The organism is Pseudomonas sp. S1_E05 (genome assembly GCF_056337105.1).
The window spans coordinates 1,711,132-1,768,802 of the sequence record NZ_JBFRHM010000001.1 but is presented as its reverse complement, the minus strand read 5'-3'; the positions used below and the strand labels follow the sequence as shown (position 1 = coordinate 1,768,802).

Sequence of the window (57,671 nt, the reverse complement as noted above, 5' to 3'; positions counted from 1 at the left end):
TGCACCGATATGCATTCGGTGGACGCGCGCCGTCTGGGCGAGACCGACCGCCGTCTGTACTCACTCGTGGTCTGGCGCGACAGCAACTTTTTCAACCCGCGTGAACGTGCGGCACTGGCCTGGACCGAATCGGTGACCCTGCTCGCGCAAAGCCATGTGCCGGATGACGTGTACGAGCAGGCGCGTGAGCATTTCAGCGAAAACGAGATGGTCGACCTGACCATCGCCGTCACCACGATCAACAGCTGGAACCGCCTGGCCGTGAGTTTCCGGCAAACGCCAAGCGCCTGAATACCCTTTACACCTCCCAACTGTGAGAGCGAGCCTGCTCGCGATGGTCGTCAACGATGACGCTGGCTGTCTGATGCCCAGCGGTGCTGCTCACACCATCGCGAGCATGCTCGCTCCTACAAGGGGCAGTGATTTCACATCTCCAGATTGATATACCCAGGCTTTGGCTCTTCCGGCGCCACCGCCTTCACGGCTTTGCCGGTCGCAGCTTCAACCCGGCGGGCCACCTCGGGGTCATCGGCGAACGGTATCAGGCTCGCGTCCTCCAGGCTTTGTGCCGTCTCCCGCTTCAGGCAGTGCTCGACCGCCAGCCACAGGCCCGCGACGAACAGTAGGTTGAGCAGTATCTCGAACATCAAAAGCTCCTTGCCTCAGGCAATCTGCGCCTCACGTTCGGCCATGCGCACATCCGCGACCCGCACGGTGCGCCAGACGTTGTAGGCCATCAGGATCATGCCTGTCAGGAAGAACACGCCCCCGGCGAAGCGCACCACAAAGCCTGGATGGCTGGCCTGCAAGGCTTCGACGAACGAGTAGGTCAGCGTGCCGTCGTCGTTGATCGCGCGCCACATCAGGCCCTGGGTGATTCCGTTGACCCACATCGAGGCGATGTACAACACCGTGCCGATGGTCGCCAGCCAGAAGTGCGCGTTGATCAGGCCGATGCTGTGCATCTGCTCGCGACCGAAGACTTTTGGCACCATGTGGTAGGTCGCGCCAAAGGTGATCATCGCCACCCAGCCCAACGCGCCTGCATGTACGTGCCCGATGGTCCAGTCAGTGTAGTGGGAGAGGGCGTTGACCGTCTTGATCGCCATCATGGGACCTTCGAATGTCGACATGCCGTAGAACGCCAGTGACAACACCAGGAAACGCAGGATCGGGTCGGTGCGCAACTTATGCCAGGCGCCCGACAGCGTCATCATGCCGTTGATCATCCCGCCCCAGCTTGGCGCCAGCAGGATCAGCGACATCGCCATGCCCAGCGACTGTGCCCAGTCCGGCAGCGCGGTGTAGTGCAGGTGGTGAGGACCGGCCCAGATGTACAGGGTGATCAGCGCCCAGAAGTGCACGATCGACAAACGATACGAATACACCGGCCGGCCAACCTGTTTTGGCACGAAGTAATACATCATGCCGAGGAACCCGGTGGTGAGGAAAAAGCCCACGGCGTTGTGCCCGTACCACCACTGGACCATGGCATCAGTGGCCCCGGAATACACGGGATAGGACTTGAACCAGTCCACAGGGATCGACAGGTGATTGACCACGTGCAGCATCGCGATCACCACGATGAAGGCGCCGAAGAACCAGTTGCCCACATAGATGTGCTTGGTCTTGCGTTGCACCACGGTGGTGAAAAACACGATGGCATAGGCGACCCAGACCACGGCCATCCACACCGCGCCGCTGAATTCGATCTCGGCATATTCCTTGGTGGTGGTATAGCCCAGCGGCAGGGTGATGAACATGATCACGATCACCGATTGCCAACCCCAAAAGGTGAAGGCAGCGAGTGTGTCTGAGTAAAGCCGTACCTGGCAGGTACGCTGCACCGCGTAATAACTCGCGGCGAATTGTGCGCTCCCGGCAAAACCGAAGATCACCAGGCTGGTGTGCAGCGGTCGCAGGCGCCCGAAGGTGGTCCACGGCAGGTCGAGATTCATCTCCGGCCACACCAGTTGCGAGGCGATCCACACCCCCATCGCCATCCCCACGACGCCCCAGAATACGGTCGCCACGACGAATTGGCGGACGACCTTGTAGTTATAGGCCTGTCCGATTGTTGCTGTGCTCATGGTCAATGCTTCCACGGTTGCAAAGTCTCGCCAGGCCACCCGGACTGGCATGCCCGTGCACTGTAGAAACCCCGCGGCAAACAAAACAGACTCAGTAAAATCTCATTTATACGGATCAGATAATGCGCCACGGCAGCGGTGATCCGGGGTGGCCTGATCTGGTTTATTAATGTTCAGCTGAAGCTGTAACTCACCGGCTCATCACGCGATCCTCATCCCACCCCAATCCCTGTAGGAGTGGGGACACGGGAACGAAGTCCGAACGCCCTGATGAGGTAGCCACATGTATCAATACGACGACTATGACCGGGCGCTGGTGTTCGAGCGCGTTGCGCAGTTTCGCGACCAGGTCGAGCGCTTCCGTGCGGGCGAGTTGAGCGAAGAAGAGTTTCTGCCGCTGCGCCTGCAGAACGGCCTGTACATGCAAAAACACGCATACATGCTGCGTGTGGCCATCCCCTACGGCACCTTGAATGCCCGGCAGATGCGCACGCTGGCGAGCATTGCCAGGGATTACGATCGCGGCTACGGTCATTTCACTACCCGACAGAACATGCAGTTCAACTGGATCGAGCTGGACCAGGTGCCTGAAATCCTCGAACGCCTGGCCGAGGTCGACATGCATGCGATCCAGACCTCTGGCAACTGCGTGCGCAACATCACCACGGAAGCCTTCGCCGGGGTGGCTGCCGACGAACTGATCGACCCACGCCCATTGGCGGAAATCCTGCGTCAATGGTCGACCATCAATCCGGAATTTCTGTTTTTGCCCCGCAAGTTCAAGATCGCCATTTGCTCCGCCGAGCAGGACCGTGCGGCCATCATGATGCATGACATCGGTCTCTATCTTTACCGTGGTGCCTATGGGCAAATGCTGCTGCGGGTGATCGTCGGGGGCGGGCTGGGGCGCACGCCGATTCTCGGTTTGCAGATCCGCGAGGGCTTGCCCTGGCATCACCTCCTGTCCTATGTCGAGGCGGTACTGCGGGTGTACAACCGACATGGCCGGCGAGACAACAAGTACAAGGCGCGCATCAAGATCCTGGTCAAGGCACTGGGCATCGAAGCTTTCGCCCGGGAAGTGGAGGAGGAGTGGCAGTACCTCAAGGATGGACCCGCACAACTGACGGACCAAGAGTACGAGCGGGTCGCCAGTGCCTTCCTGCCCCCGGACTACCGCGACCTGTCCAGCACCGACCTGGCATTCGGCAGCCGCCTGGCGGAAAACGCCGACTTCGCCCGATGGTTCACGCGCAACGTGCAGCCGCACAAGGTGCCGGGCTACGCCAGCGTGGTGCTGTCGACCAAACCGGGTGTGGCGGCACCGCCGGGCGACGTCACCAGCGAGCAGATGAATGCCGTGGCCGCGTGGTCCGAGCAGTTCGGCTTCGGTGAAATCCGAATCGCCCATGAACAGAACATTGTCCTGCCGGACGTGCCCAAGGCCGACCTGTTCAGCCTCTGGCAACTCGCGTGCGGGCAAGGCCTGGGCAGCGCCAACATTGGCCTGCTGACCGACATCATCGCCTGTCCTGGCGGTGACTTCTGCGCCTTGGCCAACGCCAAGTCGATCCCGATTGCCCAAGGCATCCAGGCACGCTTTGAGGACCTGGACTACCTGCATGACCTGGGCGATATCAGCCTGAATATTTCCGGTTGCATGAACGCCTGCGGGCATCACCACATTGGCAACATCGGCATCCTCGGCGTCGACAAGAATGGCAGCGAGTGGTACCAGGTGACCCTCGGCGGCGCCCAGGGTAAGGCCAGCGCGCTGGGTAAGGTCATTGGCCCGTCGTTCAGCGCCAGCGAAATCCCCGGCGTGATCGAACGCATTATCGAGACCTTTGTGCTCTACCGTGAAAGCGAGGAGCTGTTCGTTGACACCCTGCAACGCATCGGCCTGGAGCCGTTCAAGGAAGTGGTGTATCCCAAAGTGCTTGAGGTGTCGGTATGAACAACCTGCTGCGACTGGAAGCGGGTCAAGCTCGCATTGACGGCGACGACCCCTGGACGCTGTTGCGCGATCCAGCGTCGGCTCAACCTGCCGGCCCACTGATCCTGCCGCTGGCCATCTGGTTGCAGGACCCCGAGCGCAATGGTGTCTGGCTCGGGCCGGATGACGAGGTGGAGAGCCTGCGACCATGGCTGGGGCAGTTGCGCCTGATCGCCCTGGACTTTCCGAGTTTTCGCGACGGTCGCGCCTACAGCCAGGCATACCTGCTGCGCACCCGCATGGGCTGGGCCGGTGAACTGCGCGCAATCGGCGATGTGCTGCGCGATCAGCTCAGCCATATGCGCCAATGCGGGTTCGATAGTTTTGCGGTGCGCGAGGACAAGTCTGCCGAAGATGCACTCAAGGGACTGGCGGGGATGAGCGTGTTGTACGGGCGTTCGGTGATCGAACCACGACCCTTGTTTCGGCGGCGTTAAACAAGGAGCACTCGTCCCGGTGTGGCAGACGAAATTCTTCCCGACACAGCCCAACGCATTGGCTATACCTATTACCAGCGTGTCCAAACTGTCTCGTCCGCCTTACAGGAGTTACCGCATGAAGCTTGCCTTAATGATGAGCACACTGTGCATCGCCTCGATTGGCATGGTGGGGTGTTCCAGCAACAAGGTTGAACCGGATCAATATTCCGGCTTTCTCAAGGATTACAGTCGGCTGCAGGAAGCGAAGTCGCCTTCGGGTGCCGTGGTGATGCGCTGGATCGATCCCAAGCTCGACACCGCCAAATATAAAAGTGTGTACATCGAACCCAGCCAGCTTTACCCCAAACCCCAGCCCACGGCGAAAATCCCTCAGACGACCCTGAACGGGATCACCAGCTATTACGACCAGGCCCTCAAGCGTGAAATCGGCAAGTCGCTACCCCTGGCTGCCGGTCCAGGCCCCGGAGTGATCGTGGTACGGCCGGCAATCACGGCGGTGAGCAGCAAGACCGAAGGCCTGAAGCCCTATGAAGTGATTCCCATCGCCCTGGTGGCGGCCGCAGTCAGCACCGCCAGCGGCATCCGCGATCAGGAAACCGACCTGGCCACCGAAGCGGTATTCCTTGATGGCGGCGACAATCATGTACTCGCGCAGGTGGTCAGAAAAGGCACCGGCAAGCCACTGGAAAATGACTCGCAGGTGTTGAAGGCCGATGACGTGAAAGGCGTGATCGACGGCTGGGCGGCGGACTTGCATCAGTCTTATCTGAAACTCAAATCCAAATAACCACACTCTCCCCTGTAGGAGCGAGCCTGCTCGCGATGAAGGTCCAGACAACGCAGGCACTCAGGCCGCCAGCGCTATCGCTGACGACCATCGCCTCGATGCGACGGTCCGACACGTTCGCTCCTGCAGAGATGGGGTAATCCCCAACCCTCGAAGATACCCCCGCCGACGCACATCACATCGCACATCCTCTGGCCACGCTGTGGTTCGCCCTCCAGGGCGCGCAGGCTTGCGTCATTCAATTACATCACGGGCTATTCGTGGGCGTCCTTGCCGGTTGAGAACCGCAGAAGGACGGGCGCTCCGCTTGTAATGCTCTGAATTAAGTGAAAAGCAAACGATATAAATATCTACCGCAGCTGAAGACCGCCCCATCCACATGCTGTGCCCTACAGACTAAGGAGAGACTGTATGGCACAACAAATTTTCAACGATGGATCGTCCGGGGATGTGGTTATCAGGTCAGGCCCGCCAGCATCCGGTGGTGGCGGTGGATCATGGGGCGGTGGCTTTGGCGGGAACCGCGTTGGCGCCTCCGGGGCATTCGTTGGCGTAAGCAAAAAACGCAGCAGGGCCAGGGCGCTCGCCAGGCAAGCGGATAGACAAGCCAAGGAGCAACAACGGATACAGGCAGCCGCTGCTGCCGCGCACGCTCAGGAGCAGGCTCGCCTGCTCACCCGACAGCAGACGCTGGCGGCGATGCAGGCCAGTCATGTCATTGCCCGCGCCGCGATTGACCAAAACTACGCGGCGAGAGCTGAACACCTTGGCGCAGTGACTGATCAGGAAATCAGGGCAAAACGCGGGCCTGGCATTGGTGTGCCCAGCTCCGAGCGATGGCAGTTACATTCCATCGAGAGGCAAAGAAGCCTGATTGATGAGCTCGTGGCTCAAAAAGCGGCAGCGCTCGAAGCAAACAATCATGTCGCACAGGCTTTCGATGGGTTCGACCCGCTCACGCGCACCCCCGATGACTACCTCGCACGACTCGGGCAGTTCGGCGATGCATTGGCCCAAGGTCATCAGGTCTGGGAAAACAGTTACACCGCCGCGGCTGAAGCGCGCTTGCTGGCAGCGCAGATCAGCGCCTTGCACGATAAATCCAGTGCGCTGCTCAAGGAACATGCCACCTGGGTAGAACGACTGGCTGCGTGGGAAAAGTTGCGTCAGGTTGCTGAACAGCGTGATGCGCGCATTCGCTTCAAGCAGCAGACCGATGCGCAGGCTCGCCTGGAGCGCGTCCGGCAGGCTAATACCCTCAGCGTGCCTATTGCGCCATCGACGACCGCGTTGTCGATGCTGGTCAACCCCCGTGGATTGTGGGTGGCGGGTGCAGCCGACGGCTTGGCTGCGGGCATGTCAAGAGCTGTTGCCGCCCTTGCACCGCTCGCAGGCGCGCTGGGCACACTCACGGCCGGGCAGGTCGCGATCTTTGCCGGGGGAATGGTCATCCCGTCCGAACTGGGCAATGGCGAATTGACCCCGGAGCAACGCCAACGCTTGTACCACGCCGTGGTCGTCCCGGCGCAGGCGCTGGAGCTTCATGACGTGTCGGAGTTGCAAGCCATCGCCGATACCGGTGGTTCGGTGGAAATGGAGTACCGGGCTAAAACCCTGGAAACCCCGGAAGGCACCGCGGTCATCGTCACCAGAACCGGCGGGGAGGTCGATACCCAGGTTCCGGTACTGAACGCGACACTGGACCCGTTGACGGATCGATACACCGTCGATGTTCCAGGGGCACCTGCCCGACACCTGGAGTTCATGCCGCAGACCACGGCTGATGCCAACGCGACCGCACCCTCCGGCGCCGCGCTCACTGAGCCTCAGTTGCTGGAGATCCCGCCAGGCGTCGACTGGCGAATCCAGGATTGCGTGGTGTGCGTCCCAGGGCTGGAACCGGTCTACGTATCCTTCAACGCCGCACCGCTGGGAAGCGGTGTGGTGACCGGTACTGGGCAACCAGCCACTGCCGATTGGTGGAAGTCCGCTACCCAGGCGAGCGGAGCAGCCATCCCGACCCAGATCGGCGATGTGTTTCGCGGGCGTGAGTTTACCTCGTTCGCGGGGTTCGATCAGGCGCTCTGGCAAACCCTCGGCGAGGATCGCGTACTCGCCTCTTCGTTCAACGAGCTGAACAGAAAACGCATCGAACAGGGCTTCGCGCCTTACGCTCCGAAAAGTACCTGGGTTGATGAAAACCGTGAGTTCGAACTGCGTTATGAGGAGCGCGCGCCGTTCTGGGACGATGCCCTCAACCTCGACAAAATCAGCATCAAGACGCCGGCCAGCGCAGGCGGGTGGCTGGGCATTGTCCCCGCCGTTACGCCCTGGCCGATTCCACCGGCCAGCAGCTGGAAGCCATTGCAGCCACCAGGGGCGGAACAGCTGGGTTCGACGGTGTCACCTGCGGCACCTGTAGACCCGTTGGTTTATCCCGGCAGTACGGCCATCCCGGTCCTACCGCAAATCGAGACGTTTCCGGCTGTTGAGCAAGGGCAGGGAGCTGCGAACATACCTGGGTTTCCGGCAGACATGGAGCTGCCGTCGTCGGACGTCCTGTTTCTGGACCGACGGGATGATCCGGGTGTAGCAACCGGCTTTGGCAAGGAGGTTTCGGGGGTATGGTTGGGCGAAGAGGCGCGAGTGAATGGGGCACCTGTTCCGGCACGAATCGCAGAACAGTTGCGATCACAGGTATTCAGGAATTTCCATGGGTTCCGGCGTGCGTTTTGGAGGGCGGTTGCGGCGGATGTTGAGTTGAGTGACCAATTTTCTTTCATTGATCTGAACTCAATGCGAATGGGAAAGGCTCCCTTGGCATTGCAAGTCGACCGGCGAGGAATGCGGGTGAAATTTGAAATTCATCATCTCGACGAGGTCGCTAAGGGCGGAGCTGTTTACGATATGGATAACCTGTTGATCATGACGCCCAAACTTCATGTTTCTATCCACAGCAAAGGAAAATACGGTAATGGAATTCAAAGAAAGATTTGAAGATTACACCGAAGTAGAGTTCAGGGAATTCATTCGATGTTTTTTTGAAAATGAACGTAATCTATCTCCGGACGCATTTGAAGATTTTCTTATCAAAGGTGTCTTGCATTTTGCAGCGATTACCGAATACCCCAGTGGATATGACATACTTCTGCGTCCGGCAGAGCCGCAGGAAAAGTGCATTAATAGGGTAGTAGATGAGGTGGTGAATTGGCGATTGACCAACAATAAGCCTGGCTTCAAATCAGAATAATATTTGTAATGTACTCAGTGGCGCCCGCTCTCGGATGAGCGGGCGCCCGTTGTTCACTAAATAACATCAAGGAAGAACCAAGGATGGAGCTTAAACCCAATCTAACGGATTACACGGCGGCACAATTTCAGGAACTGGTTAACCGGATCTGGGCGGTAGATGTGCCGGAAAAAGACCACAATCGCCTGATCGAACATTTCGACCAGATCGTAGGCCACCCCAAGGGGGCGGACCTGTTGTTTGGTGAAGAAGAGTCGGGCATGTCGCAAGGGCCGGAAACGGTCGTCCATCACGTCCGGCAATGGCATCGCTCCCAGGGCCTGAGCGCGTTCAAGGATGAGGGCATCCATGAACCGCCACCGCCTGTCAGGGCTACGCTGGTGCAGCGCAGTCTGGCGGATGCGCAAAAGATTGCCGCAGACCTGGCTGCGGCAGATTTATCGGTCGAGCAAGCCTTGGGGGGATTTGAGCGGGGTGTCCAGCACATGCGATCAGTGCAAGGCGTCACGCGCGATGTGTGGCAACAGGAAAACGATATTCGCACGTTGGAGCAGGCGCAGCATGACGCCTACATCTGCATCCAGAAATATGGGTTCCTGAAAATGCGCATCGAGTTTGCCAAAACCAGCGCACTCCAACGGCTGCGATATTCGGGGGCGGAGCAAAATCAGTGGCACGACGTCGCGCAACATCTCAATGCAACCCATGACCGTTACACGGCGCAGTTGGCCACGATCCAGCAGTCCCATCGCGCCCTGCACGACGAAGCCGAGGCGTTGTTGGTCGCGGCTCAGCAAGTATTGATCAGCGCCCGCGCTTTGGCGGGTTCGAGCCCGACTGCTTCCAATCACCAGCTTCACGCCTCGTTGCTCAACGCCGGAAAACGCCCCGAGCTATTAATGGAAGGCGAGGTATCGGCATTGGCGTATTCCCAGCAAGTCGATCTGCAAAAGTCCATTCGTTCTGCTGTCGCCGAATTTGCCTGGCGCAACACGGCGGTCGAATCGACAAGCCCGCGCACCCAGGCTGCGGTATTGCAGTTCGAGTTTGCCAGCCGGGCGGATGTGAAAGTCTACGGTCTGAGTGTTCCGCTGTCCGAGTTCATGCCCGTCGAGGGCCTTGATTGGCAGGCGGTGGCCGCCAACCGCTCAGAACTGGCCTTGCCATTCAGGATGGGGCCGGCATTGACAGCCTCCAAGCCTGGTTCGAAGTTCATGGGGTTGCGCGAAGTGGCATTGCTGGAACAGCTCCACGTTACGGCGGCGAAGGGCACGACTTCAGCGAGCAAAGTGCGCGTGCGCCGCGCCGAGCGAGCCGGGCAGCCAGGCACATACAGATTTACCAGTGACGGGGCCGCAGGGATTACTGTTTTGTGGTCTGTAGCGAACACGCTGGACAAACCTGCTCCATCAGCTCCCGGATTCAGGAGGCAGGTGGGGTTTGTTTACTCGTCACCGGTGCCGACGCTTGAGCCGGCTCCCGATGCCGAGGAAAACTTGCCAGATTACATTGTGGTCTTTCCCGGTGAAGCCGGGCTCGACCCTCTCTATGTTGTCCTGACCGTTCGAAATGAGTAAGCGTGGCGCGCCTTACCCGTCAGGCGGCGCACTCAGCTTTTCTTCCCGGCCGCGAACGCCCGTTCTTCCTGCTCACGCAGCTCGGGGGTGAACTCATCGCCGAAGTCGGATGCCTCGAACACCTGGCGAATTTCGATCTCGGCGTCGGTGCCGGGCATCGGGTTGGGGCAGCGCTTGACCCATTCGATCGCTTCTTCCCTGGAGTTGACCTGCCACAACCAGAAGCCGGCGATCAGTTCCTTGGTTTCGGCGAACGGTCCGTCGATGACCGTGCGCTTGTCGCCGTTGAAGCGCACGCGCGCGCCCTTGCTGCTGGGTTGCAGGCCTTCGCCGGCCAGCAGGACACCGGCCTTGGCCAGTGCTTCGTTGTAATGACCCATGGCAGTCAGCAGTTCGGTGCTGGGCATGAGGCCGGCTTCGGAGTCGGCGCTGGCCTTGATGATGATCATGAAGCGCATGGTGGTGGTTCCTTCGGTTTGGGTGGATTCACCTTATGGTCGATTGGCGATGGGGCAAATCGACATCCTTCTGTAGGAGCGAGCTTGCTCCGGGCGGCGTTCCGACGATGGGGGTGTCTGACGCCCAGGATGTCGGATGTGCGGGCCCCATCGCGGGCAAGCCCGCTCCTACAATTGTCGTCTACAGAGTTCACAATTTGTATCCGCCCATAGGTCGCTGACCCATTTCATGGTTAACTTCGGCCCTCTCACCACCAACGTTCAGAAGGACTCCGTTCATGGCTCAAGTCACCCTCAAAGGCAACCCGGTTCAAGTCAACGGCCAGTTGCCACAAGTCGGTTCCAAGGCGCCAGCCTTTTCCCTGGTTGCCGGTAACCTGTCCGATACCACCCTGGCGAGCTTTGCCGGCAAGCGTAAAGTGCTGAACATCTTCCCAAGCGTAGACACGCCGACCTGCGCCACTTCGGTCCGCAAATTCAATGCCCAGGCCAATGACGTCGCCAACACTGTCGTGCTGTGCATCTCTGCCGACCTGCCATTCGCCCAGGCCCGTTTCTGCGGCGCCGAAGGCCTGGAAAACGTGCAGAACCTGTCGACCCTGCGCGGCGTCGAGTTCATCGAGAACTACGGTGTGGCCATCGCCGACGGTCCTCTCAAGGGCCTGACCGCCCGTGCAGTCGTGGTACTGGACGAAAACGACAACGTGCTGCACAGCGAGCTGGTCCCTGAAATCGGCCAGGAGCCGAACTACGAGGCCGCTCTCGCTGTCCTGAAATAATTCATCGTCAACAATAGTTGGCGGCACAGGGGCATTCTCGCCGGATTCCTTGCCAATCCACCGGGAATGTTCCCTTGTTCAAAGCGTTTTCATAGGCGCTTCAGTGCCTTAGACAAACCTTCCGATACGTAAGCCGAAGGTAAATTGCCGGTAAAGGCGCTTTGCTATTTGCCCGCCAGTGCTTATCGTTCAGCCTCCCGTAGAAAAAGCCCACGCGCCCAATGGTTGATCACTCCATGCAATCCTCCGCTTTCCGTAATCCTCGTCGCTGGCTGCTCGGCCTGCTTGTCCTGTTGGTCATCGCTGGCCTGTGCTGGAAGTTCTGGCCCACCGGCGCACCCAAAGAAGGGGCAGGGCAGAAAGCTGCGGCCGGTCATGTGGGGCGTTCCGGCGCCATGCGTCCGGGTTTCGGTGGCGCAGGCGGGGCAGTACCGGTGCGCGTGGCGCCAGCGGTCAAGGGCGACTTTGCGCTGTACTACAAGGCACTGGGCACCGTGACGGCGCTCAATACCATCAATGTGCGCAGCCGCGTCGGTGGTGAACTGATCAAAGTGGCCTTCCAGGAAGGGCAGATGGTAAAGGCGGGCGACTTGCTGGCCGAAATCGACCCGCGTCCTTACCAGAACGCCTTGCTGCAGGCCGAAGGCACGTTGTTGCAAAATCAGGCGCAGTTGAAAAACGCCCAGGTCGATGTCGAGCGTTATCGTGGCCTGTATCGCGAAGACAGCATTGCCAAACAGACCCTGGACACCGCCGAAGCCTTGGTGGGCCAGTATCAGGGCACGGTCAAGACCAACCAGGCAGCGGTCAACGACGCCAAACTCAATCTCGAATTCACCAAGATCCGTGCTCCGATCACCGGCCGGGTCGGTCTGCGTCAGCTCGACGTCGGCAATCTCGTTGCCGCCAATGACACCACGGCGCTGGCAATCATCACCCAGACCCAACCGATCAGCGTCGCCTTCACCCTACCGGAGAACAACCTCGATGTGGTGCTGGCCCGCTACCGCAGTGGCGCACAGTTGCCGGCGGAAGCCTGGGACCGTGGCGATGTTAAATTGCAGGCCACCGGTGTACTGAGCAGTTTCGACAACCAGATCGACGTCGCCACCGGCACCCTGAAGTTCAAGGCGCGCTACGACAACCGGGACCAGGCGCTGTTCCCCAACCAGTTCGTCAACGTTCACTTGCTGGCAGATACCCTCAAGGATGTCGTGCTTGCGCCATCGGCCGCCATTCAGTTCGGCACCAACGGTACGTTCGTCTATGCCCTGGACGGCGACAGGAAAGTCACCGTCCGCCCGTTGAAAGTTGGCGCCAGCGATGGCGAGCACACAGTGATCACCGAAGGCCTGGCGGCAGGCGACCGCGTGGTCCTGGAAGGTACCGACCGTCTCAAGGAAGGCAGCGAAGTGGAAGTGGTCAACGACTCCAAGGATGTGCCAACCGCGCCGACTGAACATCTGCAGGGCAAATCGGCGGCAAGTACGACTGAGCCGGGCACCACCGACAAGGCGAAAAAGGGCGGCGCATGAATCTCTCGCGGCTGTTCATCCTTCGCCCGGTTGCCACCACACTGAGCATGCTGGCCATTGTTCTGGCCGGCCTGATCGCCTATCGGCTGCTTCCCGTCTCTGCCTTGCCCCAGGTCGACTACCCGACTATCCGCGTGATGACGCTCTATCCCGGCGCCAGCCCGGACGTCATGACCAGCGCCGTAACGGCGCCGCTGGAGCGTCAGTTCGGACAAATGCCCGGGCTGACCCAGATGGCGTCGACCAGTTCCGGTGGCGCTTCGGTGTTGACGTTGCGCTTCAACCTCGACATCAATATGGATGTCGCCGAGCAGCAGGTGCAAGCGGCCATTAACGCCGCGACCAATCTGCTGCCCACCGATCTGCCAGCCCCCGGTCTACAACAAGGTCAACCCGGCAGACACCCCGGTTTTGACCTTGGCGATCACCTCGAAAACCATGTTGCTGCCCAAGCTGCATGATCTGGTGGACACGCGCATGGCGCAGAAAATCGCACAGATCAGCGGTGTCGGCATGGTCAGCATTGCTGGCGGACAACGCCAGGCCGTGCGCATCAAGGTCAATCCCGAGGCGCTGGCTGCCGCCGGCCTCAACCTGTCGAACGTACGCACGCTGATTGGTGCATCGAACGTAAACCAGCCCAAGGGCAACTTCGACGGTCCGACCCGGGTTTCGATGCTCGATGCCAATGACCAGCTCAAGTCCCCCGAGGATTATGCCAACCTGATCCTGGCCTACAGCAACGGCGCGCCTTTACGCCTCAAGGATGTGGCAGAAATCGCCGACGGTGCTGAAAACGAACGCCTGGCGGCGTGGGCCAACGAGAACCAGGCGGTGCTGCTCAACATCCAGCGCCAACCCGGTGCCAACGTCATCGAGGTGGTGGACCGGATCAAGGCCTTGCTGCCCAGCATCACCGACAACCTGCCGGCCGGGCTTGAGGTCACCGTGCTCACCGACCGAACCCAGACCATTCGTGCATCGGTCACTGATGTGCAGCATGAACTGTTGATCGCCATCGCCCTGGTCGTGATGGTCACTTTCCTGTTCCTGCGCCGTGCCAGTGCGACCATCATCCCGTCGATCGCCGTTCCGTTGTCGCTGATCGGTACCTTCGGCGTGATGTACCTGGCCGGGTTCTCGGTCAATAACCTGACGCTGATGGCCCTGACCATTGCCACCGGCTTCGTGGTGGACGACGCGATCGTCATGCTGGAAAACATTTCCCGGTTCATCGAAGAGGGCGACAGCCCACTCAATGCTGCATTAAAAGGCGCGAAGCAGATCGGCTTTACGCTGATCTCCCTGACGTTGTCCCTGATCGCGGTATTGATTCCGCTGCTGTTCATGGCGGACGTGGTAGGGCGACTGTTCCGCGAGTTTGCGATCACCCTCGCGGTGGCGATCCTGATTTCCCTCGTGGTGTCCCTGACGCTGACGCCGATGATGTGCGCCCGGCTGCTCAAACGTGAACCCAGGGAGGAAGAGCAGGGTTGGTTTTACCGCTCCAGTGGCAATGTAATTGATTGGATGATCGCGGCTTACGGGCGCAAGTTAAAGTGGGTTCTCAAGCATCAACCACTGACGTTGCTGGTGGCGGTCGGTACCCTGGGACTGACCGTGGTCCTGTATCTGGTGGTCCCCAAGGGTTTCTTTCCGGTGCAGGACACCGGGGTGATCCAGGGCATTTCCGAAGCGCCGCAGTCGATTTCCTTCAGGGCAATGAGCGAACGGCAACAGGAACTGGCCAAGGTGATCCTCGCGGACCCGGCGGTCGAAAGCCTGTCTTCCTACATCGGGGTCGACGGTGATAACTCGACGCTCAACAGCGGTCGACTGCTGATCAATCTCAAATCCCATGGTGATCGTGACCTGACGGCCACCGAGGTCATCGCTCGCCTGCAACCTGAATTGGACAAGCTGGTTGGCATTCGCCTGTTCATGCAGCCGGTGCAGGACCTCACCATCGAAGACCGCGTCAGCCGTACGCAGTATCAATTCAGCATGTCGTCGCCGGATGCAGAGTTGCTGAGCCTGTGGAGTGGTCGTTTGGTGGAGGCGCTCGCCCAGCAGCCGGAACTGGCGGACGTCGCCAGCGATTTGCAGGACAAGGGCTTGCAAGTCTACCTGGTCATCGACCGTGATGCGGCCTCGCGGCTCGGTGTATCGGTCTCGGATATCACCAACGCGCTGTATGACGCTTTCGGCCAGCGGCAGATTTCCACCATTTACACTCAGGCCAGTCAGTACCGCGTGGTACTGCAATCGCAGTCCGGCGAGAAGATCGGCCCTGATGCGCTGAACCAGATCCACGTCAAGACCACCGATGGTGCACAGGTGCGGCTGTCGAGCCTGGCACACATCGAGGAGCGCCAGGCTCAATTGGCGATCACCCACATCGGTCAGTTCCCGGCGGTGATGATGTCCTTCAACCTGGCGCCCGGCGTGGCGCTGGGGCATGCGGTGGACATCATCGAACAGGTGCAGAAGGACATCGGCATGCCGATTGGCGTGCAGACCCAGTTCCAGGGCGCAGCGCAAGCGTTCCAGGCTTCGCTGTCGAGCACTTTGCTGCTGATCCTCGCGGCGGTGGTGACCATGTACATCGTGCTGGGCGTGCTCTACGAGAGCTACATTCACCCGATCACCATTCTCTCGACCTTGCCGTCGGCTGCGGTCGGTGCCTTGCTGGCCCTGCTGCTGAGCGGCAATGACCTGGGCATGATCGCGATCATCGGCATCATCCTGCTGATCGGTATCGTGAAAAAGAACGCGATCATGATGATCGACTTCGCGCTCGATGCTGAGCGCAATCAAGGCATGGACCCGGAAACGGCGATCTATCAGGCGGCATTGTTACGTTTCAGGCCGATTCTGATGACCACGCTGGCGGCATTGTTCGGTGCGGTGCCACTGATGCTGGCCAGCGGTTCCGGGGCCGAGTTGCGCCAGCCGCTGGGCCTGGTAATGGTGGGCGGCCTGCTGCTCAGCCAGATCCTGACGCTGTTTACCACGCCGGTGATCTACCTGTATTTTGACCGTCTGGGGCGGCGCTGGGGCCGTCCATCCGAGTCGGTGGACGCGGTCGAACAGCCATGAACCTGTCCGGTCCTTTCATCAAGCGCCCGGTCGCCACCATGCTGTTGAGCCTGGCGATCATGCTGCTCGGCGGCGTCAGTTTCGGCCTGCTGCCGGTGTCGCCGCTGCCGCAGATGGACTTCCCGGTGATCGTGGTCCAGGCCAGCCTGCCGGGGGCCAGCCCTGAGGTGATGGCCTCGACCGTGGCCACGCCGCTTGAACGCTCCTTTGGTGCCATTGCCGGCGTCAACACCATGAGCAGCCGCTCCAGCCAAGGTTCGACCCGGGTGATTCTGCAGTTTGACCTCGACCGCGATATCAACGGCGCGGCGCGGGAAGTTCAGGCGGCGATCAACGCCTCGCGCAACCTTCTGCCGAGCGGCATGCGCAGCATGCCAACCTACAAGAAGGTCAACCCGTCCCAGGCGCCGATCATGGTGCTGTCGCTGACCTCCGATGTTCTGGAAAAAGGCCAGCTCTACGATCTGGCCTCGACCATTTTGTCCCAGAGCCTCTCCCAGGTGCAGGGTGTGGGGGAGGTGCAGATCGGCGGCAGCTCACTGCCGGCGGTGCGCATCGAGCTCGAGCCCCAGGCGCTGAACCAGTACGGCGTGGCGCTGGACGACGTACGAACCACCATCGCCAATGCCAACGTACGCAGGCCCAAGGGCTCGGTGGAGGATGGCCAGCGCCTGTGGCAGGTGCAAGCGAACGATCAACTGGAAAAAGCCAAGGATTACGAGTCGCTGATCATTCACTACGCGGACGGTGCAGCCCTGCGCCTGAAGGATGTGGCCAAAGTCAGCGACGGGGTCGAGGACCGCTACAACAGCGGCTTCTTCAACGATGACGCGGCGGTGCTGCTGGTGATCAACCGCCAGGCAGGCGCCAACATCATCGAGACGGTCAACGAGATCAAGGCACAACTGCCGGCGTTGCAGGCCGTGCTGCCAGCCAGCGTCAAGCTGAACCTGGCCATGGACCGCTCGCCGGTGATCAAGGCCACGCTGCACGAAGCCGAAATGACCCTATTGATCGCCGTGGCCCTGGTGATACTGGTGGTGTTTCTATTCCTGGGCAACTTTCGGGCTTCGTTGATTCCGACCCTCGCGGTACCGGTGTCGCTGGTGGGCACCTTCGCGGTGATGTACCTGTATGGTTTTTCCCTGAACAACCTGTCGCTGATGGCCCTGATCCTGGCCACCGGGCTGGTGGTGGACGATGCCATCGTGGTGCTGGAGAACATCTCCCGGCACATCGACGAGGGTGTACCGCCCATGAAGGCGGCTTACCTGGGCGCCCAGGAAGTCGGTTTCACCTTGTTGTCCATGAACGTTTCGCTGGTGGCAGTGTTCCTCTCGATCCTGTTCATGGGCGGCATCATCGAAAGCCTGTTCCGCGAGTTTTCCATCACCCTGGCGGCGGCCATCGTGGTGTCGCTGGTGGTCTCCCTGACGCTGACGCCGATGTTGTGCGCGCGTTGGCTCAAGCCGCACACGCCAGGGCAAGAGAACCATCTGCAACGCTGGAGCCGACGGACCAACGACTGGATGGTGGCCAAATACGCCACCAGCCTCGACTGGGTGCTTCGTCATCGGCGCTTGACGCTGCTCAGTCTCTTCGTGACAGTTGGCGTTAATATCGCGCTGTATGTCGTTGTTCCAAAAACATTTATGCCGCAGCAAGACACGGGTCAACTGATTGGATTCGTGCGCGGGGACGACGGGCTGTCATTCAGCGTGATGCAGCCAAAAATGGAGATTTTCCGCCGCGCGGTGCTCAAGGACCCTGCGGTCGAAAGCGTTGCCGGATTCATCGGTGGCAGCAACGGCACCAACAACGCCTTCATGCTGGTGCGTCTCAAGCCCATCAAGGGGCGGGAGATTTCCGCACAGAAAGTCATCGAACGCATGCGCAAGGAAATGCCCAAGGTTCCCGGCGCCCAGTTGATGCTCATGGCGGACCAGGACCTTCAGTTTGGTGGCGGTCGCGAGCAGACGACCTCGCAGTACTCCTACATCATCCAGAGCGCCGACCTCGGCCAATTGCGCACCTGGTACCCGAAAGTCGTGGCGGCGCTCAGGGCATTGCCGCAACTGACCGCCATCGATGCGCGGGAGGGCGGCGGTGCGCAGCAGGTGACGCTGATCGTCGATCGCGATCAGGCCAAACGCCTGGGCGTTGACATGAACATGGTCACCGCCGTGCTCAATAACGCCTACAGCCAGCGGCAGATTTCGACGATCTACGACAGCCTCAACCAGTATCAGGTGGTGATGGAGGTCAATCCCAAGTACGCCCAGGACCCTATCACCCTCGAGCAGGTCCAGGTGATCACCGCCGACGGCGCACGGATTCCGCTGTCGACCATTGCCCATTACGAAAACAGCCTGGCCGAAGACCGCGTCAGCCACGAGGGCCAGTTCGCGTCCGAGAGCATTTCATTCGACATGGCCGAAGGCGTGACGGTGGAGCAGGGCACGGCTGCCATCGAGCGTTCGCTCGCACAACTCGGCATGCCGGAAGACGTGATCGTGAAAATGGCCGGCACCGCCGATGCTTTCGCCGCGACGCAGAAGAGCCAACCGTTCATGATTCTCGGTGCGTTGCTGGCGGTCTATCTGGTGCTGGGTGTGCTGTATGAAAGCTACATCCATCCATTGACCATTTTGTCGACCTTGCCATCCGCCGGGGTCGGCGCGTTGCTGTCGATCTATGTGCTGGGTTCGGAATTCAGCCTGATTTCCTTGCTGGGGCTGTTCCTGCTGATCGGCGTGGTGAAGAAAAACGCCATTCTGATGATTGACCTGGCATTGCAACTTGAACGGCATCAAGGCATGGAGCCACTGGAATCGATTCGCAACGCCTGCCTGCAACGGCTGCGGCCCATCCTGATGACCACGCTCGCGGCGATTCTCGGGGCCTTGCCTTTGCTGCTGGGCCGAGCCGAAGGTGCGGAAATGCGCCAGCCGCTGGGCCTGACCATCATTGGCGGGCTGATCTTCAGCCAGATCCTTACGCTTTACACCACCCCGGTGGTTTACCTCTATCTCGACAAACTGCGCCATCGTTTCAACCGTTGGCGCGGCGTGCGTACCGATGCCGCTCTGGAAACTCCGCTATGACTGACCGTTCGCTTACCCACCTCACCGTGCCGCTGCTGATGGCCCGAGGCTCGCGTCTGCTCTCCCTGTCGCTGTGCGTTGCGCTGCTCAGTGCCTGCGCCATCGGCCCGGACTACCAGCGTCCGCAAACCGCCGCACCTGTGCAGTACAAGGAAGCGGCCGGCTGGCGTCAGGCCACGCCGAGCGACTCGCTGGCGCGCGGTGCATGGTGGGAGCTGTACGGCGACCAACAACTCAACGGCTTGATCGACAAACTCAACAGTGGCAACCAGACCGTCGCGCAATCCGAAGCCCAATACCGGCAGGCACAGGCGCTGGTCCGCAGTGCGCGCGGGGCGTTTTTCCCCACGGTGGACCTGACCGTCGGCAAAAACCGCTCCAGCCAGGGCACCGGCAGCAGCAGCTCGAGCCTGAGCAGTTCCTCCAGCGGCATCCGCAACACCTACACCGCCCAGGCCGGGGTCAGTTGGGAGGCCGATATCTGGGGCAAGCTGCGCCGCGGCCTGGAAGCTGACACGGCCAACGCCGAGGCGAGCTTCGCCGATCTGGCGGCGATGCGCCTGAGTCAACAGTCGGAGCTGGTGCAGAACTACCTGCAACTGCGGGTGATCGATGAGCAGAAACGCCTGCTGCAAGCGACAGTCGAGGCCTACCAGCGGTCGTTGAAAATGACCGAAAACCAATACCGCGCTGGCGTTTCCGGCAAAGACGCCGTGGCACAGGCGCAAACCCAGCTCAAGAGCACCGAGGCCGATCTGGTTGACCTGATCTGGCAGCGTGCGCAGTTCGAAAACGCCATCGCCGTGCTGATCGGCCTGCCGCCCGCCGAGTTCACCCTCGCCGAAAGCCAGGACATTCCGCAGTTGCCCGAGGTGCCACTGAGCCTGCCGTCACAACTGCTGGAACGGCGCCCCGACATTGCCTCCGCCGAACGCTCGGTGATCGCCGCCAACGCCAACATCGGCGTGGCGAAGGCTGCGTACTACCCGGACCTGACTCTGAGCATGAACGGTGGCTACAGCAGCAGTACCTCGAATGGCCTGTTCACCGTACCGAACCGCTTCTGGTCGGTTGGCCCGCAACTGGCCATGACCCTGTTCGACGGCGGCCAGCGCTCGGCGGAAGTCGACCGTAGCGAGGCGGCCTACGACGAAACCGTGGCCAAATACCGCCAGACCGTGCTCGATGGCTTCCGCGAAGTGGAAAACTACCTGGTACAACTCAAGGTCCTGGAAAACGAGTCCGAAGTCCGCCAGCAGGCGCTGGACGCTGCGCGAGAATCCCTGCGCTTGATCCAGAACCAATACAAGGCCGGGCTGATCGCCTATCTGGACGTAGTCGTGGTCCAAGCCACCACACTGAACAACGAGCGCAGCATGCTGGACCTGTTGCAGAGCCGGCTGATCGCCAGTGTGCAGTTGATCGCGGCACTGGGCGGCGGCTGGGATGGCCAGGTGGACCTGTAGGAGCGAGCTTGCTCGCGATGGCATTGGGTCAGGCGCATTGGTGTTGGATGTGCCGCCGTCATCGCGAGCAAGCTCGCTCCTACAGGGCCGTCGAACGTTTTTTGAATTCAAGCACTACGTTAAAACAAGCGTTTCATCGCCTTGCTGGCATTTTGCTCATTTTCTCAGTGCGTTCCTCTGCGCGATCAGTACAATCGCCTGATTTATTCGCCGCGAATGGAAGCAGTACGGCGGGTATTTTTGAGAATTTTCATGCTCATCGGTAGCTATTCCCCCTCGCTGGTCATCATCTCGCTGTTTGTCGCCATTCTTGCCTCCTACACGGCGCTGGACCTGACCGGGCGCATCGCCACGGCGAAAGGGCGAGCGGTGCATTTCTGGACGGCGGGTGGCGCGTTTGCGATGGGGGTCGGAGTCTGGTCGATGCACTTCATCGGCATGCTCGCGTTCGAGTTGCCGATTGAACTGGGCTACGACATTACGCTCACCGGTCTGTCATTGCTCACTGCCATCCTCTCCAGTGGTTTTGCCCTGTGGCTGGTGAGACAGCCACGCCTGCCCCTGTGGCAACTGGCGTTCGGCGCACTGGTGATGGGCAGCGGCATCAGCGCGATGCATTACACCGGCATGGCGGCGATGAGCATGCAGCCCGGGATCGTCTACGACCCGGTGCTGTTCGCCGTCTCCTTATTGATCGCCGTAGGTGCATCGGGCGCGGCGCTGTGGATCGCCTTTCGTCTGCGCAAGCACACACCGTATGTCAGCCTGATCCGTGGCGGCGCCGCCGTGGTCATGGGCATTGCCATCGTGGGCATGCATTACACGGCCATGGCGGCGGCGCAGTTCCCCGACGGGAGTTTCTGTGGTGCCATCAGCAGCGGCCTGAACGGCAAGGGCCTGGACGGACTGGTACTGGTCACTACGCTGGCGGTGTTGAGCATTGCCTTGCTGACCTCGATTCTCGATACACGCCTGGAGGCTCGCACGGCGGACCTCGCGCAGTCGTTGACCGAAGCCAATCGCGAACTCACTCAACTGGCCTTGCACGACACCCTGACCGGGCTGCCCAATCGCGTGCTGCTGGCTGACCGCATTGATCAGGCGATGTCAGTGGTCAGGGAGCAGGGCGGCTGTTTTGCCTTGATGTTCATTGACCTTGATGGTTTTAAACCGGTGAACGATGCCTTTGGTCACCACATGGGCGACCTGTTGCTACGAGAGGTTGCCGCGCGGCTGCGCGTGGACTTGCGCAGCCATGACACCCTGGCCCGCATCGGCGGTGATGAATTTGTGCTGCTGGTGCAACTGGCGGCCGAAGAAGACGCGCTTAACCTTGCCGCACGACAGGTCGGGCTGATCGCCCGCCCGTTCCGCGTGACCGAGCATGACCTGCAGATTTCCGCGAGCGTTGGCATTGCCCTGTATCCGGGCAACGGCAGCACCGCCGAAGAACTGCTGATGAACGCTGATGCGGCGATGTATCACGCCAAGGGCGCCGGCAAAAACGGCTACAGATTTTTTGATGTGTCCATGAACAATAACGCGCGCAAACAACTGCAATTGTTGCAGGACCTGCGCTGCGCCGTGGAGCAGTGCCAGTTCCGCCTGCATTATCAACCCAAGTTCGCCGCTGGTAGCCGTCGTGCCATTGGCGCGGAGGCGCTGTTGCGCTGGGAGCACCCGACTCAGGGATTGTTGCTGCCGGACAAGTTCATCGACCTGGCGGAGAAGACCGGTCTGATCATCTCCATCGGCGAATGGGTGCTCAACGAAGCGTGCCGGCAGATGCGTGAGTGGTACGTGCTGGGTTATACCCATTGGCGCATCGCGGTGAACCTGTCAGCGTTGCAATTCTGCCACGGCGGCCTGGTGCAGAGCGTGGCCAGGGCGTTGGCCACGCACAAGCTGCCGGCCAACTGCCTGACCCTGGAAATTACCGAAACCACGGCAATGAGCGATGCGGATGCGAGCATGACGGTGCTAAACGAGTTGTCGCAGATGGGCGTCGACCTGTCCATCGACGACTTTGGCACCGGCTATTCCAGCCTGATGTACCTGAAAAGACTGCCGGCCAATGAACTGAAGATCGACCGTGGTTTCGTCCGTGATCTGGAGCGCGACAGCGACGACGCGGCCATTGTCTCGGCCATCGTGGCCCTGGGCCAGGCGCTGGACTTGCGAATCGTCGCCGAGGGGGTGGAAACCGCCGTGCAGCAGGACTTCCTCACCCAGCTCGGTTGCGATTCACTGCAAGGCTTCCTGCTCGGGCATCCGGTGCCGGCGGAGCATTTCATGGCGAGCATCCAGGGTGCGCAAGACCTGCCAGTGAGCTGAAACGGCTGGCCGCTGGCAGGGCCGACCCGTGGTAAACGTGCCACAGCTCATGCAAAACCCGTGAATGGCGGTTATTCTTGGCCCCGACTGCTTACGCTTGAACGGGGAAATGCACGCATGGACAAAGTCATTGTCATCACCGGCGGCAGCCGTGGCATCGGTGCCGCTACCGCTCAGTTGGCGGCCGTGCAGGGCTACCGGATCTGCATCAATTACCAGTCGGATGAAGAAGCGGCCCATCGCGTCCTGGAGCAGGTCCGCGCCCTGGGGGCCCAAGCAATTGCGGTGCGTGCCGACGTCAGCATCGAGGATGAAGTCATTGCCCTGTTCAATCGGGTCGATGCCGAGCTGGGGCGGGTCACCGCGCTGGTCAACAATGCCGGCACCGTGGGGCAGAAGTCGCGCATCGATGAGATGTCCGAATACCGCATCCTGCGCACCCTCAAGACCAATGTCCTGGCGCCCATCCTCTGCGCCAAGCACGCGATCCTGCGCATGTCGCCCAAGCATGGCGGGCAGGGCGGCAGCATCGTCAATGTCTCCTCAGTCGCCGCGCGCCTGGGCTCGCCCAACGAATACGTGGACTACGCCGCCTCCAAAGGTGCGCTCGACACGTTCACCCTGGGGCTGTCCAAGGAAGTGGCCGGTGAGGGCATTCGGGTCAACGCCGTGCGGCCCGGCTATATCTACACGGATTTCCACGCACTCAGTGGCGACCCGGATCGGGTCAGCAAGCTGGAGTCGGCCATCCCCATGGCTCGTGGCGGCCGGCCGGATGAAGTGGCAGAAGCGATTGTGTGGCTGTTGTCGGACAAGGCGTCCTATGCGACGGGGACGTTTGTGGATTTGGGTGGGGGGCGGTAGGTCGGCAGATTTGTGGTGATTGTGAGCGCCCTATCGCGAGCAAGCTCGCTCCTACAGTGGATCGGTAGCATTCACAAATACACTGTAGGAGCGGGCTTGCCCGCGATGGCGTCGGATCAGCCAACACTCACTCAGAACGACCGCACAATCCGCCCCAACGTCTCCATTGCCCGCTCAGCCGTCTCACTCCACGGGCTGCCATAATTCAGGCGAATACAATTCCTGAACCGCTGGGTCGGTGAAAAGATCGGCCCCGGCGCAATGCTGATGCCCTGTGCCAACGCCATCTGGAACAATTTCAACGAATCCATCTGCGGCGGCAGTTCCAGCCACAGGAAATAGCCCCCGGCCGGTTGGCTGACGCGGGTCTGCGCCGGGAAATAGCGCGCAATCGCCGCGAGCATGGCGCTCTGCTGTTCTTCCAGTGCGTAGCGCAACTTGCGCAGGTGCCGGTCGTAACCGCCATGTTGCAGATAGTCGGCTATGGCGGCCTGAGCCGGCATCGACGCGCACAGGGAGGTCATGAGCTTCAATCGCTCGATCTTCTGCGCATAACGGCCGGCGGCGACCCAGCCCACCCGATAACCAGGCGCCAGGCTTTTCGCGAACGAGCCGCAATGCATCACCAGCCCCTCGGTATCGAATGCCTTGGCCGGTTTGGGCGCCTGTTGGCCGTAATAGAGTTCGGCGTACACATCGTCCTCGATCAGCGGCACCTGGTGCTGGCGCAGCAGCGCCACCAACTCCTGTTTTTTCGCCTCGGGCATGGTCGCGCCCATCGGGTTCTGGAAGCTGGTCATGGTCCAGCAGGCCTTGATCGGGTAGCGCTCCAGGGTCTGCGCAAGCACATCCAGGTCCATGCCATCGCGCGGATGCACGGGAATTTCCACGGCCTTGAGTTTCAGGCGCTCCAGGATTTGCAGGCAGGCGTAGAACGCCGGTGCCTCGATGGCCACCAGGTCGCCGGGTTCGGTCACGGCTTGCAGGCACAGGTTCAGTGCTTCCAGTGCACCGTTGGTGATCAGCAGTTCTTCCATCGGCAGCATCAAGCCGCCCACCATGTAACGCAGGGCGATCTGGCGGCGAAGTTGCGGGTTGCCTGGCGACATGTCGGTGACCACCATGCGCGGGTCCATGTCCCGAGTGGCGCTCGCCAGTGAGCGCGACAACCGCTGCAAGGGGAATAGCGTCGGGCTGGGGAACGCCGAGCCGAACGGTACTGTGGTCGGGTCCTTGATCGAGTCGAGTACCGAGAAAACCAACTCGCTGACGTCGACTTCGGTGGATTCGTTGACCTGGCTGCTGATCACGGGCTCCGAAAACGGGCTCGGTGCATGGGTGTTGACGAAATACCCGGAACGCGGACGGGCGCGGATCAGGCCACGTCGCTCCAGCAGGTAATAGGCCTGGAACACGGTGGAGGGGCTGACCCCGTAGGTCTGGCTGGCGTAGCGCACTGAAGGTACGCGTTGGCCGGGGCCAAGGACACCGGAGCGGATCAGTTCAGCGATGTCATCGGCGAATTTTTCGTAGCGTTTCATTTAAAGCCCGCAAGGTGTCTTTTATTGAAATCCGGGTGTCCTTATCGCGAGCAAGCCCGCTCCCACAGGTATTCGATTGCACACAAATCTGTGACCAACGCCGGACCTGTTGTAGGAGCGGGCTTGCCCGTGATAAGCCGCACCGCAGTCTAAAGGATCAACGATTCATCGGCGCAACAAACCGGCTCTTCGCCACGCTTGCTATTTCAGGCTCGTCGCTGTCCGCCACCCTGAAGCTCAGGGCCTGGGAACTGCTGGTCGCCCGCTCCGTGGTCATCACCACCGACACCGGCACATCGACAATCTCGCCAGCGGCCAGGCTCAGCTCGGTCTTGCCCTGCAACTCGAAACCCTCGCTGTCGACGAGGCTCAGTATGTAGCGCTGGCGCTGCTGGGTCTTGTTGATCACTTTCAGGGTGTAGATGTTCTCGATCTGTCCCTGGCCGTTTTCGCGGAACAATCCACGATCCTTGGTCACGTCCAGCGATACCATCGGCCGTTCGGCCAAGGCGAATACCAATGCGCCGATCATCGCCACCAGCACCAGCGTGTACCCGATCAGGCGTGGCCGCAGCAGGTGCGTCTTGCCACCCTGCAATTCTCGTTCGGAGGTGTAGCGGATCAGTCCGCGCGGGTAGTTCATCTTGTCCATGATCGAATCACAGGCGTCGATGCAGGCCGCGCAGCCGATGCATTCCATTTGCAAGCCGTCGCGGATATCGATGCCGGTAGGGCAGACCTGCACACAGAGCTGGCAATCGATACAGTCGCCCAGGCCCACCTCGGCCGGCTTGACCTCGCGTTTGCGCGGGCCACGGTTTTCACCGCGGGTTACGTCGTAGGAGATGGCCAGGGTGTCCTTGTCGAACATAACGCTCTGGAACCGTGCATAGGGGCACATGTGGATGCACACCGCTTCACGCAGCCAGCCGGCGTTGAGATAAGTAGCGCCGGTAAAAAACAGTACCCAGAACAGACTGACACCCCCGGCCTGGAAGGTCAGCAGCTCTTCTGTCAGCGGGCGGATCGGAGTGAAGTAGCCCACGAACGTCAGGCCGGTTACCAAGCTGATTGCCAGCCAAGCCGTGTGTTTGGCCGAGCGTCGAATCAGTTTGTCCAGGCTCCAGGGCGCCGCCTGTAGTTTGATCCGCTGGTTGCGTTCGCCTTCGATGACCTTTTCGGTCCACATGAAGACCCAGGTCCAGGAACTCTGCGGACAGGTGTAACCGCACCAGACTCGACCGGCGAATACCGTAATGGCAAACAGGCCGAATGCGGCGATGATCAGCAGCCCTGACAGCAGGATGAAATCCTGCGGCCAGAACGTCGCTCCGAAGATGTGGAATTTGCTTTCGGAAAGATCCCAAAGCACAGCTTGGCGATCGCCCCAGTTCAACCAGGCGGTGCCAAAGAACAGCAGATACAAAAAACCGGCCCCCAGCAGGCGCAGATTTCGGAATCTGCCGGTGAAACTGCGGGTGTGGACCAGGGTGTCGGTGGACTTGGCCTTTATCTTCGAAGGTGAAGGCTCAAATGTTTCAATGGTTCGGACGGGGATTCTATCGCTCATGGTCTTTCGCTCATCAGCCTCCATCAGGCCGAGTGACTATGAGCGGGGAACTGTTTGCATAACAGACTCAGGTCTTGCAATAAAAAGCGGATCAGATGGATGCGCTGCGTTGGCCTGCGACAACATGAAGCATTGAGTGCAACGGCACGCGGGCGCCTATACCAGACACCCGCGCGGGACGTTGATGCAGGTCACTTAAATAACCGAATCACTGTCCGTGGCCTTCAAGTGTCGGCGACCATCCTCCGCGCCTGCAACGGTCAATGCGTCGGCTTCTGCTTCGGTGATGTAAATACGCTGGCCGTTGACATCCACAGCCGACATCGCCTTGGCGCCGTCGGTGATGACCGTCACGTCGGAACACAGGCGAATTTCCTCGCCGTTGTCGGTGGTGAAAAAACAGGTCTGGTTTTCGATGCGAACAGTCATGGGGAGATCCTTTTTCGGCGGGTTCTACAGTGTTAGGGCTCTACGCGCCGTCATCGTTCTGTGCAACTGATTAATGGTCGGTGTGGTCCATCCCCTATCAAATCTTCACAAGGATTACGCCATGGATGCCTGGTGGCATGAAGTCTGGGTCACCCTGCAAGCGGAGTTCGCCGACATCGGCGATGCCGCGCAGCTGACACGCATTACCGTCAGATTGCTGATCGCTGCGCTGTTGGGCGCCATTCTTGGTTTCGAACGCGAACACAAAGGCAAAGCGGCCGGGGTTCGCACCCACATGCTGGTGGCGCTGGGCGCAGCGCTGTTTGTATTGGTTCCACAAACGGCCGGTGCCCAGGCCGACGCCATGAGTCGTGTGGTGCAGGGCGTCATCGCCGGTATCGGCTTTCTCGGCGCCGGTACCATCCTGAAAAACCAGGAAGGTGACGAAAGCCACGTCAAGGGCCTGACTACCGCCGCCGGTTTGTGGATGACCGCCGCCATCGGGGTTTCGGCGGGTTTGGGCAGAGAAGCGACGGCCGTGTTCAGCACGATATTGGCACTGGCGGTGTTCAGCGTGATGCCGAGAATCGTGGCCAGGTTCGATAAAGACAAGGACGCTCCGTGACACGGCTGACACCACCCTTGTAGGAGCGAGCTTGCTCGCGATGGTCGTGAACGATGACGCTGGCAGTCAGGTCCCCCGCGGCGCCTGTGAGTCCATCGCGAGCAAGCTCGCTCCTACAGGGTGACTATGTGTCTTCGTGGAACGGCGATCATCATCCCGGCGCAACAATGACTGGCGGCATCGTCCTCGGTGGTTCTTCCACCGGAGGCGGCGTCGTGCCGGGTGGGTCTTTCTCGGGAATCGGCTGCGGATCGGTCGGGGGAATGGTCGGCTTATCGATGTTCGGATCGGGTGTTTCAGCCGGGATTGGAATACTCATGGTTCAAGCCTCCGGTGGCACATGGCGTGAGTCGTGCTTAAGTTGATTGACCGCCGGTGACGTGAATTGATTCCGCTGCAATTGGCCTGAACTTTTATCCGGGCGTGTCGCTCGGAACCTAAGTGAGTTCATTTCGGGGCTGACGCCTTCGCGCGAAGGCCGGTCCTGCACGAGAGCGTCCATGGGGCGTACAGGAGAGAGGCTCGATGACTGGTGAGAAACCGACAGAGCTGAGCTACAACGCTCATATGCCGCTGTCGCAGGCGTTGCTGATGCCGCGAATCGCGATTGAAGACACCATGCCGACGCTTGATGGCGGGCAGTTTGCCGTCAAGGCGGTGGTGGGCCGGGAGGTGGTGGTCACCAGCAAAGTGTTCGCCGACGGGCACGACAAGCTGGCGGTGCAAGTGCGCTGGCGGGCCGAGGGGGAGGAGATCTGGCAGCGCGAGTCGATGAAGGATATTGGCAACAACGGCTGGCGTGGCCAGTTCACGGTGCACACCCAGGGCCGTTATGTGTTCTGCATCGAAGCCTGGATCGATCAGTTCGCCAGCTTTTGTTACGAACTGCAAAAGAAGCACATGGCTGCCGTCCCTGTCAGTCTTGAATTGCAGGAAGGCCGCAATATGGTCCAGCACGCGGCCGAACGCGCCGATGGGCCGCTGAGCGAAGCGCTGGCGGCGTTGCACCATGAACTGGCAGGGTTGCTCGAAACCGAGCAGGTCGCCCTGTTCTTGCAGCCACGCAGCGCTGATCTCATGGCCCAGGCCGACCACCGTCCCTACCTGAGTTTCAGTCAAGAATTTCCGCTGGATGTCGAGCGTGAGCTCGCCGAGTTCGCCAGTTGGTACGAACTGTTTCCCCGCTCGATCACCGACGATCCTGCGCGTCACGGCACCTTCAATGATGTGCATTCCAGGCTCCCGATGATTCAGGACATGGGCTTCGATGTTCTGTATTTCCCGCCGATTCACCCCATCGGGCGCAGCTTCCGCAAGGGACCGAACAACTCCCTGACCGCTGGGCCGGACGATCCCGGCAGTCCTTATGCCATCGGCAGCCCGGAAGGTGGGCATGAGGCCATTCATCCGCAACTGGGCACCCGCGATGACTTTCGCCGATTGGTGGCCGCTGCTCGAGCGCATGGCCTGGAAATCGCCCTGGACTTCGCCATTCAGTGCTCCCAGGACCACCCCTGGCTGCAGCAACACCCGGGATGGTTCAACTGGCGGCCGGACGGCACCATCAAATACGCCGAGAACCCGCCCAAGAAATACCAGGACATCGTCAACGTCGACTTCTATGCCGCCGATGCAATCCCGAGCCTGTGGACCGAGTTGCGCGACATTGTGGTGGGCTGGGTCGAGGAGGGCGTCAAGATCTTCCGAGTCGACAACCCCCACACCAAGCCCTTACCGTTTTGGCAGTGGCTGATTGCCGATGTCCGGGCGCTGCATCCTGAGGTGATTTTCCTCGCCGAGGCCTTCACCACGCCGGCAATGATGGCCCGTCTGGGCAAGGTCGGTTACTCGCAGAGCTACACCTATTTCACCTGGCGCAATACCAAACAGGAGCTGGCCACCTATTTTGCCGAGCTTAACCAGTCGCCGTGGCGCGAGTGCTACCGGCCGAATTTTTTCGTCAATACGCCGGACATCAACCCGGCGTTCCTGCACGAGTCCGGTCGGGCCGGTTTCCTCATCCGTGCCGCGCTGGCGACCATGGGGTCCGGCTTGTGGGGCATGTATTCGGGCTTTGAACTGTGCGAATCCGCGCCGGTGCCAGGGAAGGAGGAATACCTCGACTCCGAGAAGTACGAGATCCGCCCAAGGGACTTCAACGCGCCGGGCAACATCATCGCCGAGATTGCCCAACTCAACCGCATCCGTCGGCAGAACCCGGCCCTGCACACCCACCTCGGCCTGAGGATCTACAACGCCTGGAACGACAACATCCTGTATTTCGGTAAGCGCAGCGCCGACGGCAGCAACTTTATCCTGGTAGCGGTCAGCCTCGATCCGCATAACGTCCAGGAGGCCAACTTCGAATTGCCGCTCTGGGAAATGGGCCTGGCCGATGACGCCAGCACCCAAGGTGAGGATTTGATGAATGGCCACCGCTGGACCTGGCACGGCAAGTATCAGTTCATGCGCATTGACCCGGCGTATCAACCGTTTGGTATCTGGCGGATCACGGTCTAGATAAGGTCGCGGCGTTTCTCGGATTCAGCAGGAGTTTCACATGGCGAAGAAACCCAAGGCAGCCACGTTCATCAAGGACCCTCTTTGGTACAAGGACGCGGTGATCTATCAGGTTCACGTTAAATCCTTTTTTGACTCCAATAACGACGGCATCGGCGATTTTCCTGGCTTGATCGCCAAGCTTGATTACATCGCCGAGCTCGGCGTCAACACCATCTGGTTGCTGCCGTTCTACCCGTCGCCGCGCCGTGATGATGGCTATGACATCGCCGAATACCGCGGTGTGCATCCGGACTACGGCACGCTGGCCGATGCTCGGCGCTTCATCGCCGAAGCGCACAAGCGCGGCCTGCGGGTGATCACCGAACTGGTCATCAACCACACGTCCGACCAGCATCCCTGGTTCCAGCGCGCTCGCAAAGCCAAGCCGGGTTCGGCCGCTCGGGATTTTTACGTGTGGTCCGATGACGATGGCAAATACGACGGCACGCGGATCATCTTTCTCGATACCGAGAAATCCAATTGGACCTGGGACCCGGTCGCCGGCCAATACTTCTGGCACCGTTTCTATTCCCATCAGCCGGACCTGAACTTTGATAACCCGCAGGTGATGAAAGCCGTGCTGTCGGTGATGCGCTACTGGCTCGACATGGGTATCGATGGCCTGCGGCTTGACGCCATTCCCTATCTGATCGAACGGGACGGCACCAACAACGAGAATCTGCCCGAGACCCACGACGTCCTCAAACAGATCCGCGCCGAGATCGATGCCAACTATCCTGACCGCATGCTGTTGGCCGAAGCCAATCAATGGCCGGAAGACACTCAACTCTACTTCGGCGACACCGACAAAAACGGCCTCAATGGCGACGAATGCCACATGGCGTTCCACTTTCCGCTGATGCCGCGCATGTACATGGCGCTGGCCCAGGAAGATCGCTTCCCGATCACCGATATCCTGCGCCAGACCCCGGAAATCCCCGCCAACTGCCAGTGGGCGATCTTCCTGCGCAATCACGATGAGCTGACCCTTGAGATGGTCACCGACAAGGAACGTGACTATTTATGGAATTACTACGCGGCTGACCGGCGCGCGCGGATCAACCTGGGAATTCGCCGCCGCCTCGCGCCGTTGATGGAGCGAGACCGCCGACGTGTTGAACTGCTAAACAGCCTGCTGCTGTCGATGCCCGGCACGCCGACCCTGTATTACGGCGATGAAATCGGCATGGGTGACAACATCTACCTCGGTGACCGCGATGGCGTGCGTACTCCGATGCAGTGGTCAATTGACCGCAACGGCGGTTTCTCCAGAGCCGATCCGGCCAGCTTGGTGCTACCTCCGATCATGGACCCGCAATACGGTTACCTGTCGGTCAACGTCGAGACCCAGGCCGGCGATCCGCATTCGATGTTGAATTGGACGCGGCGCATGCTCGCGGTGCGCAAGCAGTCGAAGGCGTTCGGGCGCGGCACCCTGAAAATGCTCTCGCCGAGCAACCGGCGGATCCTGGCGTATACCCGTGAGTACACGGCAGATGATGGCAAGCAGGAAATCATCCTGTGCGTGGCCAACGTGTCGCGCAGCGCCCAGGCGGCAGAGTTGGACCTGTCGGCGTACGTGGGCATGGTGCCGGTGGAAATGCTCGGGGGTAATGCTTTTCCGCCCATCGGCCAACTCAATTTTCTCCTGACCCTGGCGCCTTATGGCTTCTATTGGTTCGGACTCGCATTGGAGAATCAAATGCCTTCCTGGCACGTCGAACCGGCGCAAAGCCTGCCGGACTTCACCACCCTGGTGCTGAAAAAACGCATGGAAGAACTGCTCGATACGCCGTCACGCGCGACGCTGGAACAGGGCATCCTGCCGAGCTGGTTGCAGAACCGACGCTGGTTTGCCGGCAAAGATGCCGCCATCGACAAGGTGAACCTCGCCTATGGCGTGCGTTTCGGGGATGCGCAGCATCCGGTGCTGCTCAGCGAAATTGAAGTCACCAGCGGCGGGCAGACCAACCGCTATCAACTGCCATTCGGCTTTATCGCCGACGATCAGCTAGGCCCGGCGTTGCCTCAGCAGCTGGCGTTGTCGCGAGTGCGGCGAGGGCCGCAGGTGGGGTTGATCACCGACGCGTTCACCCTGGAAAACTTCATCCGCACCGTCCTCGCCAGCATGCAAGACAACAAGGTATTGCCTTGCAATGACGGTGAAATACGCTTCGAGCCGACCTTTGAACTTGCCAGGCTGGGACTTACGAATGAGTCCGAGGTGCGTTACCTGTCGGCGGAGCAGTCCAATAGCTCAGTGGTGATTGGCAATAGCCTGGTGCTCAAGCTGATCCGCAAAGTCGCCTCGGGCGTGCACCCGGAACTGGAGATGAGCGCCTATCTGACAGAGGCGGGCTTTGCCAATATTTCGCCGCTGCTGGGCTCCGTGGTGCGTCGCGATGAGAAGGGCGAAGACAATCTGCTGATGATCGCGCAGGGCTACCTCAGTAATCAGGGCGATGCGTGGGAGTGGACCCAGAACAACCTGGAGCGGGCGCTGCGTGACGAGCTGGCCGGCGCCATGTCTGAGCAGGAGCAGCATTACAACGCGCTCGGTGAGCTGCGCGATTTCGCCGGCATGCTGGGTCAACGCCTGGGAGAGATGCATCAGGTGCTGGCGGCGCCCACTGACAATACGGATTTTTCCCCGCAGATCACCACGGCCAAGGACGCCCAGGCCTCTGCCAAGGACGTCGCCGCGCAAGTGGAGCGCGCGTTGGTATTGCTCAAACAGCATCAAAATGAACTGAACCCTGAGGACCAGTCACTGGTCAGTCATCTGCTGGACAACAGGAAGACCATCCTTGCGCATGTACAGGCACTGGGGAAACAGGCCGCGGGAGGCTTGCGCATCCGTGTACACGGCGACCTGCACCTGGGGCAGGTGCTGGTGATCAAGGGCGATGCTTATCTGATCGATTTCGAAGGCGAGCCGGCACGGCCATTGGTCGAGCGGCGCGGCAAGCACAGCCCGTACAAGGATGTGAGCGGCGTGCTGCGCTCCTTCGATTACGCGGCGGCGATGGCGATCAACGTGCACAACGTCGACAACACCGAACAAGCCCAGGCTGCACGGCAGCGAGTGGCCGAGCGTTACCTGAATGAAGCCAGGCAGGCATTTATCGACGCTTATCGGCTGGCAGCAGCTAGTCTGGGACATGCGTGGCAAGATCCGGGAGGCGAGGACGCCGCGCTGGCGTTGTTCGGTCTGGAAAAGGCGGCGTACGAGGTGGCCTACGAGGCAGAAAATCGACCTACCTGGTTGCCGGTGCCATTGCACGGTTTGTATGGATTATTGAATGGGCTTAAACCCTTTTCCGATCTTGGTGGAGAGTAGTCATGAGTTTCTCGAACAAGGAACAGGGGCACGCCACTAGGGCGTCATTGCCAGGATCGCGGGAGATCGACGCTTTGGTGCGCGCCGAACATCAGGATCCTTTTTCCATTCTCGGCCCCCACGGCGACGGTGCCGGCGGTCAATTCATCCGGGCTTATCTGCCCGACGCCTTGAGTGTTCAGGTGTTGAGCAAGGAGACCGGCGAAGAGCTGGGCGCTCTCCAGGCCACTGACCGGCCCGGGCTTTTTGTCGGGCATTTCGAACGGGCACAACCGTACCTGTTGCGGATACGCTGGGCCGGTGGTGAACAGGTGACAGAAGATCCTTACAGCTTCGGCGAATTGCTGGGCGAGATGGACTTGTACCTGTTCGCCGAAGGCAATCACCGCGACCTCAGTGCCTGCCTTGGCGCGCAACTGAAGAATGTCGAAGGCGTTGATGGCGTGCGTTTCGCCGTATGGGCGCCCAATGCCAAGCGGGTTTCGGTGGTCGGCGACTTCAACAACTGGGACGGACGTCGCCACCCCATGCGCCTGCGTCATCCCACGGGTGTCTGGGAGTTGTTCATTCCTCGCCTGGGGGCCGGTGAAGCCTACAAATACGAAATCCTTGGGGCTCATGGCATCCTGCCGCTCAAGGCTGACCCGATGGCCCTTGCCACTACCTTGCCACCGGACACGGCGTCGAAAGTGGCGGCGCCCCTGAAGATCGACTGGCAGGATCAGCAATGGATGCAGGCACGGGTGGAGCGCTCGCGCCCCAGCGCCCCCCTGTCGATCTACGAGTTGCACGCCGGTTCCTGGCAATGCGAGCTGGATGAGGCGGGCGAGGTGTCTCGCCAATACAGTTGGCGTGAGCTGGGTGAACGGCTGATCCCGTACGTCAAGGAGCTGGGTTTTACCCATATCGAGCTGATGCCGATCATGGAACACCCTTTTGGTGGTTCGTGGGGTTACCAGTTGCTCTCACAATTTGCCCCGAGCGCTCGCTACGGCACCGCGGATGAATTCGCCGAATTCGTCAATGCCTGCCACCTGGCTGACATTGGCGTGATCCTGGATTGGGTGCCGGCGCATTTTCCCACCGATACCCATGGCATGGCCCAGTTCGACGGCACCGCGCTGTACGAATACGGTAATCCGCAGGAAGGCTTCCACCAGGATTGGGACACGCTGATCTACAACCTGGGCCGCACCGAAGTGCACGGCTACATGCTGGCCTCGGCGCTGCACTGGCTCAAGCATTTCCATGTCGACGGCCTGCGCGTCGATGCAGTGGCGTCGATGCTTTACCGCGACTATTCACGCAAGGCGGGTGAGTGGGTGCCTAACCGTCACGGCGGTCGCGAGAACCTGGAGGCGATCGATTTCCTGCGTCACCTCAACGACGTGGTCAACATCGAAGCGCCTGGTGCGCTGGTCATTGCCGAAGAATCTACGGCCTGGCCTGGCGTCAGTCAGACCACACAGCAGGGTGGCCTGGGCTTTGACTACAAATGGAACATGGGCTGGATGCACGACTCGCTGCATTACATCCAACAGGACCCGGTCTACCGCGCCCATCATCACAATGAGCTGAGTTTCGGCCTGGTGTACGCCTGGTCAGAACGCTTCATCCTGCCGATTTCCCACGACGAGGTGGTTCACGGCAAGCACTCGCTGATCGACAAGATGCCCGGCGACCGCTGGCAAAAATTCGCCAACCTGCGCGCCTACCTCAGCTTCATGTGGGCGCATCCGGGCAAGAAACTGTTGTTCATGGGCTGCGAGTTCGGCCAGTGGCGCGAGTGGAACCATGACCAGCAACTGGATTGGTATCTGCTGCAATATTCGGAACACCAAGGCGTGCAGAAGCTGGTGGGTGACCTCAATCAGCTGTATCGCACGGAACCTGCGCTGCACGATCAGGACGACGTACCGCAGGGTTTCCAGTGGCTGATTGGTGACGACGCGATCAACAGCGTCTACGCCTTCCTGCGCTGGAGCAAGGACGGGCGGCCTGTACTGGTCGTTGCCAACTTCACCCCGGTGCCGCGTGCGGAATACCGCATTGGTGTGCCAATTGCCGGGCGTTGGAATGAGGTGATCAACAGCGATTCCTCGACCTATGCCGGTTCGAATTACGGCAACGGTGGCGGGGCATCGACCGAAGAAGAACCGAGCCATGGGCAAGCCTTGTCCCTGGTGCTGAACTTGCCGCCGCTGGCGGTGTTGATCCTGCGACCGGAGGGTTGAGTCGATCCCGTCGCGAGCAGGCTCGCTGTAGGAGCGAGCATGCTCGCGATGGTGGCCCAGGCACCGCAGGGCGTCAGGTGCCCAGCGTCATCGTTGGCGACCATCGCGAGTAAACTCGCTCCTACAGGGGGAATGCGGGCAACTGTAGCAGCGAGCTTGCTCGCGATGGTGGCGCGGACACTGCGGGGTATCAGGACACCAGCGTTATCGTTGACGTCTATCGCGAGCGTGCTCGCTCCTACAGTTTGTCCGCATAGGCAATGGTCCCTCACCACCGCATCCGCACCCCCAAACTGCCAATCAACCCATTCAAGTCATTGTCATCGACATCACTGCTGTAGTCGGCGCTGACGTAAAGGCTCACGACCGGCGTGACCCGCGCCACCAGGCCCAATCCCACTTCGACTGTGGACGACTTGCGGCTGCTGCTGATCTTGTCGACCTGATCCAGGCTGACGGTATTGCCGGTGTACACGGTGTGCCAGACGTTGGTGCGCACGTAGGGTTCGAATCCGAGGCCGTTGATGTCGTAGCTACCTTTCAATCGGGCACCAACCCGTCCGCTCCAGGACGTCATATCGCTGGACGAGGCGTTACCGGACCCCGCGTAGGGTGTGTCCAGAGTGATGCGCTGGTTGATCAACTGCGCTTGCGGTTCGACTACCCAGTTTTCACTCAGGCCAATCGGAAAACCACCTTCAACCGAGAGAGTCACTGCACTGCCTTCTGTTGCCTGTCGCGCCCCTTGCTGGTTGCGGGTGAAGCCGTTGACGCGGCCACCACTCGCGGTCAAATCAACGTGCCAACCCTGGGGCCCGGTCAGGCTCCAGTAGGCGCCGAGGCTCTGGCCTTGCAGGTTCAGTGTGTCAGCGTTGGGATCGGACAGAGCGCGATTGGTCAGCGGGCCGTTGCCATTGCCCAGAATCTGGTTCAGGCCACCGATCAGGCCGACCTGCTGGACGTGGCCGCTGCCGCTCTGCAAGGTCACAATCGCCGGGCCCTTGTGAGCGTTGCTGCCGGACAGACTGCTCCCCTGGGACTCATAGTCCGTCTGGGCCTGGCGGGATGCCTGCCCGTAGAGTTGATCCCAGGCCGAGGGTGAGGCGTCTTGAGTGGTCAGGCCGGAACTTCGCGTATCGGACGCGGCGCTGAAATGGCCGGGATAGCTCATCGCAACTGAGGGCAAACTGAGTACACGGACCTGCTGGTCGTACCAGGGAGTTGTCTCTTCCTCGGCAGGTGAAGCCTGCACTTCCATGGAGGAACACAGCAGGAGTGAACTCGAAACTGTGCAGAAAGTGACTTTAATCTCTTGTTGGGTGAATGAAGTTTTCATGGAGGTCTACCTTGCAATCGCATGGGGTATCTCGCTGTGGCGTCTCTCCTACCCCGAACGAGGGGCGACCGAATGGAATGGGGCAAGCCGCTGGCCGCCCGTGTTCACGGGTGTCTGGTGGGGTGCCCCTGAGGTTACTTCGGGGGTAGTACGTGAAGCTAAGAAGACCGCTGTGTGTGCGTCAAGAAAATGGCCGATAAGTGGTATGTGATTTTTAGCGATTGCAACTGGCTGATTTATATCCTTGGCCTAAGTTCTTGTTTGTCGGGAAAACCGTCGTGACTTCCGCAGGCTAGAGGGGTTCGCCCAGCAACCTGGGCGTTCACCAACTGACCCTCACACCCAGATTCGCTTGAGTTGCACGCTGCTGATTACTGTCAATATTGCTGCTGTAGTCGGTGCTGGCGTAGACACTCACGGCCGAGGACAGGCTCACTACGACCCCAACGCCGAGATCCAGCGATGATGATCGCTGCTCGCTGGTGATTTCATCGGTGCCGGCGAAGGTCACCGAGTCCTCGCCTTCGAGGGTGTGCCACAGGTTGGCACGCAAGTAGGGCTCCACTGGCCGGCCACTGAGTTCGTAAGCGCCTTTCAAGCGCGCACCGACACGCCCCGTCCAGGCACTGTCGGAGTCAAATGAGACATGTGACACACCGTCGTCCTGGCTGTCGAGGCTGACCTTCTGGTAGATCGCTTGCACCTGGGGTTCGACCACCCATCTGTCGCTGACTGAAATCGGATAGCCAACTTCGGCTGACAGGGTGGTGACATGGCCTTTATTGTCGATCTTCAGACCGCGATCAGACTGGTTGTCACCGTCCAGGCGGGTGTACATGGCCACGGTGTCCAGGTACGCGCCAGCGTTGTCGATCAGTGTCCAATAAAGACCAACGCTGTCGGCCCTGATGTCCACTTCGCCTGCGTGCTTGCCTTCGAAGCCGCCATTGAAACCGTCGACATCGCCGCGCAGGCGGCTGTGGCCGACGAAAAAACCTGCGCGCTGAGTCTGGCCGCTGTCCAGTTGGGAGGCGAACACGTCTGTGCCGGCCTGGAAACCATAGACTGAGCCATCGAGGCGGGGCGTGACGGACCCGGCCCAGGTCTGGTCGAAATTGTTGCCGTAGACTCGGCCCCAGCCGGCACTGAGGAGGCCGGTCTGGTTGAGCAAGCGCTGGTCACCCTGGCGATCATGGAAGGTACCCAGTGCGTCGATGGCCAACTTGCGGACGCCGGCGGCATGACCGACCACACCGGAACTTCCGGTCTGTAGGTCGGGATGGGCGCGGCACCTGGCTGCACGGTAGGCAACACGGGAACGACGCCCGCCACTGCGGCGACGACCGGAACCGGTACCACCGGCTCGACGGTGGGTGGCAGCGTCGGGTCGGCATTGGGCACGACGACGACCGGTGGGGCAACCACGGCGGAGCGCAAGTACCAGCTGTTCTCGCTACCGCGAGTAATCCCTCCCTTGAACAGGTTGTAATCGTAGGCGCCAGCCGACACCGGGGCCTTGAGCGAAAACGCGCCATTGGCGCTGACGGCCGTCCCTTGTGCCTCGACCACCTGGATACCGTTTTGTAGGGTCAGCCCGCCAGCGCCCCCCACGTCGCTGACCGTGATCAGGGTGTTACCGGTCAGAGTGCCGTTGTTGATCACCAGTTTGTCGCTGGGGGAGGCGTCGTCACCCAACGCACTTTGCAGCCATAACTGACCGCCTGTGCCGACATAGTTGCCCTGAACCGTGAGGGTGTCACGGGTGCGGGTGTTGCCCAGCGTCAGATCGATTACCCCACTGTTGTTCAGCGTGGCCGCCAACCCCGGCGTGAACGGTGCAATACCGCCGGAAACCGATGTGAGCACGCTGCTGCCGTCAACATTGAACACGCCGGTGCCGGTGCTACTGTCGCCCAGGGCCACGATGCCATCCAGGTCGAAGCGCGAATTGTTGGTCAGGTTGAGCGTCTCCCAATTGGCGTAACGGCTGGCGCCGGAGGAGGTGGTCTGGTCGAACGTCAGTTGGTCGTTACCGGCGCCTCCATCGACATTCGGGGTGGTGGCCAGAAGGCTCTCGGTCAAATTGCGCAAGGTTGCACGATCATTGCCCACATCCATCAGGATCGCCGAGCGGATGATCCCGCCACCGGCCCATATCAGGGTGTCATCGCCCGCGCTGGCACGGATTTCACCGACGATCTCCCCCCCCGTCACGGTGATGCTGTCGTTGCCGCCGCTGACGCTGACATTGCCCCCGATTTTCCCTCCGGAAACGACGATGGTGTCCCGGCCGAAACCGGTGACCAGGTTGCCCAGGATGGTGCCGCCCAGTAGCTCGAAAATGTTGTCATCGAGTTTCATGTCGACCCGGCCGATGGTGCCGCCAGTCATCCTGGCTTCGTCGCCATCTTCGAACGCGCCGGTGATCGTGCCGGCGGTCATCAGGAAGCGGTCATGGCTGTCGCCTTGGGACAAAGCGCCGATCGTCCCGCCATTCATGATGAAACTGTCCACGCCGCTGCCTTGGGAGACCGCGCCAGTGATGGTGCCGCCCGCGATGGTCACGGTGTTGGTGCCGTCACCGACATTCAGCACACCGTTGATAAGGCCGGAGTTCATGATCACCGTGTCGGCGCCTGCGCCGAAGATCACGCCATTGATTGAGCCCGTGCCGTTGGCAGGAAGCGTCAGGGTGTTGTTGCCCGAAGTATCGGTCAACGGGCCACTGGTGCCGCTGTCGCAGGTGTAGTTGTCGTTACCGGCCGTAGGCGCCAGCGTGCAAGCCGCCGACGTCATCCGGGACTCGCCGGCACACAGCAACACAGTGAGAACGCAGCCTGAATAGCGGCACGCAGGCCGTAGCGTCGATAGGGTCATCATCGTCTCCACGCATCGGTATGCGCCTGATCCCGCCACTCCTCCGGGGAGTCGCGTCGTTTCAGGCGCCCATGGCAGCGCGAATTGACGACAAATGCAGCACCCTGCTGAAAACCCTGGCAATACTTGCGCTACGATCCCGTCCGTTCGAGCCATCGATACGGACGACTGCACCGTAGCAACAGATTCGACCGCCGGCTACTGTCATAAATAACAGGTCGAGGCACTTTTTTTGGAGAGAGCCGCCCGGCGATAACGCGTTACAAATGCACTTCGACCGCCAGCGGCAGGTGGTCGGAGAGGTGTGTCCACGGCTTGTTGCCCAATATCCGCGGCTCGTGACTGCTGGCATTGCGCAGGTAGATTCGGTCCAGGCGCAGCAGGGGGAACCGCGCCGGGTAGGTTTTGGCGGGGCGCCCATGGTGGCGCTCGAAGGCTTCGTGCAGATAGTCCCGGCGGGCCAAGGCAGCATTGCCTTGCAACTGCCAATCATTGAAGTCACCGGCAACGATCACCGGAGCCTGCTCGGGCAGGGACTCCAGCAACTGGCACAGCAGCTCCAACTGCAACTGGCGGTGGCTTTCCAGCAGGCTCAGGTGCACACAGATGGCATGAACCTCGGTGTGGCCCGGTACATCGAGAACGCAATGCAGCAGCCCACGGCGTTCGGGGCCGGTGATCGACACATCGAGGTTGCGGTATTCGCGAATCGGGTACTTCGACAGCAATGCATTGCCGTGGTGGCCGTTGGGGTAGACCGCATTACGGCCGTAGGCGAAATCGCTCCACATACTGTCGGCGAGGAATTCGTACTGAGAGGTTTGCGGCCAATCGTTGAACCGCGAGGAATGGCGCTCGTGTTCGCCCACCACTTCCTGCAGAAACACCAGGTCGGCTGACGTGCTGCGTACCGCCTCACGCAATTCCGGGAGGATGAAACGCCGGTTGAATGCGGTGAACCCCTTGTGGGTGTTGACCGTCAGCACTCTGAGTCGATGAACCACCGGGGGCGTGTTCAAAGACGCCGGTTCGACTGACTGCGGCTTGGAATCACTGGTCACTTTTGCTCCTGAATCAGGGTTGCCTATGCATGCGACTGACGCGCGGGCAGGCAGTTCACTTCACATGCGCGCTCAAACGAAGACGATTTCATACGGCAGGCGCATACGCTCCAACAGCACCGGCGGCAGCATCGGCGGCAGGCCGACCGCGGGCTCGCCGTCGAGCTGGCTGGCGTAGGCGTGGGTCGCGTGGCTTTTGCGCGCCACCGTCCAGGTATCCAGCCGAAGTTTGCGCGCACGATGCCAGGGAAACAGGCCGCTTTCGCGTGTAGGCCAGTGCCAGGCCCAGACCGGCACTTCATTGAATGCAGCGCCCACCTGTGCGGTGGCGCGGGCGCTGGCGCGTCCCACCGCATCGTGGTCGACATTGCCATCTTCACGCCAGGTGCTGAACACCACGTCGCCCGGGCGCAGGTAACGGGCGATGAACTCGCTCAACTGCTGCTCGCGTTCAGCCAAGGCATTGTCGGTAAACCCGCCGCGAATCCATTTGAGGCTATGCATCGGCAAGCCAAGGCGGCGCAGGGCTTCGACACTTTCCTGCGGGCGGAACACGCTCAGGCGTCTTTCCGACCATTGCTGCGAGCCGGGATGACTGGCGCTGCCGTCGGTGATCGAGATCAGTTGCAGTGGATGACCCAAGGTGCTGAGCAATTGCAGGAGGCCACCACAGGTGACCACTTCATCGCCGGGGTGCGGGGCGATCACCACGGCGCGCGCGCCAGGTGGAACCAGGGTGTGAGTGTTGATGACCGGAACATTTTCCAGCTGGGGCGCGGTGTTCCAGATCTGGGCTGACAGGCTACCGTCGAGGAGGGAGAGAGGATTCATCAGGCTACGTCCTTGTTCTGGTGGATAGCAATTTGCCGCGCTCCATACCTTGGATTGCAGCGTGCAGAGTATTGCTCAAGTCAGACTATTCGTCGCGTGCTTGTTCGTTCCAGTTAATTTACTCAATTTGCGCCAACTGACGCAGGTAGTCGCCGAACCCGCCGCGAGCGCGACTGTCCAGGCGTGCACTGGTCAATACCTGGGGGCGCTGGCTCCAGGCGATGGTTGCACCGCAGCGCTCCAGTTGGCGAACAAGTTGCACGTCTTCATCGCACGCCAGGTGTTCAAAGCCGCCGGCACGCCGGTAAGCCTCGGCGCTGATGCCCAGGTTGGCCCCGTGGATGTGCCGGTGACCGTCACGATACTGGTAGTGTTGGTGGTAGCGGATTTGCGCCGATTCATCGAAGCCTGAGTCCCACCGCTCCACGGTGACCGTACCGCACACCGCGTCGGCATCGAGCGCCAACTGCGCTACCAGCCAGTCATCCGCCACCCGGCTGTCGGCGTCGGTGCAGGAGAGCCAGCGCACGCCGCGGTCCAGCAGGAAGTGAGCCCCGATGGCGCGGGCCTGGCCAACGTTTCGTACCGAGATCTCCAGGGCATGCACCGGGTAGCTGCGCACGATCGCCGCGGAGCGATCGGTGCAACTGTCGAGCACGACCAGCACCTCGACCGGCTCATCGCCCAGGCATTCGTGTTCAGCGGCGCGCAGGGCAGCGCGCAGGCAATCTTCAAGCAAGTCTTCTTCGTTGTGCGCCGGAATCAGGATGCCGATCATCGCAGGCCCTCGAGCGCAGCCACGGAACGCGGCTCGCGACTCCACAGTTCCAGGATGAAATCGGCTTCCTGATGCAGCACCAGGCGTGGCAGCCCCGAATGTTCGTGCAGCAGGTCATGCACCTGCCGAGCGTTCAGTGGGCAACCTTCGATCGGCGGGCGCCAATGGCAGGCCAGCAGTTGCCCATCGGCGGTCAGGGATTGTGCGGCAAGACCGATCACGCGCTTGAGGTCTTGCGCATCCAGGTAGTAACCGATTTCGCTCAATACGATCAGGTCGAAGTGCTCGTCCGGCCAGTCCCTGGGCAGGCGGGCTTGCTGCACCTGGGCGTGGTCGAACACACTCAGGCGCGTACGGGCCAGCGACACGGCGGCAGTCGCCGTGTCGCAACACAGCAGTCGGTCACAACGACCGGCCAGTTCGGCACTCAACTCGCCATTGGCACAGCCCGGTTCGAAAATGGCACGGTAGTGGGGTCGGGGCAGGGCGGCGAGGGTGATCGCGCGCTTGCGTCGTTCGTACCACCGCTGCCGAAACGCCCAGGGATCATCATTGCCAGCGAAGAGTCCATCGAAGTACCGATCCTCGACACTCATATGAATACCACCTCGAAGGGTTGCAGCAAACGGTCGATTACGTAGGGCGCCAGGACGGGTGGCAGGCCGATCTGTGGATCACCTTCCAATTGACTGGCGAAGGCATGGATCGCGTGACGCTTGCGGGCCACCCGTTCCGGCGTCAGAACAATTTTGCGCGCGCGGTGCCAGGGCACCAGGCGATCCTCGGGCTCGGCCCAGTGCCAGGTCCAGACCGGCAGTTCGTAGACAGTCGCACCCGCCCTCTGAACCGCCTCAGCCGTGGCACGGCCGACTGCCTCATGGTCACAATGACCATCCTCGCGCCAAGTGGTAAACACCACATCACCCGGTTGCAGGTAGCGTTCGATGAAGTCCGTCAATTGGGTTTCCCGGGACGCCACTTGACTGTCGGCAAAGCCGCCTCGCAGCCATTTCAAGTTGTGCAACGGCAACCCGAGTCGACGCAACGCTTCTGCCGACTCCTGCGGACGTATCACGCTCAGGCGCTCCACCGGCCAGCGTCGGGAGCCGGGGTGACTGGCACTGCCGTCGGTGACTGAAATCAGCTGCAACGGTCGACCGGCAGCAGCCAGCAGTTGCAGCAGGCCGCCGCAACCGAGCACTTCATCGTCCGGGTGCGGCGCCACGACCACTGCGCGAGAACCGACGGGTACCAGCTCGAGGATATCGATTGTCTGCAATTGCGCCAGTTGGCTGGAGGTTTGCCACACACGCAGGGGCGTGCCCTGGCCGACGATGGGATTGGGTTTCATAACGTCCATGTGCTCCCGGTGACGAGCTGGCCCAAGGCTGCGAGATCGCGTTCGGCGTGACTTTGGCGCAGGAACACCGGCAGGTCGGCACTCAGGCGGGCGAACCGACGATCCTTGCAATACGGTCCGGCGCCCAGCGCGTGGCCGACATGCTGAATAACCTGCTCGGCGGCGTGTTCCACCACGGCACGGGCCCGGCGGGCCAGGCGCTCCGCATTGTCCAGCGGTGCGGCATCAAGGCTCGATGCGCTGCTGCGCAACACCGTCGCGGCCGCCTGCAGCGCACAATCCACCGCGCCCAGGTGGGCGAGCGCATAGGGCTCTGGTCGCTCGGCGCAATGTTGTTGCAGGTGCTGCGCGAGGCTTTGGGCCGCGCCGTACCAGCAAGCGGCGATACCGATTCCGCCTTGCCAGAAACCCGGTCGACTCAGGTAGTCGCCGGGGTCACCGATGGCCTCGCCGACGGCGCCGTCAAACAGCACTTCCACGCTACCCGTGGTCGCCATCCCGACGGCCTGCCATCCCTGATCGGTGATGGTGACGCCAGGTCCGTCCAGCGCAACGGCCACCAGCTGCTGGCGGTCCTGTTCATCCCACGCTGTCACCAATCCATGGCTCAGAACCGCCGCCCCGGAACACCAAGCCTTGCGACCGTGCAGCGTGACGCGTTGACCCTGGCGACTGACCCTGAGCCTTGCATTCGGCGGCTCGGCCGCCCACATGCCCCAAGTCCTGCCTGCCGGTACCGTGCCTCCCAGTTGCTCGATGATCGCCAGGGCGTCGGTGTGGCCTTCATACAGCTTGCACACGCCCAAGTCATGGGCGCCGACGGCCGCCAGGCTCTGGAAACGCTCCAGGGTACGTCCGCTGCCTGGCAGCGGCAGCTGATCGAGCCCCACTTCCACCAGCGCGCGCAGGCATTGGCCTAATGCCGCTGTGTCCGGGTAGTCCGGCGGCTGGCGTTGCAGGAATGCCTCAAGCTCAGTCATCTTCCTCACGCTGCAATTCGAACATCAACAGAGAACGGCCGGTCACCGAGTATTCGTGTCCGAAATCGAAGCGCTCCTGGCCGCGGATGGACGGCTGATTGGTATCCACCAGACAGCTCCAGTAAATGCCTTCAGGCACCTCCGGCAAGGTGAAGTTGACGATGTCATGATGGGCGTTCACTACCAGCAGCAGCGTGGCATCGCCACCCTTGCGACGAATCCCGGTTTCCTGGGCGCGACCGTCGAGCAACATGCCCAGGCAGCGACCATGAGCGTCCTGCCATTGCTCAATGGACATCTCGTTGCCGTCAGGCGCCAGCCAGGTCACGTCCTTGACGCCGAGGTCCTCGTTGTAACTGCCCACCAGGAAACGCCCGCGACGCAGGATCGGGTAGGCCAGGCGCAACTTGATCAGGCGCTTGACGAACTTGAGCAGGGCCTTGCCATCTTCGCTCAGGTCCCAATTGACCCAGCCGATCTCGCTGTCCTGGCAATAGGCATTGTTATTGCCGTCCTGGGTACGGGCGAACTCGTCACCGGCCACCAACATCGGTGTGCCCTGGGACAACAACAGGGTCGCGAAGAAGTTGCGCATCTGGCGATGACGCAGGGCGTTGATCTCGGGATCGTCGGTCGGGCCTTCGACGCCATGGTTCCAGGACAAGTTGTTGTTGCTGCCGTCCTGGTTGTTTTCGTCGTTGGCTTCGTTGTGCTTGTCGTTGTACGACACCAGGTCATTGAGGGTAAAACCGTCGTGGGCGGTGATGAAGTTCACCGAGGAATACGGACGGCGGCCTCGCTGATTGAACATCTCGCCGGAGGCGGTCATGCGGCTGGCAAAGTCGGCCAGTTGGCCGTCATCGCCTTTCCAGAACGCGCGCACGGTGTCGCGGAACTTGTCGTTCCATTCCACCCAGCCGGGCGGAAACCCACCCACCTGATAACCGCCCGGCCCGCAGTCCCAAGGCTCTGCGATCATTTTCACCTGGCGCAGCACAGGGTCCTGGCGGCAGGCGACGAGGAAACTGTGGCGCTCGTCGAACCCGTCGTGATAACGCCCAAGAATGGTCGCCAGGTCGAAGCGGAAACCATCGACGTGCATTTCCGAGGCCCAGTAGCGCAACGAATCGGTGACCATCTGCAAGACGCACGGGTGGCTCAGGTCCAGGGTGTTGCCGGTTCCTGAATCGTTGATGTAGAAGCGCTTGTCATCAGGCATCAGCCGGTAGTAAGAGGCATTGTCGATGCCACGCATCGACAGGGTCGGGCCCTGTTCGTTGCCCTCGGCGGTGTGGTTGTAAACGACGTCGAGGATCACTTCGAGATTGGCTTCGTGCAGGTGCGCGACCATCTCCTTGAACTCGGCGATCTTGCCGCTGGCCAGGTAACGCGGGTCGGGAGCGAAAAACGCAATGCTGTTATAGCCCCAGTAGTTGGTCATGCCCTTGTGCAACAGGTGCTGGTCATTGACGAAGGCGTGAATGGGCAATAACTCGACGGAGGACACGCCCAGCTTGCGAATGTGTTCCAGCACATCATCGACCATCAGGCCGGCGAAGGTGCCGCGCACGTTTTCCGGCACGGAGGGATGGCGCATGCTGATGCCGCGCACGTGGGTTTCGTAGATGATGGTCTTGTCCCACGGCACGCTGACGCGATGGTCGTGGCCCCACGTGTGGGCGGGGTCGATTACCTTGCACTTGGGCACGAACGGAGCGCTGTCGCGTTCATCGAAGCTCAGGTCGGCGTCAGGGTGACCGATGGTGTAGCCGAACAGCGCCTCGGACCATTTCAACTCGCCGACCAGTTGTTTGGCGTAGGGGTCGATCAGCAATTTGTTGTGGTTGAATCGGTGACCGTTGGCCGGGTCGTACGGGCCATATACACGGTAGCCATAGATCAGCCCCGGATGGGCGTCCGGAAGGTAGCCGTGGTAGATCTCGTCGGTGTACTCCGGCAACTCGATGCGTTCCAGTTCCACCTCGCCGCTGTCATCGAAGATGCACAGTTCGACCTTGGTGGCGTTGGCCGAGAACAACGCAAAGTTGACCCCAAGGCCATCCCAGGTTGCGCCCAGAGGGAAGGGCAGGCCTTCGCGAATGCGCGAGGGTTCGGGTTTGGGTTCAGCGGCGGGTTTCTTCGGACTGCTCATAGGGGGCTCCTGCAAGGGCGATGTTGCCATCCCTGTAGGAGCGAGCTTGCTCGCGATGGTCGCCAACGATGACGCTGGATACCTGACACCCTGCGGTGCCTGTGACTCCATCGCGAGCAAGCTCGCTCCTACAGGTATAGAGTTGGGTTGGTTTTTTTCGGGACGAACTCGTCCACCGTGGCGAGTGACCTCGCCACGCTTGCTTCACGGGTTAAACGTCAGACCGCGGGCGGTTTACGCGGCGCGCGAGGTTTTTCTCAGTGGATTTTTCCCCTGGCGGAATCACCTTCGCCGCAGCGGCCGGCTTGGCCTTGGCCTGGTTTTTCGGCTCGCCCGCCTTGCCGTTGGCTACCTTGGTGGTGGCCGGCTTGGTGCCTGCTGCCTTGCTGCCGGCAGCCTTGGGCGATTTCTTGGGGGCCAGGGCTTCGGCCTCGGCAAGTTTTCGGGCCATTTCCCAATGCCTTGCTTCATGGCCCTCGGGTTTCCCTTCCGATTCCCAGATCTGATACGCAAATTCGCGAATGCGTTTATCGTCGGTACTCATCGCCATGCTCCTGAACTTAACTCAAACATTGGATTAAGAGATTGACCGGGGATTCCGCCAGCGCAGCACCAATCATCAGCTCCTTGTGGTGTGTGACTGCGACGCTTGCAAAAAGTCCCTTTAGATTTTCTTCGGGTGAGGTAAACGGCAACCTCACCCGAGTATCGCCCCACTGCAACGCGTCGATGTGCGGTTCTGCACTGTTATTCAGCAACGCGGCGCAACGGATCGGCACGATCACGATGGCCCGCTCGTTCCCCGCTGTGCGCACAAATGCCAGCACCCGATGAGCTTCGCTGCCGAGCACTTCCAGCGCCTCATAGGTGCCATGACGAAACAGCTCGGCGTGCTCGGCACGCAACTGCAACGTGCGCGCAATCAGGGCTTGCTTGATGCGCCCATCGCGCCAGTTCGCCAACAGTTCGGGCAGCGGTATGGGGCTTGCCAGGCTTTGTTGGCGACGCACGTAGTCCACCGGACGACGGTTGTCGGGGTCCACCAGCGAGAAGTCCCAGTACTCGTTGCCCTGGTAAAGATCGGGAATGCCCGGCACGGTCATACGCAGCAAAGTTTGCGCCAGACTGTTGAGGGCGCCGGGGAGGGCGATGGCCATCGCGGCCTTGGCCAGTGCGGCACGCAACAGCTCCCCTTCGGGACTGAGCAACAGGCGTTCGAGAAACTGCCGGGTGGCCTGTTCGTATGAATCGTTGGGTGCACTCCAGCTGCTTTGCAGCTTGGCTTCGCGCAAGGCCTTCTGTTGCCACTGCCACACCCTTTGCGAGTAGTCCTGAAGCCCGGCGCTGTCGTCACTGCGCAAGTCCAGCGGCCAACTGCCAAGCAACGCCTGATACAAAATCAGTTCATCGCCAGCGGAGGGCATCGAATCATCGTCGCGCAACGGCCGTGCGAGCGTTTGCCACAGCGGCACCTGTTCGGCGAACCAGGCGCTGCGCTCGCTCAACACCGCCAACCGGGCACGGGTGTCTTCGCCGCGTTTGTGGTCGTGGGTGGCAGTGGCAAGCAGGTTATCGGGAAATACTTGCTGACGTTCGAGGCAGGCGGCATGGAAATCGGCAGGCGGGGCGCTGAACTGCTCCGTGCTGAAGCCTACGTCATTGCGCGACAACAGCACCGCCGAGCGATAGAACGCAGTGTCTTCCACCGCTTTTGCCGCTGCCGGCGAGGTCAGTTGCTGAAAGCGCACGCAAGCATGCTTGATGATTTTGCGTGAGCGCCCCCTCGGCCGTGTGCGCCAGGGTTCACCACCCAGCCACCTCGCCAGGCAATCGAGCACCGGCCAATCGGCTTCGCCCAGGGATTGCCGTGCGCCGTCCATGGCTTGCTGGAAAAACACCTCGTCCTGTGTGGGTCGACCAACGGCATTGATGTAGGTCCGGTAGACGGGAAAGTGGACGATCAATGCCTGCAACGAACGGCGAATCGCCCCGAGGGTCAGGTCGCGAGTCATCAAGTCGTCACGGGCCACCTGCAGCAGCGCCTGGGCGACACTCTCGAAATCGCCGGCCAGCGAACCATTGAGGATTTGCTGACGCGCCAGTTTCGCCTCCTGGAGGAAATCGGCGGGCCGTTCGCTGACGCGTTGCCACAGATCACCCAGAATTTGGGCACCGGCGGGATCGTGCTGCAACAACGACAATTGATTCATGAACTCATAACCGGTGGTGCCATCCACCGACCAGTCCCGGTGCAGGCTTTCGCCTTCGCCCAGGATCTTCTCGACGTAGATGGGCAAGTGCCGCTGCGGTGACAGGCTGTCGACCCGACGTCGCAATTTTCGGCAATAACCTCTCGGGTCAGCCAGGCCGTCGATGTGATCGATGCGCAGGCCATCGACAAGCCCTTGGGCGATCAATTCGAAGATTTTTGCGTGGGTGGCTTCGAATACCGCAGGCCGCTCGACACGCAGGCCACCGAGCTCATTGATGTCGAAAAAGCGCCGCCAGTTGATGTCATCTGCTGCCGTGCGCCAACTGGCGAGGCGATAGCTTTGCTGCTCGAGTAATTGATGCAGACGCTGGAAGCCTTGAGCAGTCCGGGAATCGTAGGCCTCAAGGTTTCGCTCGATGATGTGCAGCACGGCAGGTTCCCTAGCGAGCTCGCGCAGCTCCTCCTGCAACGGCTTGGACAGGCCGTGGGCGTCGGTCTGATAGCTCAAGGTACTGAATCGTTCGGCCAGTGACTTGAGTTGTTCATGATCGGCACGCAGCAGTTCACCGTAATGCGTTGGGCAGATCGGAAAATGATGATCATAGTGCTCGACGAAAAATGCGCCTCGCTTGGCATCGAAGCGCAAGGGCAGGGTCCCTTCCTGCAACGCCACTCCGTAGTCACTGCCCAGGAACGGCAGCAGCAATTGGCCTTCCATCAAGGGGTCAGGCGAATGCCATTGGATGTCGAAAAATTCGCTGTAGGGGCTTAGGCGTCCCCACGCCAGCAGGTCCAGCCACCAGGGATTATCGCTGCCGCCGACGGCCATGTGATTGGACACGATATCGAGGACCAGGCCCATGTCGTGAGCGTGCAGGGCATCGACCAGGCGCCGCAGTGCCGCTTCCCCGCCCAGTTCCGGGTTGACGCTGGTCGGGTCCACCACGTCATACCCATGCATCGACCCGGCGCGAGCGCTCAGCAGAGGTGAGGCATAAATATGGCTGATGCCGAGGCTGGCGAAGTAGGGCACCAGTGGCACCGCTTGATCCAGGGTGAAACCTTTATGAAATTGCAGGCGTAAGGTCGCGCGCAACGGTTGGATATCGGGCTGGCTCATCGGTCACGCTCGGCAGCCTGAAGACGTGCACAGGCGAGCAGTTCGAGGCGGCGGGCGGCGTCATCGCCGTCCAGCAGCGCCTCGCTGATGCCGGGCAGGCGCCGGGACCAGTTCGGATGGGTGTTGACGGTGCCGGGAAGGTTGGCTTGTTGTTCGATGCCCAAAGCATCCTCCAATGGCAAAAGAACCAGGGGGGCGCGGGTATGGCCAAGGAAGCGAATGGCCGCGTCCAGCACCTGGTCGGTTTCGTTGTGTTCTTCGCGAAAGTTCTGCGGGTCCTCGCTCAGCACCCGGCGCAAGCCTTCACGTTCGCGTTCGCGGTGCTGACGCCATTCGATTTCGCCCTGGCCGTCGATCAGTCCGAGGCGCGAGCTCCAGTCAATGTCACGGCCGTGCCACCAGCCATTGAGCGTCGGCAAGTCATGGGTGCTGGTGGTGGCCAGGGCGCTGTCGGGCCAGTCGAGAATCGGCTTGAAATGGGCGTTATCCTGTTCGAAGAGCATCACGCGCATGCCCAAAATGGATCGGTCGGTGAGTTTTTCCCGCAGCCCTTCCGGTACGGTGCCGAGGTCTTCGCCCGTGACGATGGCCTGGTGCCGATGGGATTCGAGCGCCAGCAAGCGCAGCATGTCGTCAAAGGGGTAATAGAGGTAGGCACCGTCGGCAGGCGATGCCCCGTTGGGGATCACCCAGAGCCGTTGCAATCCCATCACATGATCGATGCGCAGGCCCCCCGCATGGGCGAAGTTGGCCCGCAGCATTTCGATGAACGCACGGAAACCGTTGCGCACGAGGCCCTCGGGCGAAAAGGCGGAAATCCCCCAGCCCTGGCCCTGGCGATTGAGAATGTCGGGTGGCGCGCCAACGGTGAGGGACGCCAGCAATTCGTCCTGGCGGCTCCAGGCTTGGCTGCCGCCACCGTCGGCACCCACTGCCAGGTCGGCGATCAAGCCAATCCTCATGCCGCTGCTGCGAGCCGCCGCTTGCGCGCGCTCCAGGCAACGGGCGATCAACCACTGGCAGAATGCGAAGTACCCGATGCGCCCGGCATTTTCTTCGGCGAACGCTGCCAGTGCTTCACTTCGTGGGTCACGCCATTGCTGCGGCCAGTCGCGCCAGTCCAGCGACTCGCCCCTGGCCGCGCGGATTTCCTGGATCGCCTCGAAGCGGCAATGGTTCTCCAGGGCCTCACCAGCCGCATGGCGAAAGCTGCTGAAATCGGCATGCAGCGGATGTTCACCGTGGACGAAACTTTCGTACAACGCCTGTAACAATCGCTGCTTGATTTCAGCGGCCACCGGCCAATCGATCAACGGCAGTTCTTCAAGGTGCTTGAGGTCCGCCGCCAGGCCGGTGCTGTCGATGGCTGCGCGCAGCGCACGTTCGCCCAGGATTGCACCCGGCGCGGCATAGAGGCTGTTGAGGAACAGGCGGCTGGAGGGTGAATACGGGCTGTAGCGCTGAGTGTCGCTGCTGAACATCGCGTGCAGCGGGCTGATCGCCACGGCGTCGGCACCTCGCTCGCCGGCCACACGCACGAGATCTTCCAAGGCCTGGGTATCGCCGAAGCCACCATCGCCGGGGCGACGCAGGGAGTACAACTGCACGCTAAGTCCCCAGGCACGGGGGATCGGGTTATCCACGGCATCGCCGACGCTGTAGCAACGGTTGGGGGCTACGGCGAGCGTAAACGACTGGCCATCGATTTCGACGTGCTGATAGCCCACCGGAATCAGGCCAGGCAATACCGCTTCGGCGTTCAGTTTCAGATTAAGTCGGGCGCCGTCCTCCAGGTGGATTTCGCAAGGCGTTTCAGGATCGAAGTAGTGCGACAGGTCGAGCCCGGCGCCACAGTCGACCGTCAGTAAAGGCGGCAACTGCCGCGTCTGTTGCACCTGCTGCAATTCGAGCAGGCTGGCGTCAATCTCCTGGGCGGTGCCGGCCGGGTGGCCCAGGCTCGTCAACACGTTGCGCAAAACCGCCGGGGCGACTTTTTGCGCGCGACCGTTGGCGTCGATCCAGTCCACCGCCAAGCCGGCGTGGGTGGCGAGTATTTCCAGTTGTGCATCGCTCATGGGCGCTCTCCATCCGGGGGTTGGGCTGCAGCCGAGAGGCTGACGAGCGCGCAATAAGGGGCCAGTGTGCCCCGATCCAGCAGGTCGGCGGATTGCGCCGGGTGTTCGAACAGCAGCGCAGCGTCGGCCTGTGGGGTGTGGACTACGGGCCGGTCGCTGAGGTTCAGGTCGATTCGCAGCAGGCTGCCATTACCGAGCCGCCAACGTGCCGAAACGGCTCCGGGAGCGAGCACGTCCGCGCCCAGGGCCTGGGTGCCGGGCAGGTGCTGCATCAGGTGCTCACGGCGCAGCCCAAGCAGGCGCCGATACAAAAGCTGGATGTCCGAGGGGGGACGTCAGTCATTCGAGGGCGTGATGCCTCGAAGGTCTGTGGCGCATTCGGATCGGGAATCTGCTCACGCTTGTGAGGGTCGGCGAACGCACTGAACGCCGCGAACTCGTTACGTCTCCCTTCGCGCACCAGCTTGGCCAATTCACCGTGGTGGCTGGTGAAAAACAAAAAGGGTTGCTCGGCGGCGAACTCGTCGCCCATGAACATCAAGGGGATCATCGGTGAAAGCAACAACAGTGCGGTGGCGGCTTTCAAGGCGTCGGGATGCGCCAACTGGTGCAAGCGCTCGCCAAACGCACGGTTGCCGATCTGGTCATGGTTTTGCAGGAACAGCACGAATGCGCTGGGTGGCAGGTGGCCACTTGATTCGCCGCGAGCTTCGCCATGGCGATTGATGTGTCCCTGGAACACAAAACCTTGACTCAGGCAGCGAGCCAGTTGTTCGGTGGGATGGTCGGCATAATCGGCGTAGTACGCATCTGTTTCCCCGGTCAGCAACACGTGCAGGGCGTTATGGCCGTCGTCATTCCACTGCGCGTTGTAGCCTTGCTCCAGCAGGCTGGCCTGGTTGTGTTCGTTCTCGACCGTCAGCCACACATGCCGCGCAGGATCGACGTGTTCACGCACCTGTTGCGCCAGTTCCTGGAGAAAGTCCGGACTTTCGATGGCATGCACCGCATCAAAGCGCAGCCCGTCGAAGCGGTACTCGAGCAACCACATCAAGGCATTGTCGATGAAGAAATCGCGCACCTCGCGTCGGCGAAAATCGATCGCCGCGCCCCAGGGCGTGTGTTTGTCTTCATTGAAGAAGCCCTTGGCGTACCGATGCAGATAATTGCCGTCGGGGCCGAAGTGGTTGTAGACCACGTCGAGAATCACCGCCAGGCCATGGCCGTGCGCGGTGTCGATCAGATGCTTGAGTTGTTCAGGTGTCCCATAGGACGCCTGGGGCGCGTAGGGCAGGACCCCGTCGTAGCCCCAGTTGCGATCTCCCGGAAATTGCGCGATGGGCATCAGCTCGATGGCAGTAATGCCCAGGTCCACCAGTCGTGCCAGATGTTCTTCCACACCACTGAAGCCGCCCAGCGCACCGACGTGCAGTTCGTAAATCACCGCTTCGTTCCATGGGCGTCCCAGCCAGTGAGTGTTCTGCCACGCATGGGCCAAGGGATCGACCACGATGCTGTGCCCGGTGATATCGCCATCCTGCGCCCGGGATGCCGGGTCCGGGACACTGATCTCTCCATCAATATTGAAGCGGTAGCGGGTGCCAGCCTTGCAGCGGGTCTTGATCACGAACCAGCCATCAGCCTGAGGCAGCAGCGGTAAGGATTGTCCATTTTCCAATTCGACACTGACAAAAAACGCATCAGGCGCCCACAAGGCAAAACGCGTGTGTTCTGCGTCCAGCATGATTGCGCCGTGGGGCCAGGTTTCAAGGGTCCGTAACGGCATTACCAAAAACCTCTTATTGTTTGTGCGATTTCCCCAAGGCCTTCACGACCAGTTGCTCATAGAGATCCGCATAAGGTTCGACGGCTTTGCTCCAGTTGAACGGTGCCGCCATGGCGCGGCAGCGCATGGCATTGAGCAGGTCTGGAAATTCGAACACCTTGAACGCGCGGCTCAGGGCCTCCTGGTAGCTTTCCACCGTGGATTCGTCGAACAGGAAACCGGTCACACCGTTTTCGATGGTGTCGGCCAGGCCGCCGGTATTGCGTGCCACCGGCAACGAACCGAAGCGTTGGGCGTACATCTGGCTCAAGCCGCAAGGTTCGTAACGCGAAGGCATCAGCAGGAAGTCGCTGCCGGCGAACATGCGTCGAGCATCGGTTTCATTGAAACCGATGCGAACGCCAATCCGCCCTGGGAAGCGCAGGGCCAGTTCGCGCATGGCCTGTTCTTCTTCCGGCTCGCCGCGACCGATGATCGCGATCTGTCCTCCGGATTTGACGATGTACTCGGATACCGCTTCGGTCAGGTCCAGGCCTTTCTGGTAGACCAGGCGGGAGACCACCGCAAACAGTGGGCCTTGTGAATCATCCAGGCCGAACAGCTCACGGACATGGGCGGCGTTGACGGCCTTGCCTTCCCAGTCGCCGATGGCGAACGGGCGGAACAGGTGCGAATCGGTGGCAGCGTCCCAGCTTTCGTCGATGCCGTTGGGAATGCCACTGAGCAGACCCTGCTGAGTCTTGGAGGCGAGGAAACCGTCCAGGCCGCAGCCGAACGCCGGGGTGGTGATTTCCTGGGCGTAGGTGGCGCTGACCGTGGTGATATGGCTTGAATAGGCCATGCCGGCCTTGAGGAACGACATCTTGCCGTAGAACTCCATGCCTTCCTGTTGCAGGGCATGGTCCGGAATACCCAGCTCAGGGCAGGAACCGAGGCTGATGACGCCCTGATAGGCCAGGTTGTGAATGGTAAACAGGGTCGGTGTGCGTTGCCCGCGCCAGTGCATATAAGCGGGAGCCAGGCCCGCAGGCCAGTCATGTGCGTGGACCAGGTCCGGGCACCAGTGAATCTGCGCCAGATTGGCGGCGATATCGGCGGCGGCCAAGCCCAGCCGGGCGAAACGGATATGGTTGTCCGGCCAGTCGCGACCATTGTTGGCGCCATAGGGCGAGCCTTCACGCTCATAGAGTTCAGGGCAGATCAACACGTAGATAACCAGTCCGTCGGGCATGTCCATGCGCCCGATCTTGCAGGGAGGCAATGCGGCGTGCCCGCCCAGTTCGCCGATGATATGAATCGGGTTTTCGCTGTGCAGCACCTGAGGGTAACCGGGGATCAGCACCCGGACATCGTGCAAGTGGGCCATCGCCCGCGGCAGTGCTGCGGAAACGTCGCCCAGGCCGCCGGTTTTCACCAGATCGGCAATTTCCGAGGTCACAAACAGTACGCGCTTTCGGTTGGGATTCTGACGGGGCACCGGCGTCATTGTCCGGCTGCCAGTAACGCTGATGGGCTGGGCACCTTGGGTGCTTAATGCGCTCGATTCCCCGACCGGCTGATGAGCACGCTCTCCCTGAATATCCAATGCCGCACTTATCATCTGAATCTCCCGTGTCGTTGATCTGTTTCAAATCTGGCAAACGGTGTTTCGAGGCCAAATCCTGTGGCCAGGCGCAAACGCACACCGCATCAACCAAAGGTTCTGGCCGTGCGATCAAGCAGATTGGCTGGAGTGGACGCTGCAAGGAATGCACCAGTCGCAACGCGCCTACCTGTCAGATGACCGATCACGCTCAGCAAAAGTTTCGATTATTTTTGCGCTTTGTGACCGACCGGTTTTGCTACGAGAAAATGAGTCTAGGCCAGAACTTAGAGCGGTGAATCGCGGATAGCAAAATTGTTCGACAATCGGTCCAAAGCGGTACGGACGTCCCGAAAGGTGATCTGAAAGTTCCGACGAAGTGCACGTTTTTCCCGGAAAAGGCCCCAAAAAGTCACCGCGTCGTCACATCAATGTGCAATGTCCGCAACGCGATGTGCACTGAGGTGGTGCGCGCGCAGGTCCCGCTTTTGGCTGAACCGCTGCCTGACGGTCACCCGGACTGCCTTGTTATAGTTCGGACCTCATTTTTGCCCGGTTAAAAAGGATCACCGCCATGTCCCAATACAGCGCGTTCACAGTCGAGTTGGTCGATAACATTGCCCACGTGCAAATCAATCGCCCGGAAAAGATCAATTCGATGAACGCCGCTTTCTGGAGCGAAATCATCGATATTTTCCAGTGGGTCGATGACACCGACGAGGTGCGCGTTGTGGTGCTCAGCGGTGCCGGCAAACACTTTTCCTCCGGCATCGACCTGATGATGCTGGCGGGGGTTGCCAACGAGCTGGGCAAGGATGTGGGCCGCAATGCGCGCCTGCTGCGCCGCAAGATCCTGGCGTTGCAGGCGTCCTTCAATGCCGTGGACAACTGCCGCAAGCCGGTGCTCGCCGCTATCCAGGGTTACTGCCTGGGCGGGGCCATCGACCTGATCGCAGCCTGCGACATGCGCTACGCCGCCGAGGATGCGCAGTTCTCGATCAAGGAGATCGACATCGGCATGGCTGCCGACGTCGGTACGCTCCAACGCTTGCCGCGGATCATCGGTGACGGCATGCTGCGTGAACTGGCTTACACTGGTCGCTCATTCGGCGCCGAGGAAGCGCGCAGCATTGGCCTGGTCAACCGCGTCTACGCTGATGCCGCCAGCCTGCTGGACGGCGTCATGGACATTGCTCGAGAGATCGCCAGCAAGTCGCCGATTGCGATCGGCGGTACCAAGGAAATGATCAGCTACATGCGCGATCACCGCATCGACGACGGCCTCGAATACGTCGCCACGTGGAACGCCGCCATGCTGCAATCCAACGATTTGCGCGTGGCCATGGCCGCCCACATGAGCAAACAGAAACCCGAATTTCTGGATTGATTGACAATGATTTCACGCTGGACCACCGCAGTACTGGACACCGATCAACCGGGC

General features: G+C 60.8%; 37 protein-coding genes and 4 pseudogenes (2 of these 41 only partly in view). 20 read left to right on the top strand and 21 right to left on the bottom strand.

Features of this window, described 5'->3' with window-relative positions; all coding sequences use genetic code 11:
- Positions 1-291: the 3' portion of a carboxymuconolactone decarboxylase family protein gene (locus AB4N33_RS08060; RefSeq protein WP_460125438.1), read on the top strand. It extends 150 nt beyond the left edge of the window; 291 of the gene's 441 nt are visible here — the last part of the coding sequence; the start codon falls outside the window, past its left edge; the stop codon is at positions 289-291.
- Positions 292-425: 134 nt separating this feature from the next.
- Here AB4N33_RS08060 and AB4N33_RS08055 read toward each other — a convergent pair whose 3' ends face one another.
- Both AB4N33_RS08055 and ccoN read right to left on the bottom strand, forming a co-directional pair.
- Entirely contained in the window at positions 426-647 is a 222-nt protein-coding gene (locus AB4N33_RS08055; RefSeq protein WP_476456943.1) for a cbb3-type cytochrome c oxidase subunit 3, read from the bottom strand.
- Positions 648-662: 15 nt separating this feature from the next.
- Positions 663-2,090, bottom strand: coding sequence for a cytochrome-c oxidase, cbb3-type subunit I (ccoN, locus tag AB4N33_RS08050; RefSeq protein ID WP_460125433.1), 1,428 nt, complete (start codon positions 2,088-2,090; stop codon positions 663-665).
- A 283-nt stretch (positions 2,091-2,373) separates the two neighbouring features.
- On the opposite strand from ccoN, the gene AB4N33_RS08045 reads away from it, so the two are divergent.
- From AB4N33_RS08045 to AB4N33_RS08020, 6 genes are all read left to right on the top strand, one after another.
- On the top strand, positions 2,374-4,047 hold the full coding sequence (locus tag AB4N33_RS08045) for a nitrite/sulfite reductase (RefSeq protein ID WP_476456942.1): 1,674 nt from the start codon (positions 2,374-2,376) through the stop codon (positions 4,045-4,047).
- Positions 4,044-4,523: a DUF934 domain-containing protein gene (locus AB4N33_RS08040; RefSeq protein WP_476456941.1), complete on the top strand. Its 480-nt coding sequence runs from the start codon at positions 4,044-4,046 to the stop codon at positions 4,521-4,523. Before AB4N33_RS08045 ends, AB4N33_RS08040 begins: the two co-directional genes overlap by 4 nt.
- Before the next feature lie 118 nt (positions 4,524-4,641).
- On the top strand, positions 4,642-5,313 hold the full coding sequence (locus AB4N33_RS08035) for a DUF3313 domain-containing protein (RefSeq protein WP_460125425.1): 672 nt from the start codon (positions 4,642-4,644) through the stop codon (positions 5,311-5,313).
- 411 nt (positions 5,314-5,724) lie between these two features.
- Positions 5,725-8,310 carry an S-type pyocin domain-containing protein gene (locus AB4N33_RS08030; protein ID WP_476456940.1) on the top strand — a complete coding sequence of 862 codons (2,586 nt, stop codon included), beginning with the start codon at positions 5,725-5,727 and terminating at the stop codon, positions 8,308-8,310.
- Positions 8,288-8,563, top strand: coding sequence for a bacteriocin immunity protein (locus AB4N33_RS08025; RefSeq protein WP_476456939.1), 276 nt, complete (start codon positions 8,288-8,290; stop codon positions 8,561-8,563). Before AB4N33_RS08030 ends, AB4N33_RS08025 begins: the two co-directional genes overlap by 23 nt.
- Positions 8,564-8,646: 83 nt before the next feature.
- Positions 8,647-10,140 carry a bacteriocin immunity protein gene (locus AB4N33_RS08020; RefSeq protein ID WP_476456938.1) on the top strand — a complete coding sequence of 498 codons (1,494 nt, stop codon included), beginning with the start codon at positions 8,647-8,649 and terminating at the stop codon, positions 10,138-10,140.
- Positions 10,141-10,172: 32 nt separating this feature from the next.
- On the opposite strand, the gene AB4N33_RS08015 is transcribed toward AB4N33_RS08020, so the two are convergent.
- On the bottom strand, positions 10,173-10,598 hold the full coding sequence (locus AB4N33_RS08015; protein WP_476456937.1) for a YciI family protein: 426 nt from the start codon (positions 10,596-10,598) through the stop codon (positions 10,173-10,175).
- A gap of 278 nt (positions 10,599-10,876) precedes the next feature.
- Between AB4N33_RS08015 and tpx the strand changes: the two genes are divergently transcribed.
- The 7 genes and pseudogenes from tpx to AB4N33_RS07980 all read left to right on the top strand — a co-directional run bounded on the left by tpx (position 10,877) and on the right by AB4N33_RS07980 (position 23,779).
- Entirely contained in the window at positions 10,877-11,377 is a 501-nt protein-coding gene (gene tpx, locus AB4N33_RS08010) for a thiol peroxidase (RefSeq protein WP_476456936.1), read from the top strand.
- A gap of 221 nt (positions 11,378-11,598) precedes the next feature.
- Positions 11,599-12,912 (top strand): MdtA/MuxA family multidrug efflux RND transporter periplasmic adaptor subunit, encoded by a 1,314-nt coding sequence (locus tag AB4N33_RS08005; protein WP_476456935.1) that lies wholly within the window; start codon positions 11,599-11,601, stop codon positions 12,910-12,912.
- Positions 12,909-16,011 (top strand): annotated as a pseudogene (locus AB4N33_RS08000) (MdtB/MuxB family multidrug efflux RND transporter permease subunit). The gene AB4N33_RS08005 and the pseudogene AB4N33_RS08000 overlap by 4 nt, the downstream one beginning before the upstream one ends.
- Positions 16,008-19,115, top strand: coding sequence for an efflux RND transporter permease subunit (locus AB4N33_RS07995; protein ID WP_476456934.1), 3,108 nt, complete (start codon positions 16,008-16,010; stop codon positions 19,113-19,115). The pseudogene AB4N33_RS08000 and the gene AB4N33_RS07995 overlap by 4 nt, the downstream one beginning before the upstream one ends.
- Positions 19,112-20,581 (top strand): efflux transporter outer membrane subunit, encoded by a 1,470-nt coding sequence (locus AB4N33_RS07990; protein WP_460141868.1) that lies wholly within the window; start codon positions 19,112-19,114, stop codon positions 20,579-20,581. Before AB4N33_RS07995 ends, AB4N33_RS07990 begins: the two co-directional genes overlap by 4 nt.
- Positions 20,582-20,833: 252 nt before the next feature.
- Positions 20,834-22,915 (top strand): putative bifunctional diguanylate cyclase/phosphodiesterase, encoded by a 2,082-nt coding sequence (locus AB4N33_RS07985; RefSeq protein ID WP_476456933.1) that lies wholly within the window; start codon positions 20,834-20,836, stop codon positions 22,913-22,915.
- 117 nt (positions 22,916-23,032) lie between these two features.
- Positions 23,033-23,779, top strand: a complete 747-nt coding sequence (locus AB4N33_RS07980; RefSeq protein WP_460125390.1) for an SDR family oxidoreductase — start codon at positions 23,033-23,035, stop codon at positions 23,777-23,779.
- 131 nt (positions 23,780-23,910) lie between these two features.
- Here the strand turns inward: AB4N33_RS07980 and mapR are convergent, their stop codons facing one another.
- The 3 genes from mapR to AB4N33_RS07965 form a co-directional block, all read right to left on the bottom strand.
- The gene (gene mapR, locus AB4N33_RS07975) at positions 23,911-25,320 is read right to left on the bottom strand and encodes a GntR family transcriptional regulator MpaR (RefSeq protein WP_476456932.1); all 1,410 of its coding nucleotides are present in this window, start codon (positions 25,318-25,320) and stop codon (positions 23,911-23,913) included.
- A 157-nt stretch (positions 25,321-25,477) separates the two neighbouring features.
- Complete coding sequence (gene ccoG / locus AB4N33_RS07970) at positions 25,478-26,890, bottom strand: cytochrome c oxidase accessory protein CcoG (RefSeq protein ID WP_476456931.1); 1,413 nt, start codon at positions 26,888-26,890, stop codon at positions 25,478-25,480.
- 195 nt (positions 26,891-27,085) lie between these two features.
- Complete coding sequence (locus AB4N33_RS07965) at positions 27,086-27,319, bottom strand: DUF3203 family protein (RefSeq protein WP_460125382.1); 234 nt, start codon at positions 27,317-27,319, stop codon at positions 27,086-27,088.
- A gap of 121 nt (positions 27,320-27,440) precedes the next feature.
- Between AB4N33_RS07965 and AB4N33_RS07960 the strand changes: the two genes are divergently transcribed.
- Positions 27,441-27,944 (top strand): MgtC/SapB family protein, encoded by a 504-nt coding sequence (locus tag AB4N33_RS07960; protein WP_476456930.1) that lies wholly within the window; start codon positions 27,441-27,443, stop codon positions 27,942-27,944.
- A gap of 151 nt (positions 27,945-28,095) precedes the next feature.
- Here AB4N33_RS07960 and AB4N33_RS07955 read toward each other — a convergent pair whose 3' ends face one another.
- Complete coding sequence (locus AB4N33_RS07955) at positions 28,096-28,263, bottom strand: hypothetical protein (protein WP_460125376.1); 168 nt, start codon at positions 28,261-28,263, stop codon at positions 28,096-28,098.
- Positions 28,264-28,469: 206 nt separating this feature from the next.
- Between AB4N33_RS07955 and AB4N33_RS07950 the strand changes: the two genes are divergently transcribed.
- Genes AB4N33_RS07950 through glgB form a run of 3 tightly spaced genes read left to right on the top strand, consistent with a single transcriptional unit; the run spans position 28,470 to position 36,080 of the window.
- The gene (locus tag AB4N33_RS07950; protein WP_476456929.1) at positions 28,470-30,464 is read left to right on the top strand and encodes an alpha-1,4-glucan--maltose-1-phosphate maltosyltransferase; all 1,995 of its coding nucleotides are present in this window, start codon (positions 28,470-28,472) and stop codon (positions 30,462-30,464) included.
- 40 nt (positions 30,465-30,504) lie between these two features.
- Positions 30,505-33,846 carry a maltose alpha-D-glucosyltransferase gene (gene treS / locus AB4N33_RS07945; protein WP_476456928.1) on the top strand — a complete coding sequence of 1,114 codons (3,342 nt, stop codon included), beginning with the start codon at positions 30,505-30,507 and terminating at the stop codon, positions 33,844-33,846.
- A gap of 2 nt (positions 33,847-33,848) precedes the next feature.
- Positions 33,849-36,080: a 1,4-alpha-glucan branching protein GlgB gene (gene glgB, locus AB4N33_RS07940; RefSeq protein WP_460125367.1), complete on the top strand. Its 2,232-nt coding sequence runs from the start codon at positions 33,849-33,851 to the stop codon at positions 36,078-36,080.
- Between the two features lie 268 nt (positions 36,081-36,348).
- Here the strand turns inward: glgB and AB4N33_RS07935 are convergent, their stop codons facing one another.
- From AB4N33_RS07935 to glgA, 14 genes and pseudogenes are all read right to left on the bottom strand, one after another.
- Entirely contained in the window at positions 36,349-37,416 is a 1,068-nt protein-coding gene (locus AB4N33_RS07935) for an autotransporter domain-containing protein (RefSeq protein WP_460125364.1), read from the bottom strand.
- Positions 37,417-37,738: 322 nt separating this feature from the next.
- Positions 37,739-40,293: pseudogene (locus tag AB4N33_RS07930) on the bottom strand (autotransporter family protein).
- 260 nt (positions 40,294-40,553) lie between these two features.
- Positions 40,554-41,354: an endonuclease/exonuclease/phosphatase family protein gene (locus AB4N33_RS07925; protein WP_460125359.1), complete on the bottom strand. Its 801-nt coding sequence runs from the start codon at positions 41,352-41,354 to the stop codon at positions 40,554-40,556.
- 72 nt (positions 41,355-41,426) lie between these two features.
- Complete coding sequence (locus AB4N33_RS07920) at positions 41,427-42,185, bottom strand: PIG-L deacetylase family protein (RefSeq protein WP_460125356.1); 759 nt, start codon at positions 42,183-42,185, stop codon at positions 41,427-41,429.
- A 118-nt stretch (positions 42,186-42,303) separates the two neighbouring features.
- Positions 42,304-42,963 carry a glycosyltransferase family 2 protein gene (locus AB4N33_RS07915; RefSeq protein WP_476456927.1) on the bottom strand — a complete coding sequence of 220 codons (660 nt, stop codon included), beginning with the start codon at positions 42,961-42,963 and terminating at the stop codon, positions 42,304-42,306.
- A complete protein-coding gene (locus tag AB4N33_RS07910; protein ID WP_476456926.1) occupies positions 42,960-43,559 on the bottom strand; it encodes an SAM-dependent methyltransferase in 600 nt (199 codons plus the stop codon). Before AB4N33_RS07910 ends, AB4N33_RS07915 begins: the two co-directional genes overlap by 4 nt.
- Positions 43,556-44,314 (bottom strand): PIG-L deacetylase family protein, encoded by a 759-nt coding sequence (locus tag AB4N33_RS07905; RefSeq protein ID WP_476456925.1) that lies wholly within the window; start codon positions 44,312-44,314, stop codon positions 43,556-43,558. Before AB4N33_RS07905 ends, AB4N33_RS07910 begins: the two co-directional genes overlap by 4 nt.
- A complete protein-coding gene (locus tag AB4N33_RS07900; protein ID WP_476456924.1) occupies positions 44,311-45,303 on the bottom strand; it encodes an acyl-CoA dehydrogenase in 993 nt (330 codons plus the stop codon). The genes AB4N33_RS07905 and AB4N33_RS07900 overlap by 4 nt, the downstream gene beginning before the upstream one ends.
- The gene (glgX, locus tag AB4N33_RS07895) at positions 45,296-47,455 is read right to left on the bottom strand and encodes a glycogen debranching protein GlgX (protein WP_476456923.1); all 2,160 of its coding nucleotides are present in this window, start codon (positions 47,453-47,455) and stop codon (positions 45,296-45,298) included. The genes AB4N33_RS07900 and glgX overlap by 8 nt, the downstream gene beginning before the upstream one ends.
- Before the next feature lie 218 nt (positions 47,456-47,673).
- Positions 47,674-47,999: pseudogene (locus AB4N33_RS07890) on the bottom strand (DUF2934 domain-containing protein).
- A 16-nt stretch (positions 48,000-48,015) separates the two neighbouring features.
- Positions 48,016-50,787 (bottom strand): malto-oligosyltrehalose synthase, encoded by a 2,772-nt coding sequence (locus AB4N33_RS07885; RefSeq protein ID WP_476456922.1) that lies wholly within the window; start codon positions 50,785-50,787, stop codon positions 48,016-48,018.
- Positions 50,784-52,862: a 4-alpha-glucanotransferase gene (gene malQ, locus AB4N33_RS07880; protein WP_460125334.1), complete on the bottom strand. Its 2,079-nt coding sequence runs from the start codon at positions 52,860-52,862 to the stop codon at positions 50,784-50,786. The genes AB4N33_RS07885 and malQ overlap by 4 nt, the downstream gene beginning before the upstream one ends.
- Positions 52,859-54,648 (bottom strand): annotated as a pseudogene (gene treZ / locus AB4N33_RS07875) (malto-oligosyltrehalose trehalohydrolase). The gene malQ and the pseudogene treZ overlap by 4 nt, the downstream one beginning before the upstream one ends.
- Before the next feature lie 13 nt (positions 54,649-54,661).
- Complete coding sequence (glgA, locus tag AB4N33_RS07870) at positions 54,662-56,248, bottom strand: glycogen synthase GlgA (protein ID WP_460125328.1); 1,587 nt, start codon at positions 56,246-56,248, stop codon at positions 54,662-54,664.
- Positions 56,249-56,804: 556 nt separating this feature from the next.
- Here glgA and AB4N33_RS07865 point away from each other — a divergent pair.
- Both AB4N33_RS07865 and nudC read left to right on the top strand, forming a co-directional pair.
- Entirely contained in the window at positions 56,805-57,617 is an 813-nt protein-coding gene (locus AB4N33_RS07865) for a crotonase/enoyl-CoA hydratase family protein (RefSeq protein WP_476456921.1), read from the top strand.
- 6 nt (positions 57,618-57,623) lie between these two features.
- Positions 57,624-57,671: the 5' portion of an NAD(+) diphosphatase gene (nudC, locus tag AB4N33_RS07860; RefSeq protein WP_476456920.1), read on the top strand. 783 nt of this gene lie beyond the right edge of the window; only the first 48 of its 831 coding nucleotides appear in the window; its start codon is at positions 57,624-57,626; the stop codon falls past the right edge of the window.

What these genes read in the sequence shown, in the direction of transcription:
- AB4N33_RS08055 (WP_476456943.1), bottom strand. Translation starts at nt 647, where the DNA reads ATGTTCGAGATACTGCTCAACCTACTGTTCGTCGCGGGCCTGTGGCTG.
- ccoN (WP_460125433.1), bottom strand. Translation starts at nt 2,090, where the DNA reads ATGAGCACAGCAACAATCGGACAGGCCTATAACTACAAGGTCGTCCGC.
- AB4N33_RS08045 (WP_476456942.1), top strand. Translation starts at nt 2,374, where the DNA reads ATGTATCAATACGACGACTATGACCGGGCGCTGGTGTTCGAGCGCGTT.
- AB4N33_RS08040 (WP_476456941.1), top strand. Translation starts at nt 4,044, where the DNA reads ATGAACAACCTGCTGCGACTGGAAGCGGGTCAAGCTCGCATTGACGGC.
- AB4N33_RS08035 (WP_460125425.1), top strand. Translation starts at nt 4,642, where the DNA reads ATGAAGCTTGCCTTAATGATGAGCACACTGTGCATCGCCTCGATTGGC.
- AB4N33_RS08030 (WP_476456940.1), top strand. Translation starts at nt 5,725, where the DNA reads ATGGCACAACAAATTTTCAACGATGGATCGTCCGGGGATGTGGTTATC.
- AB4N33_RS08025 (WP_476456939.1), top strand. Translation starts at nt 8,288, where the DNA reads ATGGAATTCAAAGAAAGATTTGAAGATTACACCGAAGTAGAGTTCAGG.
- AB4N33_RS08020 (WP_476456938.1), top strand. Translation starts at nt 8,647, where the DNA reads ATGGAGCTTAAACCCAATCTAACGGATTACACGGCGGCACAATTTCAG.
- AB4N33_RS08015 (WP_476456937.1), bottom strand. Translation starts at nt 10,598, where the DNA reads ATGCGCTTCATGATCATCATCAAGGCCAGCGCCGACTCCGAAGCCGGC.
- tpx (WP_476456936.1), top strand. Translation starts at nt 10,877, where the DNA reads ATGGCTCAAGTCACCCTCAAAGGCAACCCGGTTCAAGTCAACGGCCAG.
- AB4N33_RS08005 (WP_476456935.1), top strand. Translation starts at nt 11,599, where the DNA reads ATGGTTGATCACTCCATGCAATCCTCCGCTTTCCGTAATCCTCGTCGC.
- AB4N33_RS07995 (WP_476456934.1), top strand. Translation starts at nt 16,008, where the DNA reads ATGAACCTGTCCGGTCCTTTCATCAAGCGCCCGGTCGCCACCATGCTG.
- AB4N33_RS07990 (WP_460141868.1), top strand. Translation starts at nt 19,112, where the DNA reads ATGACTGACCGTTCGCTTACCCACCTCACCGTGCCGCTGCTGATGGCC.
- AB4N33_RS07985 (WP_476456933.1), top strand. Translation starts at nt 20,834, where the DNA reads ATGCTCATCGGTAGCTATTCCCCCTCGCTGGTCATCATCTCGCTGTTT.
- AB4N33_RS07980 (WP_460125390.1), top strand. Translation starts at nt 23,033, where the DNA reads ATGGACAAAGTCATTGTCATCACCGGCGGCAGCCGTGGCATCGGTGCC.
- mapR (WP_476456932.1), bottom strand. Translation starts at nt 25,320, where the DNA reads ATGAAACGCTACGAAAAATTCGCCGATGACATCGCTGAACTGATCCGC.
- ccoG (WP_476456931.1), bottom strand. Translation starts at nt 26,890, where the DNA reads ATGAGCGATAGAATCCCCGTCCGAACCATTGAAACATTTGAGCCTTCA.
- AB4N33_RS07965 (WP_460125382.1), bottom strand. Translation starts at nt 27,319, where the DNA reads ATGACTGTTCGCATCGAAAACCAGACCTGTTTTTTCACCACCGACAAC.
- AB4N33_RS07960 (WP_476456930.1), top strand. Translation starts at nt 27,441, where the DNA reads ATGGATGCCTGGTGGCATGAAGTCTGGGTCACCCTGCAAGCGGAGTTC.
- AB4N33_RS07955 (WP_460125376.1), bottom strand. Translation starts at nt 28,263, where the DNA reads ATGAGTATTCCAATCCCGGCTGAAACACCCGATCCGAACATCGATAAG.
- AB4N33_RS07950 (WP_476456929.1), top strand. Translation starts at nt 28,470, where the DNA reads ATGACTGGTGAGAAACCGACAGAGCTGAGCTACAACGCTCATATGCCG.
- treS (WP_476456928.1), top strand. Translation starts at nt 30,505, where the DNA reads ATGGCGAAGAAACCCAAGGCAGCCACGTTCATCAAGGACCCTCTTTGG.
- glgB (WP_460125367.1), top strand. Translation starts at nt 33,849, where the DNA reads ATGAGTTTCTCGAACAAGGAACAGGGGCACGCCACTAGGGCGTCATTG.
- AB4N33_RS07935 (WP_460125364.1), bottom strand. Translation starts at nt 37,416, where the DNA reads ATGAAAACTTCATTCACCCAACAAGAGATTAAAGTCACTTTCTGCACA.
- AB4N33_RS07920 (WP_460125356.1), bottom strand. Translation starts at nt 42,185, where the DNA reads ATGAATCCTCTCTCCCTCCTCGACGGTAGCCTGTCAGCCCAGATCTGG.
- AB4N33_RS07915 (WP_476456927.1), bottom strand. Translation starts at nt 42,963, where the DNA reads ATGATCGGCATCCTGATTCCGGCGCACAACGAAGAAGACTTGCTTGAA.
- AB4N33_RS07910 (WP_476456926.1), bottom strand. Translation starts at nt 43,559, where the DNA reads ATGAGTGTCGAGGATCGGTACTTCGATGGACTCTTCGCTGGCAATGAT.
- AB4N33_RS07905 (WP_476456925.1), bottom strand. Translation starts at nt 44,314, where the DNA reads ATGAAACCCAATCCCATCGTCGGCCAGGGCACGCCCCTGCGTGTGTGG.
- AB4N33_RS07900 (WP_476456924.1), bottom strand. Translation starts at nt 45,303, where the DNA reads ATGACTGAGCTTGAGGCATTCCTGCAACGCCAGCCGCCGGACTACCCG.
- glgX (WP_476456923.1), bottom strand. Translation starts at nt 47,455, where the DNA reads ATGAGCAGTCCGAAGAAACCCGCCGCTGAACCCAAACCCGAACCCTCG.
- AB4N33_RS07885 (WP_476456922.1), bottom strand. Translation starts at nt 50,787, where the DNA reads ATGAGCCAGCCCGATATCCAACCGTTGCGCGCGACCTTACGCCTGCAA.
- malQ (WP_460125334.1), bottom strand. Translation starts at nt 52,862, where the DNA reads ATGAGCGATGCACAACTGGAAATACTCGCCACCCACGCCGGCTTGGCG.
- glgA (WP_460125328.1), bottom strand. Translation starts at nt 56,248, where the DNA reads ATGATAAGTGCGGCATTGGATATTCAGGGAGAGCGTGCTCATCAGCCG.
- AB4N33_RS07865 (WP_476456921.1), top strand. Translation starts at nt 56,805, where the DNA reads ATGTCCCAATACAGCGCGTTCACAGTCGAGTTGGTCGATAACATTGCC.